Origin of the sequence: Psychrobium sp. 1_MG-2023 (genome assembly GCF_030689115.1) — a bacterium.
Lineage (GTDB): Bacteria > Pseudomonadota > Gammaproteobacteria > Enterobacterales > Psychrobiaceae > Psychrobium.
Window position 1 is genome coordinate 1 of record NZ_JAUYVJ010000002.1, and the last position, 57,671, is coordinate 57,671.

The 57,671-nt window shown below is 40.7% G+C and carries 54 protein-coding genes, 2 pseudogenes and 2 riboswitches (1 of these 58 running past the window's edge); of the genes and pseudogenes, 25 read left to right on the top strand and 31 right to left on the bottom strand.

The window, feature by feature from the left end; genetic code table 11:
- Window positions 1–838: 838 nt before the first annotated feature.
- Window positions 839–1,015, top strand: a pseudogene (locus Q8W26_RS17875) (tyrosine-type recombinase/integrase); the annotation flags it as partial.
- An 8-nt stretch (window positions 1,016–1,023) separates the two neighbouring features.
- Here the strand turns inward: Q8W26_RS17875 and Q8W26_RS01070 are convergent.
- Complete coding sequence (locus Q8W26_RS01070; protein ID WP_101213146.1) at window positions 1,024–1,521, bottom strand: type II toxin-antitoxin system YafO family toxin; 498 nt, start codon at window positions 1,519–1,521, stop codon at window positions 1,024–1,026.
- The gene (locus Q8W26_RS01075) at window positions 1,502–1,645 is read right to left on the bottom strand and encodes a hypothetical protein (RefSeq protein ID WP_305471928.1); all 144 of its coding nucleotides are present in this window, start codon (window positions 1,643–1,645) and stop codon (window positions 1,502–1,504) included. The genes Q8W26_RS01070 and Q8W26_RS01075 overlap by 20 nt, the downstream gene beginning before the upstream one ends.
- A 461-nt stretch (window positions 1,646–2,106) precedes the next feature.
- Between Q8W26_RS01075 and Q8W26_RS01080 the strand changes: the two genes are divergently transcribed.
- Window positions 2,107–2,292, top strand: a complete 186-nt coding sequence (locus tag Q8W26_RS01080) for a hypothetical protein (RefSeq protein ID WP_101213144.1) — start codon at window positions 2,107–2,109, stop codon at window positions 2,290–2,292.
- Between the two features lie 274 nt (window positions 2,293–2,566).
- On the opposite strand, the gene Q8W26_RS01085 is transcribed toward Q8W26_RS01080, so the two are convergent.
- The 3 genes from Q8W26_RS01085 to Q8W26_RS01095 all read right to left on the bottom strand — a co-directional run bounded on the left by Q8W26_RS01085 (window position 2,567) and on the right by Q8W26_RS01095 (window position 6,414).
- Window positions 2,567–3,100, bottom strand: a complete 534-nt coding sequence (locus tag Q8W26_RS01085; protein ID WP_101213143.1) for a hypothetical protein — start codon at window positions 3,098–3,100, stop codon at window positions 2,567–2,569.
- A gap of 111 nt (window positions 3,101–3,211) precedes the next feature.
- Window positions 3,212–3,700, bottom strand: a complete 489-nt coding sequence (locus Q8W26_RS01090; protein WP_153071459.1) for a hypothetical protein — start codon at window positions 3,698–3,700, stop codon at window positions 3,212–3,214.
- A gap of 758 nt (window positions 3,701–4,458) precedes the next feature.
- Window positions 4,459–6,414, bottom strand: a complete 1,956-nt coding sequence (locus Q8W26_RS01095; RefSeq protein ID WP_101213140.1) for a methyl-accepting chemotaxis protein — start codon at window positions 6,412–6,414, stop codon at window positions 4,459–4,461.
- Window positions 6,415–6,735: 321 nt separating this feature from the next.
- On the opposite strand from Q8W26_RS01095, the gene Q8W26_RS01100 reads away from it, so the two are divergent.
- A complete protein-coding gene (locus Q8W26_RS01100) occupies window positions 6,736–6,906 on the top strand; it encodes a hypothetical protein (protein WP_305471932.1) in 171 nt (56 codons plus the stop codon).
- Window positions 6,907–6,980: 74 nt separating this feature from the next.
- Here the strand turns inward: Q8W26_RS01100 and Q8W26_RS01105 are convergent, their stop codons facing one another.
- The 4 genes from Q8W26_RS01105 to Q8W26_RS01120 all read right to left on the bottom strand — a co-directional run bounded on the left by Q8W26_RS01105 (window position 6,981) and on the right by Q8W26_RS01120 (window position 11,485).
- Entirely contained in the window at window positions 6,981–7,220 is a 240-nt protein-coding gene (locus Q8W26_RS01105; RefSeq protein WP_101213139.1) for a hypothetical protein, read from the bottom strand.
- 272 nt (window positions 7,221–7,492) lie between these two features.
- A complete protein-coding gene (locus tag Q8W26_RS01110; RefSeq protein ID WP_101213138.1) occupies window positions 7,493–7,996 on the bottom strand; it encodes a YdcF family protein in 504 nt (167 codons plus the stop codon).
- Between the two features lie 118 nt (window positions 7,997–8,114).
- The gene (locus Q8W26_RS01115; protein WP_101213137.1) at window positions 8,115–8,510 is read right to left on the bottom strand and encodes a hypothetical protein; all 396 of its coding nucleotides are present in this window, start codon (window positions 8,508–8,510) and stop codon (window positions 8,115–8,117) included.
- Window positions 8,511–8,716: 206 nt separating this feature from the next.
- Complete coding sequence (locus tag Q8W26_RS01120) at window positions 8,717–11,485, bottom strand: hypothetical protein (RefSeq protein ID WP_305471935.1); 2,769 nt, start codon at window positions 11,483–11,485, stop codon at window positions 8,717–8,719.
- 92 nt (window positions 11,486–11,577) lie between these two features.
- Window positions 11,578–11,662: riboswitch (cyclic di-GMP riboswitch) on the bottom strand.
- A 227-nt stretch (window positions 11,663–11,889) separates the two neighbouring features.
- Here Q8W26_RS01120 and Q8W26_RS01125 point away from each other — a divergent pair.
- Entirely contained in the window at window positions 11,890–12,369 is a 480-nt protein-coding gene (locus Q8W26_RS01125; protein ID WP_101213135.1) for an aminoacyl-tRNA deacylase, read from the top strand.
- Window positions 12,370–12,404: 35 nt separating this feature from the next.
- Here Q8W26_RS01125 and Q8W26_RS01130 read toward each other — a convergent pair whose 3' ends face one another.
- Window positions 12,405–12,872, bottom strand: a complete 468-nt coding sequence (locus tag Q8W26_RS01130; RefSeq protein WP_305471938.1) for an OsmC family protein — start codon at window positions 12,870–12,872, stop codon at window positions 12,405–12,407.
- A gap of 127 nt (window positions 12,873–12,999) precedes the next feature.
- Between Q8W26_RS01130 and Q8W26_RS01135 the strand changes: the two genes are divergently transcribed.
- Together Q8W26_RS01135 and thpR are read left to right on the top strand one after the other, a co-directional pair.
- Window positions 13,000–13,899, top strand: coding sequence for a LysR family transcriptional regulator (locus Q8W26_RS01135; RefSeq protein WP_305471940.1), 900 nt, complete (start codon window positions 13,000–13,002; stop codon window positions 13,897–13,899).
- A gap of 22 nt (window positions 13,900–13,921) precedes the next feature.
- Window positions 13,922–14,452, top strand: a complete 531-nt coding sequence (gene thpR / locus Q8W26_RS01140) for an RNA 2',3'-cyclic phosphodiesterase (protein WP_101213131.1) — start codon at window positions 13,922–13,924, stop codon at window positions 14,450–14,452.
- A 17-nt stretch (window positions 14,453–14,469) separates the two neighbouring features.
- Here the strand turns inward: thpR and Q8W26_RS01145 are convergent, their stop codons facing one another.
- The gene (locus Q8W26_RS01145; protein WP_101213130.1) at window positions 14,470–15,339 is read right to left on the bottom strand and encodes a LysR family transcriptional regulator; all 870 of its coding nucleotides are present in this window, start codon (window positions 15,337–15,339) and stop codon (window positions 14,470–14,472) included.
- A gap of 163 nt (window positions 15,340–15,502) precedes the next feature.
- Here Q8W26_RS01145 and Q8W26_RS01150 point away from each other — a divergent pair, with 163 nt between their 5' ends.
- Window positions 15,503–15,895: a rhodanese-like domain-containing protein gene (locus Q8W26_RS01150; protein WP_305471943.1), complete on the top strand. Its 393-nt coding sequence runs from the start codon at window positions 15,503–15,505 to the stop codon at window positions 15,893–15,895.
- Window positions 15,896–15,960: 65 nt separating this feature from the next.
- On the opposite strand, the gene Q8W26_RS01155 is transcribed toward Q8W26_RS01150, so the two are convergent.
- The gene (locus Q8W26_RS01155; RefSeq protein ID WP_101213128.1) at window positions 15,961–16,512 is read right to left on the bottom strand and encodes a sugar O-acetyltransferase; all 552 of its coding nucleotides are present in this window, start codon (window positions 16,510–16,512) and stop codon (window positions 15,961–15,963) included.
- A 131-nt stretch (window positions 16,513–16,643) separates the two neighbouring features.
- Here Q8W26_RS01155 and Q8W26_RS01160 point away from each other — a divergent pair, with 131 nt between their 5' ends.
- From Q8W26_RS01160 to Q8W26_RS01170, 3 genes and pseudogenes are all read left to right on the top strand, one after another.
- On the top strand, window positions 16,644–16,793 hold the full coding sequence (locus Q8W26_RS01160) for a GMC family oxidoreductase N-terminal domain-containing protein (RefSeq protein WP_305471946.1): 150 nt from the start codon (window positions 16,644–16,646) through the stop codon (window positions 16,791–16,793).
- Between the two features lie 156 nt (window positions 16,794–16,949).
- Window positions 16,950–17,090 (top strand): annotated as a pseudogene (locus Q8W26_RS01165) (GMC oxidoreductase); the annotation flags it as partial.
- Between the two features lie 109 nt (window positions 17,091–17,199).
- Window positions 17,200–18,543: a leucine-rich repeat-containing protein kinase family protein gene (locus Q8W26_RS01170; protein ID WP_305471948.1), complete on the top strand. Its 1,344-nt coding sequence runs from the start codon at window positions 17,200–17,202 to the stop codon at window positions 18,541–18,543.
- A 51-nt stretch (window positions 18,544–18,594) separates the two neighbouring features.
- Here the strand turns inward: Q8W26_RS01170 and Q8W26_RS01175 are convergent, their stop codons facing one another.
- Window positions 18,595–18,984 carry a hypothetical protein gene (locus tag Q8W26_RS01175; protein WP_101213126.1) on the bottom strand — a complete coding sequence of 130 codons (390 nt, stop codon included), beginning with the start codon at window positions 18,982–18,984 and terminating at the stop codon, window positions 18,595–18,597.
- A 220-nt stretch (window positions 18,985–19,204) separates the two neighbouring features.
- Here Q8W26_RS01175 and Q8W26_RS01180 point away from each other — a divergent pair, with 220 nt between their 5' ends.
- Window positions 19,205–20,233: a HupE/UreJ family protein gene (locus tag Q8W26_RS01180; RefSeq protein WP_305471951.1), complete on the top strand. Its 1,029-nt coding sequence runs from the start codon at window positions 19,205–19,207 to the stop codon at window positions 20,231–20,233.
- 29 nt (window positions 20,234–20,262) lie between these two features.
- Here the strand turns inward: Q8W26_RS01180 and Q8W26_RS01185 are convergent, their stop codons facing one another.
- Both Q8W26_RS01185 and Q8W26_RS01190 read right to left on the bottom strand, forming a co-directional pair.
- Window positions 20,263–23,256, bottom strand: a complete 2,994-nt coding sequence (locus tag Q8W26_RS01185) for an EAL domain-containing protein (protein WP_101213124.1) — start codon at window positions 23,254–23,256, stop codon at window positions 20,263–20,265.
- Entirely contained in the window at window positions 23,253–24,269 is a 1,017-nt protein-coding gene (locus Q8W26_RS01190) for a cytochrome-c peroxidase (RefSeq protein ID WP_305471953.1), read from the bottom strand. The genes Q8W26_RS01185 and Q8W26_RS01190 overlap by 4 nt, the downstream gene beginning before the upstream one ends.
- A 488-nt stretch (window positions 24,270–24,757) precedes the next feature.
- On the opposite strand from Q8W26_RS01190, the gene Q8W26_RS01195 reads away from it, so the two are divergent.
- From Q8W26_RS01195 to Q8W26_RS01210, 4 genes are all read left to right on the top strand, one after another.
- Complete coding sequence (locus Q8W26_RS01195) at window positions 24,758–25,504, top strand: SDR family oxidoreductase (RefSeq protein ID WP_101213122.1); 747 nt, start codon at window positions 24,758–24,760, stop codon at window positions 25,502–25,504.
- A 32-nt stretch (window positions 25,505–25,536) separates the two neighbouring features.
- On the top strand, window positions 25,537–26,745 hold the full coding sequence (locus Q8W26_RS01200; protein WP_101213121.1) for an acetyl-CoA C-acetyltransferase: 1,209 nt from the start codon (window positions 25,537–25,539) through the stop codon (window positions 26,743–26,745).
- Window positions 26,746–26,971: 226 nt separating this feature from the next.
- On the top strand, window positions 26,972–27,766 hold the full coding sequence (locus tag Q8W26_RS01205; RefSeq protein WP_101213120.1) for a phasin family protein: 795 nt from the start codon (window positions 26,972–26,974) through the stop codon (window positions 27,764–27,766).
- A 67-nt stretch (window positions 27,767–27,833) separates the two neighbouring features.
- The gene (locus Q8W26_RS01210) at window positions 27,834–29,567 is read left to right on the top strand and encodes an alpha/beta hydrolase (protein ID WP_101213119.1); all 1,734 of its coding nucleotides are present in this window, start codon (window positions 27,834–27,836) and stop codon (window positions 29,565–29,567) included.
- Window positions 29,568–29,607: 40 nt separating this feature from the next.
- Here the strand turns inward: Q8W26_RS01210 and gbpA are convergent, their stop codons facing one another.
- Together gbpA and Q8W26_RS01220 are read right to left on the bottom strand one after the other, a co-directional pair.
- Window positions 29,608–31,056 carry an N-acetylglucosamine-binding protein GbpA gene (gene gbpA / locus Q8W26_RS01215; protein WP_101213118.1) on the bottom strand — a complete coding sequence of 483 codons (1,449 nt, stop codon included), beginning with the start codon at window positions 31,054–31,056 and terminating at the stop codon, window positions 29,608–29,610.
- A 110-nt stretch (window positions 31,057–31,166) separates the two neighbouring features.
- Window positions 31,167–31,262, bottom strand: a riboswitch (cyclic di-GMP riboswitch).
- A gap of 162 nt (window positions 31,263–31,424) precedes the next feature.
- Window positions 31,425–32,642 carry a polyhydroxyalkanoate depolymerase gene (locus Q8W26_RS01220; RefSeq protein WP_101213117.1) on the bottom strand — a complete coding sequence of 406 codons (1,218 nt, stop codon included), beginning with the start codon at window positions 32,640–32,642 and terminating at the stop codon, window positions 31,425–31,427.
- Between the two features lie 329 nt (window positions 32,643–32,971).
- Between Q8W26_RS01220 and phaR the strand changes: the two genes are divergently transcribed.
- Both phaR and Q8W26_RS01230 read left to right on the top strand, forming a co-directional pair.
- Complete coding sequence (gene phaR / locus Q8W26_RS01225; protein ID WP_101213116.1) at window positions 32,972–33,412, top strand: polyhydroxyalkanoate synthesis repressor PhaR; 441 nt, start codon at window positions 32,972–32,974, stop codon at window positions 33,410–33,412.
- Between the two features lie 288 nt (window positions 33,413–33,700).
- Window positions 33,701–34,072 (top strand): phasin family protein, encoded by a 372-nt coding sequence (locus Q8W26_RS01230; RefSeq protein WP_305471961.1) that lies wholly within the window; start codon window positions 33,701–33,703, stop codon window positions 34,070–34,072.
- Window positions 34,073–34,127: 55 nt separating this feature from the next.
- Here the strand turns inward: Q8W26_RS01230 and Q8W26_RS01235 are convergent, their stop codons facing one another.
- From Q8W26_RS01235 to Q8W26_RS01245, 3 genes are read right to left on the bottom strand one after another with little or no spacing between them, the layout of a single operon-like run.
- The gene (locus tag Q8W26_RS01235) at window positions 34,128–35,354 is read right to left on the bottom strand and encodes an efflux RND transporter periplasmic adaptor subunit (RefSeq protein ID WP_101213114.1); all 1,227 of its coding nucleotides are present in this window, start codon (window positions 35,352–35,354) and stop codon (window positions 34,128–34,130) included.
- Window positions 35,351–37,720 carry an ABC transporter permease gene (locus tag Q8W26_RS01240; protein WP_101213113.1) on the bottom strand — a complete coding sequence of 790 codons (2,370 nt, stop codon included), beginning with the start codon at window positions 37,718–37,720 and terminating at the stop codon, window positions 35,351–35,353. The genes Q8W26_RS01235 and Q8W26_RS01240 overlap by 4 nt, the downstream gene beginning before the upstream one ends.
- 4 nt (window positions 37,721–37,724) lie before the next feature.
- Entirely contained in the window at window positions 37,725–38,456 is a 732-nt protein-coding gene (locus tag Q8W26_RS01245; protein ID WP_305471963.1) for an ABC transporter ATP-binding protein, read from the bottom strand.
- 167 nt (window positions 38,457–38,623) lie between these two features.
- Between Q8W26_RS01245 and Q8W26_RS01250 the strand changes: the two genes are divergently transcribed.
- Complete coding sequence (locus tag Q8W26_RS01250; protein WP_101213111.1) at window positions 38,624–39,184, top strand: DJ-1/PfpI family protein; 561 nt, start codon at window positions 38,624–38,626, stop codon at window positions 39,182–39,184.
- Window positions 39,185–39,218: 34 nt separating this feature from the next.
- On the top strand, window positions 39,219–39,512 hold the full coding sequence (locus Q8W26_RS01255) for a ribbon-helix-helix domain-containing protein (RefSeq protein ID WP_101213110.1): 294 nt from the start codon (window positions 39,219–39,221) through the stop codon (window positions 39,510–39,512).
- A 3-nt stretch (window positions 39,513–39,515) separates the two neighbouring features.
- Here Q8W26_RS01255 and Q8W26_RS01260 read toward each other — a convergent pair whose 3' ends face one another.
- Window positions 39,516–39,806 carry a hypothetical protein gene (locus tag Q8W26_RS01260; protein ID WP_101213109.1) on the bottom strand — a complete coding sequence of 97 codons (291 nt, stop codon included), beginning with the start codon at window positions 39,804–39,806 and terminating at the stop codon, window positions 39,516–39,518.
- Window positions 39,807–39,869: 63 nt separating this feature from the next.
- Window positions 39,870–40,535 carry a PolC-type DNA polymerase III gene (locus Q8W26_RS01265; RefSeq protein ID WP_101213108.1) on the bottom strand — a complete coding sequence of 222 codons (666 nt, stop codon included), beginning with the start codon at window positions 40,533–40,535 and terminating at the stop codon, window positions 39,870–39,872.
- A gap of 178 nt (window positions 40,536–40,713) precedes the next feature.
- On the opposite strand from Q8W26_RS01265, the gene Q8W26_RS01270 reads away from it, so the two are divergent.
- The 5 genes from Q8W26_RS01270 (at window position 40,714) to Q8W26_RS01290 (ending at window position 47,321) form a co-directional block, all read left to right on the top strand.
- A complete protein-coding gene (locus Q8W26_RS01270) occupies window positions 40,714–42,378 on the top strand; it encodes a M1 family metallopeptidase (protein WP_101213107.1) in 1,665 nt (554 codons plus the stop codon).
- Window positions 42,379–42,507: 129 nt separating this feature from the next.
- Window positions 42,508–44,616 (top strand): S9 family peptidase, encoded by a 2,109-nt coding sequence (locus tag Q8W26_RS01275; RefSeq protein ID WP_101213106.1) that lies wholly within the window; start codon window positions 42,508–42,510, stop codon window positions 44,614–44,616.
- 9 nt (window positions 44,617–44,625) lie between these two features.
- Entirely contained in the window at window positions 44,626–45,678 is a 1,053-nt protein-coding gene (locus Q8W26_RS01280) for an aldo/keto reductase (RefSeq protein ID WP_101213105.1), read from the top strand.
- A 154-nt stretch (window positions 45,679–45,832) separates the two neighbouring features.
- Window positions 45,833–46,258, top strand: a complete 426-nt coding sequence (locus Q8W26_RS01285) for a hypothetical protein (protein ID WP_101213104.1) — start codon at window positions 45,833–45,835, stop codon at window positions 46,256–46,258.
- A gap of 160 nt (window positions 46,259–46,418) precedes the next feature.
- Window positions 46,419–47,321 (top strand): DUF368 domain-containing protein, encoded by a 903-nt coding sequence (locus Q8W26_RS01290; RefSeq protein WP_305471970.1) that lies wholly within the window; start codon window positions 46,419–46,421, stop codon window positions 47,319–47,321.
- A 64-nt stretch (window positions 47,322–47,385) separates the two neighbouring features.
- On the opposite strand, the gene Q8W26_RS01295 is transcribed toward Q8W26_RS01290, so the two are convergent.
- From Q8W26_RS01295 to Q8W26_RS01330, 8 genes are all read right to left on the bottom strand, one after another.
- Window positions 47,386–48,276, bottom strand: a complete 891-nt coding sequence (locus Q8W26_RS01295; protein WP_101213102.1) for a DMT family transporter — start codon at window positions 48,274–48,276, stop codon at window positions 47,386–47,388.
- A 117-nt stretch (window positions 48,277–48,393) separates the two neighbouring features.
- A complete protein-coding gene (locus Q8W26_RS01300) occupies window positions 48,394–48,798 on the bottom strand; it encodes a VanZ family protein (protein ID WP_101213101.1) in 405 nt (134 codons plus the stop codon).
- Between the two features lie 184 nt (window positions 48,799–48,982).
- Window positions 48,983–49,189, bottom strand: coding sequence for a DUF3622 domain-containing protein (locus tag Q8W26_RS01305; RefSeq protein ID WP_101213100.1), 207 nt, complete (start codon window positions 49,187–49,189; stop codon window positions 48,983–48,985).
- Window positions 49,190–49,627: 438 nt separating this feature from the next.
- Complete coding sequence (locus Q8W26_RS01310) at window positions 49,628–50,218, bottom strand: YceI family protein (RefSeq protein WP_101213099.1); 591 nt, start codon at window positions 50,216–50,218, stop codon at window positions 49,628–49,630.
- A 164-nt stretch (window positions 50,219–50,382) separates the two neighbouring features.
- Window positions 50,383–52,686 (bottom strand): TonB-dependent receptor, encoded by a 2,304-nt coding sequence (locus Q8W26_RS01315; protein ID WP_101213098.1) that lies wholly within the window; start codon window positions 52,684–52,686, stop codon window positions 50,383–50,385.
- 386 nt (window positions 52,687–53,072) lie between these two features.
- The gene (locus Q8W26_RS01320; RefSeq protein WP_101213097.1) at window positions 53,073–54,236 is read right to left on the bottom strand and encodes an ABC transporter permease; all 1,164 of its coding nucleotides are present in this window, start codon (window positions 54,234–54,236) and stop codon (window positions 53,073–53,075) included.
- Window positions 54,236–54,970, bottom strand: coding sequence for an ATP-binding cassette domain-containing protein (locus Q8W26_RS01325; RefSeq protein WP_101213096.1), 735 nt, complete (start codon window positions 54,968–54,970; stop codon window positions 54,236–54,238). Before Q8W26_RS01325 ends, Q8W26_RS01320 begins: the two co-directional genes overlap by 1 nt.
- Window positions 54,971–54,978: 8 nt before the next feature.
- Entirely contained in the window at window positions 54,979–56,445 is a 1,467-nt protein-coding gene (locus Q8W26_RS01330; protein WP_101213095.1) for an alpha/beta hydrolase, read from the bottom strand.
- A gap of 199 nt (window positions 56,446–56,644) precedes the next feature.
- Between Q8W26_RS01330 and Q8W26_RS01335 the strand changes: the two genes are divergently transcribed.
- Entirely contained in the window at window positions 56,645–56,854 is a 210-nt protein-coding gene (locus Q8W26_RS01335; protein ID WP_101213094.1) for a cold-shock protein, read from the top strand.
- Window positions 56,855–56,929: 75 nt separating this feature from the next.
- Here the strand turns inward: Q8W26_RS01335 and thrC are convergent, their stop codons facing one another.
- A protein-coding gene (gene thrC / locus Q8W26_RS01340; RefSeq protein ID WP_101213093.1) for a threonine synthase crosses the window boundary here: on the bottom strand, window positions 56,930–57,671 show its 3' portion. Its footprint extends 536 nt past the window's final position; only the last 742 of its 1,278 coding nucleotides appear in the window; the start codon falls outside the window, past its right edge; it ends in the stop codon at window positions 56,930–56,932.

Below are 57,671 nucleotides of genomic sequence, written 5' to 3' on the forward strand. Positions count from 1 at the left end.
CAATGAGTCGCGTTAGCTACGCATAGAACTCGTACATAAGTTCGCAATTAATCATGTATTTTAGTGTTGACACAGAGAGAGTCTACATAAGTGTATTAGCCGACGACTCAACAAACCCGACTTTGATTTTATTTTAGACAGCAATGTAATTTAAACGATTCGATAAATCAAGCAACTACGCGTTAATCTATAATTGGTTTTCGCTTGTGCCTGCGTGAAAAATTGCCCTTAACTCGACGAGCTAACGCCATTAATAATGGGGGGTTATCATCCAACATAAGTTAGTAATAAATGACTGTCCCATTTTATTGTGTTTTATTTCAGCTAACACCTAATTAACAAAGGAAAATAATCTCTTTGAAGCATATTTCTTTGTTAAGCGAGATAAGTCCGCTAACTGTTGAAAAACTGGCCATTATCCAATTTTAGTAAACACTTTCCTTTATCCTGTTTTTTGACTGAGTAGCCATCCGCAATGTACTTACTAGTTGAAATGTTGATTTCAAACTTTTTATCTACGTTATACCTAACTTGAAAGTTACAGTTTTCTAACGTTAGTTCTGAATAATAATTACTAGACGTAAACTTACCGTTTGTATCAGTCGTTTCATTCGAGGTCCATTTAAATTCCAACACCCTGTTACTCTCGGCGTAAGAGCCAAAAGACAGAACCAATAAAAGTAAAATTGAATATTTCACAGAAATCCTTATTTGTGATTTATTAACAAACAGCAATATAGATTAATACAACTAACAAAAAAACCATTTTAATATCAGTCCATTAACAGTATTCGGAATGGCGATGGAACGATCGAGAATTAAGTTATCAACGGGGTAATTGAGCCACGTGTTACGCCATACGCTCGCCTCCCACTTTATGACGAAATGAGGCAATATCTTAGTACTGCAACGTATATTAGGTCACGCTTCTATTGTGGATACGATGAAATATTCACACTTTGCGCCTGAACATTTGGATGATGCGATTTGGTTGAATCCGTTGACACAAACTTAACAAGTGGCTCAGCGTTTTTTCATGAGCGTGTTTTGATAATACTTAGCATTAAGCAAGTAATGCTCAATGTCATCAAACTTGTAATGATTATGCGCATCAAATTTGGCTAACCCCTCGCCGAGCAGCATTTCCAGTATAACAAAATGATACGATGAATTAGCGAGCTTAAACGCTGAATACACAATACTTTCATGACTTTTGCATTCCCACTGAGGCGTCTCATTATCCCATGCGTTACGGCTATCAAAGTGAACGTGCGCCAAATTAAAAGCGTGTATATCAGTAATGAGCTCTGGCGGTCGCTCAAAAACTCTATCTCGACCAAAAAGACTGTGTGCGGAGGGCGTTATCGCTTGAATACCTTCGTTCGGGGCTACGAAATTACGCGTACTCTCTGAAAGGCTAAGCTGTTTGTACTCTTTGAATTCATCAATGATAAATAGATGAGGCTTACTGATAGGGTCTAAATCTTCGTTATGCGATACGCTAACTGTTACCTTTGCCATTCAGCTTAATTCCTTTGAGCTTTTCTTTATTGCGACGCTTTCTCGCATCACCAATGGACAGAAATACACCTTTAGCCTCTTCTTGAGTAAAAGGGAATTTAACTTCTCTTCGTTTATGAGCCATGTGAAACCCCACTAAATAAACTGTATTAATTGGAATTATTATAACAAGCTCAATAAACCAAGCAAGCTTTTCTGAACGCATCTGATGTCGTATGTACCCATCCTGAGGCTAATGTCCCCATCCTATTAAAATCAATACCACTTTAAGCGTAATTTATCAGGTGAAAAATACAAGGTGGCTAGCACAGAAACAGCCCCCTCCTTTCGGGGTACCCCAACCCCCTTCCCCTACTGAAGAAAACAGCCCCATATCAATCAATTAAGCAGGACATCACTCAACAAGTTGACGGCGATATGTCGACATTAAACCACCTACAAATTCATTTAACGTGTCGCCAGCATGAAATAAAACAAAAAAACCAAGCGCAATAAACATACATATCAATAACTTACAGTTCAAACCTAACGCTCACATCGTTTTTTTTTGGTATAATGGTTTCTTTATTAATTATGGAGTGTCATATGACCAATTTAACAATTAACTATAACCCGACAGAAACAGTAATACCGAAGGTTGGGGATATAATACCTTTTGATAACATATCTGTTGAAGTTATCGAAATTCATGAAACGAAAGAAGGTGTAACGGTTAAAGCCACACAATGCGAGCCACCTGACTTCTCAGCTATGGATTTAATGTTTATGTAATGACTTACCTGTAAATACCCACGGGGGTTAACCTTGGGAAGGGTCTACATATTGTCTACATTGGTGACATCACAAAACACCGTGTCGATACACAGTGCCATATGTGTGATTTTAATTAGTTGATTACTGGTAATTTCCACGCGGTTCAAATCCCCCCGCCTCCACCACATTCGGGTTTGTTACCGCAGACCTTAAAAGCCCCGTCGCTCAATGAGTGACGAGGCTTTTTTCAACTTTCACTAGGCACTGCTTAGCATCTGATAAACCCACTATGTCAATCCGGTGAGAAATTGATGAATTTAGACCGTAAAGACTGTTCATCGCGGGAGTATTTATCACTAGAAAAATGCATGCCTTCACTATCTAATAAAAAGCTCCCTACGTATGTAGTTTGATCTGCAACGACCTCAAAGCTCACGGGGTTTTGTATCTTGTATTCAGTAGTGACCCCAAACTGAGCCGTGCCCCGAAATATCGACCATTTAAACGCTTCATACTTTCCTGCTTGAAGTTTCAATAAGATCAATGTTCCAGTTTCATTGTCAAAATCTGTCGTTTTTTGATTGGTCATTCGGGTTATTGGTGCATCCCATTGCAAAGGAAAACTATTAGCTGCCGCTTCTTCACCCGTTGCGGTGTTTCTGATGTGTATCACCGGAAAAGCCCGAGATTTTTTAGTCTCTATAACCGATAGAAAGACATTACCTTTACCATTATTAAGCGTTGGTACGTATTGTTTTGAGTATATCTGTTGTGTAGCACAACCAGATATATACATCAGCGACCATAAAATGATTAACTTTTTCATTTGCTATCCACCAGCGTTAAATATTTACTTAAATCTTGCCCCAAGAATGGTATAGCTAACCCTTTAATAACAGGGTGCATCCAAATTATCCGATAAAAATAAGTGATAAGGCTAGCCATCTTTTTCACAATACGGTCCTTGGGTCACAAACGGTTTTTTGTAAGTTAGCGGTTTAAACGATTTTTCGGTAACTAACCCGTTATCCGTTTGTTTTCTCAGGGTCAATGAACAGCCTTGACTGTCTCTTTGGTAAAACACATCGTATTTTTCGTTACTTTGTGGGGTAAAGCTAAAAGGAGCTGCACAATAATAAAACCTATTAATATCAGCAACCATCATCGTGACTTTCGCTCCTGAAGCAAGGTTGACGTCTTTGACGGCTTGTTGGGGTCCTGCTGCCGTTGCTTGCCCATCAATAATCATGGTTGGCTTTTTACAATTAGCTTCACTAAAGACACTAAATGCTAAATGGCCACCGAGTTCGAGTTTCGAATACAACGAAATTTGAGCATCATCAAGATTGCTTGGTGCTTGATACTTAGGCAAGTTGCTACAGCCGAACAACAAAGAGGTTACTAGTATTGGGAGTATTGATTTCAAGATAGCTTAACTTCCTTTTATAAAGCCATCTAGGTATTTATCTGCAAAAGCGATGACTTTGTGAAAAACAGCAATACTACATAAAACCCTCTAACTATCAAATAATTATTTCATACCAAATATGCTTGGGCTTGGCGATACACTCGCTATAACTTAACTTTCTTGGCACAACCACTCACTTCAACCAACTAGCTATTTATCAATACTATATTGCCTAGCCACCTTAAAATACAAATGCAGACATGCTATCGGGGAGGGTTTTCAGGCTAAATAATTTGGCCTTTCTGAGGATAAAGTGTGTTCAATTATTGTCATCGAGGAATGGATAATCAGAAGAAAGAAATAAAGAATATGCCCTCCCAGTTAGGTTACTGTTTACTTTTTATAAAACCAGCGATAAAAAACTCCACTTTGCCGCAACTTTTGCAGGCAAACATATCAAGTTCTTGCTTGTTCACAAAAGCTTCACCTAGATCACCTAATATACCCCAGCGAGCGCCTTGGTGAAAATTTTTAGTGCCGATAAAGGTTAAGTTCGTCTGACATCTTAGACAATGAGGAGGGCCACAACTTGCACTAGCAAGAGGCTTGTCACGCCCTTTTACACAACTACAATTCCAGCAGATATCGAACGATTCATCGTCGATAACTGTGTTACAGTGTTGACATGTCCATGACATCATCACCCTCCATCAAGAAAACCTCATGCTTTCTTTGCCGCTGCTGACCCACACAACTAGAGTGAGCCAAGGCAATCGCTATACTTTAAACATTCGAACAGCGTCTGCCAGCTCATTTGCTACATGCTTAAGGGAGGCTGCAATAGCAACATTCTCTCGTACATCTTCCATCGTACTGTTGACCGAGGTATTGACATTGACCACATTCATATTAATTTCCGCAGCAACACTCGATTGCTCTTCGGCTGCGGTGGCAATTTGATTATTCATATCTTGAATTGAGTTAATTTCTCTTTCGATCACCTTCAATTCTTCTCTAGCTTCATTTGACTTAGTGAGTGTTGTAGCTGCACTTTTCGAGTTCTCATTCATTAACGTCACTGACTGCCCTGCTTGTTTTTGTAACTCTTCAATCATGGTCTGAATTTCATTGGTGCTTTGCTGTGTTTTAGTCGCTAACGTTCGAACCTCATCTGCAACCACGGCAAAGCCGCGCCCGTGTTCTCCCGCCCTTGCCGCTTCAATGGCTGCATTTAATGCCAGAAGATTGGTTTGATCCGCGATACCTCGGATAACATCCAATATCCCACCGACATTACTCGACTCTGTTTGAACATTGGTAATTGCATCATTCACTTGGCTGATATCCTGCACTAATTGAGTCATTTCCGTATTCATTTCACTCACAACAAGTAAGCCTTGCTCCGACGTTTTGCTCGCATCAGTTGACGATGTTGACGCATGAACAGCATTTTGGGCTACTTCAGCGACAGTTGCTGTCATTTGATTCATCGCCGTGGCTACTTGCTCTAGTTGAACAATTTGCGATTGTGAAGAGCTTTCAACTTTTTGAGACGAGCAACCTAGATGCTCTGACGACTCAATAATTTGAGTCGACGCTTGATTAATGCCCGAGATTATCTTTTTGAGATTGGCAGCCATAACAAGTGTTGAGTGATAAACACCTGTGCCATTAGGGCTTGGCTGAGGGGTATTAGTCAGATCGCCATTAGCAATCGTATTAACCAGTGCTTCAATTTCTTTTGGCTCACCGCCTATAGGTTTTCTAATTAATCGTGGAACAACAACCATAATGAGTGAACCAACACCAATCGCAATCAATGAGGTGACAATAATGATACCCAAACTCGCCTGTGTATCTTGCTGCACTTTCGGACCAACAATATCTTGTTCTTTTTTTACCGACAGTTTAACTTTTTCAATATCATTGGCGATCATAGGGCCAATCGTATTCAATGAGTTCGTAATATACTCATTACGTTGATTAATTACAGAGGTGACTTTGTTAAACGCTTTAACATATTCTCGATGATTACGGACCACGTTACCAAGCAGCGCTTGGGTAGCGCTATCATGGTCAATATTACTGAGCTGTTTTAAAAACGTTGGCATTTTATTGCTAAGCTCATCATTAGCAAAGTTTGCGTGCTGAGTAAGGTTTTTTACGAGAAACTTAGTAACATATAGCCTCGCAAGTAATAAATGTTCTTGTAACTGGCCAGCAACAAAGACTGTTTCATATTCATAATGCTTATTCGCCTCTAGAATCAGGCGAGATAAAGCCTCTCTCATGGCCAAACCGCTGGGGTCGAGTTTCTCTTTGACTAACCGATCACGTTGTGCAAATAGTAGCTGCACCTCTTCAAAACCCTGCTTATATTCATCAACCTCTTTAACAACTCGTTTAACTAATGCCGCACGCTCTGGATCTTGAATTTCTTTGACTGCAACCTCTAGCAGCTTAGTGAGTAATGCTAAGCGCTCATTATATTGTTTAACCGATTCATCCGATTGCGTATTAATAAAATTGAGCACCGATAGCCGCATCGATAACACATTCGCCTGAACCCTTCCAGCTAAGTTAGTGTCACGTGCTAGACCACGATATTGCACAAAATCATCATAGGTTTTATTAAACCCGACATAAGATGTTATAGAGATCACCATGAGCAATAAGAGTATTAAGCCATACGAGGTATAAAGTTGAGTATTGAGCTTCAAGTTATAGAACATAAATAATCCTTTAGGCACATTGCGAGTTGGTAACCAGGCTGGCGTGTTATTTGTAGACAGATTAGTAAAGTATAGAAGAAGAAAGGATTTTATTTGGCCAATTTAGCATTTTTCCGAAGCGAACTATTTACAGGCTCATTTACCACCTCATAGGCTCCTTTCAAACACTTTTACTTTGCAGGTTAAGACCAACTCTATTTGGGTCATTGCCAGTTATCAAGAGCACAATCTCTTTAAATTTACAAAGAGTTGCACTTAACCTGTGCGCTTATAAGTATTTGAACTATGCTTTTATTATGACAAATAACAAGGAGAGTCGTTATGTCTGAATTCTATTTCGCGTTTAACAATCTACCATTACCTGTTTTTATCATCTTAAACTTAGCGGCCTTGGGGTCATTATTTATTATTTTGTTTATTGTCTTTGAGCCACACTTTCACCATCATACGGACTCAGAAGCAATCTCCCCTGATGACATACAGAGAAAGTAGTTGCTAAATAAGTAAGGTTTAACAGGAAGTCCCTGCAGCCTCTCGGTTAAAAGGGCTTTAAGCATGGATAAATCTTATTTTACGGTGCCAGAGGCTATTTTATCGAATAATTTGCAAGCGATTGGAATACAATGCTGCTCTGTAAAGCCGCCCTGGGTCGTGATAGTGGTACATGCTTGGCATGTTACTTTTACCTTCTCCTTTTTCTTCCTTTTCTTTTTCTTAAATACGATAGTCATTTCACTATCGTCATCTTTAACGATAGGGACTTCAATGATGCTTTCTTCGCGGATACTCGTCACTGCGTTTTCCATAAGGTGACTCCTTAATCAATACTAGAATATTCGATTAAGTATAGAAGACAGGCAGTAATCTGACCCTCGCATTGATAAAATGACAGCTTGTTTAAAGGTGCAATACTACGGCGGAAAGCAATAATACGACACTCGTTAGGGAATGCATAATCATGATATTAGGCATGTAAAAAAGGGGTTTCTGTAATGGCGCTTGTTTTTTTTGGTTAGAATAACCAAATATTATCGCTACAAAAGCTTCAACAATACCAAGGACAATGACAATGACAATGTTAACTGGAAGTGGGTATATTTAATTTTTCTCGTTCCCGCTCAATCGCCTTTGCTTCATGTGCTAGCAAGCGCGCATACTCACCACTAGCCACTGGTGTAGCAGCTGAAGCATACTCAAACTCCATATCAGGGAAAACAGCGTTGAACACCAGTGCGGCTCGTTTCATATGGAAGTCCGATGTTACCAGCACAATCTTGCTAATGGCTTGCTGTTTGATTATAGGTTTGGCGAGTGTTGCATCTTCTAGGGTGAAGCTACTTGGCGCTAGCTCAACGAATGCAGTGCTTGGTATCCCCTGTTTAATTAAATAATCTTGTATATACTGCGCATGTGAGGTGTCAGTAGTATTAAAATGCGGACCAAAGCCACCGGTGCATAGAACTTTACTACCTTCACGCTTCTTATATTCAACCCATGCTTGCTGGCACCTTGCGACCGCGATAGGTAATAAATTTCCCTTGGCGTCATTGGGTGAGCCTAATACAACAATGGCACAACTCATACGTTTTTCCTTAATGGTTTGTTGGTGTGCATATTATCTAAGCATGAACCCATTGCCAACTGTTCACTAAAACGTTTGAAAGTCACAACTATTAAATAATCTTTGTCAGTTTCATCACTTACCTCAGAACCAGCGCAAGTATGGATAAGCATAACGCTGCAATAGATAACACAATGGGGATAGTAAAGCGGACAAATGATTGCTCCTCTTCGGCAAGTGCAGCTGAGAGTAGTGGGAAATGAATCACGTGACGATCGCCACCTAAACGGATCAAAAACAAACTCACCCGCGCGCCATCTGGTTGGATATAACCATACTTTTTATCCAAGTGATAATATAGACGGCCAAAGATAATTTCAGGGTCTACCGACAGTTTTTCTGCCAATTTTTGGCAGTCTATCGCGACATAATTTTTATTCTGTCGCGCGGTATTGTCTTGTTCAAAGGCAATAAAACTTGGGTAATACATCGTATAGATAAGCTTTAGAATTGCACGGTCTGTAATATTTGCCATTGCTCATTCACCTAATTGCTTTTATAGGCCTCCTTAGCAAACGTAGCGCTAGTTTTAATGTTTATCAACTTTAATACCAATTCCACTAATAAATTGATCACTTCACTAATGGAATTGGTATTAAAGCGTTTTAAGTTTGCCCAAGGGCAGGCATAAAAAACTAGGCGCAATGCCTAGCTTTTTATGCAGATTGGCTAAAGCTCGTTTTAATTAGCGACAATGAGCTTCCATAACTCAAAGTGACCTTCATCGTCATCGTCTTCACTAAAGGTCATTAAGACATGTGCCTTGTCATCTATAGTCACAGTAAACAAATGAATGGCTTGCTCTAATGGCTCTCCAGCTGCATCCAATGGTTGAAGTACTACTTCGCCTTCATCGCCCAGTGACCACATCACTTCAAATTGATCGCCCATGTTCTCTTTAATATCTGAACATTGGCTCGCATCAATAAACCCTGTGCCTTGGTCATCATCCGACGGATTTAAGTGCAGTGTTAACGAACAATTATCATGTTGCATTAGAGAGATAGTTTCACCTGCGACAATCCGATCAGGTGACAGTGGTGATATTAAATCAAAGACCACCGTATCGGCCTCTTCATGTTGCTCAACCAATTTAATTTGCTCACTAAACAGCCCTTGTTCGACTTTTAACAACACCCAATGTGAGTCAAAATCTAATAATAACTGCCCATCGGCATTGATAACCCAAGAACCAACATCCACATCATCCATTGGTTCCGTACCCGAAGTCGGATTGACCATACCATTGGATGTAGCCCCAGTTGCCGGGCCATCATGATCATCATCACGATGATTAGATTTCACGACAACTTCACCATCGGCATCAAAAGACACTAACATTAACTCTTTTTTGCCAGTCACAACATAGCTGTTGTCAGCTAAAGCTAAAGTGTTTGCACTATCTGGTACTAAGACAGGCGCATCACCTTGTTCTGGCGGTGTAATGTCATCGTCAAAGTCACACGCTTTGGGTGCGAGTTTATTACCTAAATTTTGTGGGTCGAATTCAGTCAAAATCTGTGTCATGGCTTGTTGGTTGATGACCACTGATTTATGCTCTGTAATGCCTTGGCGTAGCATAATGCCTTGGCGCACAGCACCGTCTTGGATCGCTAAAAATGGTGTTTGACTACGTTCATCGTCATCCATATCGTCATCATTTAGCCAATGTGGCAAACCAAGAGAAATAACCTGCTCGCCATTTATCTCTTGTTGTTGCCATTGACCAACATGTACTAACTCCACTTTTTCACTCATTTGACCATCACTGCCCATGTCATATTCTTTTAAGAAGTATTTAACCACATGCATTTCTTGGTCATTTTCAGTGTACTTAAACAGTGCAGCCATCAAATGATGTTCGAAGGCCGCATGTAAGTGAAATGCTTTGGCAAGCATATTCTCATCATTGGGTGCTTGCAGCGTAATTAACTCTTCAAAGGTGGTTGCTTCAGATTGTTGTTCACCAAATCGTACCCGATTACAGTTTGCCACAGCAGTCTCAGATGCTTCATCGTTACAACCTTGCCAAATTGGTAAAATGAAGTAGTTTTCTAATTGTTCGCCTTTAATGAAATACGCTTTAGCTTCATCATTAAATGAAAAATCATTGCCCAGAGCTTTACGCCAATAGTTATTATCTCGTGTAACACTTGCCGATGACTTACCAACAATATCAAACTCACGTGCAGTAATACGCTCCTTGCCGTCACGGGGCATAGTCATCGTTAACGCTAAACCGTCATCGCTAAAGCTAACGCTAGCGAGCTGATCTTCTTGTTGTAATGTCCAACCAGACTGTCCGAGTGTGTAAAATGAGATGCCATCATTGTCTTCATCATCACTGATTTCTTCGAATAGTCCAGTGTCTGGGTTATAAAACTGAAAACTAAATTGCCCAATCGCGTCGGTCACTTGGAAGTTACCGTAACTAAGGCTGGTTTCTACCGTACAACTACCATCGCTCTCATCAAAGGCATAGTCTTTATCTTGCTCGAGGAAAAATAAGCCACCTTGTTGCGTTAACAATATTTCGATGTTAGTTTTTCTTGCTTCGCGCTCTTCTTTCGCTTGCTCGATTGCATCTTCCAATTCGTCTTCTGCAATCTCGATAGTGTCTTTCAGATCGTTGATAATATCTTTAATTTTAACTTGCTCGTTATTAGCATTAGCTTGATCGATTGCCGTTGTGATATCGGTGAGCCCAGTAAGAACCGTATTAATAATCGCCGCCTTTGCATCTTTTAACTTACCGTCATCTAACGCGTCCAATTGATTCTTTAGGTCTTCCGTCACCACCGCAATCGCCCCTGCAATCGCTTGTGCCACATGGTGAAGACGGCGATTTTTCTCACCGCGTTCGCCTTCAGCTGCGGAGGCTTCAACATAATCAGCCGTAAGATCAAGGTCATCATCACTTTCGATACCGATCAACTGCGCCACAACCTCTTCCGCTTCCTCTTGGGTTTGCTCTTGGTTTGACTGCATTTGATTATCAATCAATGTGGTGATCGGGCTAACAAAGTCAATTTGTCCCGGTGGTGAAGACATATCATAACTTTGGCTAACAGTTTCCCCGGGATTATCTTCATCGATAGTTTGACCTGCAATGACTTTAACCAATAAGCGAACTTGAGATAGGTCAATAGTCTCATCAAGGTCACTAAATGTGTAATTACCACCATCAGTTGTTAAGGCATTAGGCTCATCACTGCCACAAATTGAATCATTATTTAAATCTAAACACACCAAAGCCCCCACTAAATAACCATCAGCGGCCTTACCACTGAAGGACTGAAAAACTGGTTTAAGGGGCTCTTCAACAATAGGCTTTTCATCCGAGTCGTTGCTAGAGCCACAACCAGCCATTAAAATGGCTAGAGAAATAGCAGCAGCAAGTCGTGTACGAGAAGAAGATAAGGAGTGAGCTAAAAGGCGTTTTCTTAACATGTGTATAACCCTCATGAATAATTTAATCATACAAAAATATCAAAACCGAGGAAGACAACGCCTAAAAGTATAGTTATAGGCAATAACTGTACTTGAGTAGCCCCGCTATCGTCGACGTATATCAGTAGACCGGTGGCTTTGCGTCCCAAACTTTCGAATGGTTTGCCTTTGTCAGTGTCTAAAATCATAACCAACATTAACAATTACGCAATTTTTCTCATTGAGCAAGATCACTTTTTTTTATCTTTAAAGCCGTCATAAAACAATAAAAACTTGTAATTCAACGAGCTAGATATATAGATTTTTTTAGTAATAATTTTTATCTTTACGACCTATCGATGAGTCATAATCATGCCTATAATAAAGAGAGCCTAGTTTTAATTTTCCATGTAGAGGAGGTACTCATGAGTATTGCAGCCCGCCTTGGAGATTACTTAGCCAACCAACACATAAACTATTCAACTGTCGAACACATCCCGACACAAAGCTCAATCGGCAGTGCCATTGCTTCGTATATTCCGCCAGAATATATTGCCAAAGCAGTCATTCTCGAAGATCATCAAGGCCGCTATGTCATGGCAATTTTACCTGCCAATAGAAAAATATGCTTACGTAGCTTGGGTCAACAGCTTGATGCAACCTTGCAATTAGTGCATGAAAAAGAATTAGGCGCAATGTTTACCGATTGTGCCACAGGGGCAATTCCAGCGGCATCCCAAGCTTACAATATGAACGCCATTGTTGATGATGTGTTATTAGAATTAAACGATGTTTACCTTGAGTCTGGTGATCATCAAACATTAATTCATTTGGATAAGCCGCAGTTCCAAAAGTTAATGGGAAACATAAAGCACCTGCGCTTTAGTGCAGCAAGCTTACACTAAGACATTAGAGTAAGCTTTTAACAGCTGCGCTGAGGCTACAACACCATGTCGGTTGTTACCTCTGTTTTAACAGAATTGGCAATAAAACAGTGCTGGTGTGCCTGATGATGTAATTGCTCAAGCTGTTCAACACAAGGTTCCTTAGCAGTTGAAAACACAACCTTAGGTCGTAAAGTGACTTCACTCATACTCATCATTCCCATATGATCTTTGTCCATGACACCAATAGCATGATCAGTGTAGCTATCAACAACCCAGCCAGCCTTGGCTGCAAAGTCGAGGAAAAATAACATATGGCAACTTGAAAGAGAGGCAATAAACGCCTCCTCAGGGTCAACGCCTTCAGCCGAGGAATAAGGAAGTGGCACAATATGCGGTGAAGACGATGCTTCAATAGTGGCTCCGCCATCAAACTGCCATTGGTGAGCGCGACTATATTTACGGTCGGTATATTGCTCATCACTCGCTCGTTGCCATAAAATACTTGCGCGATACTCCGCCATATTACTGCCTCATTGCTTGTCATTATTTAGTTGGGTGCTCATTATTACTTGCGTTATACATCAATGAAAAGCGATAATAATTCATTAGGCCTTGAGAAAAATTCATATCACTACTCAATAACAGCCAATGAATAAAAATATATCACTCACAGCAATACACACATTTACTGTGGTTAGTCAGACCTTAAGCTTCACTCAAGCAGGAAAGCTGCTTCACATCACTCCTAGTGCTGTAAGTCATCAAATGAAACAATTAGAATCTCAGTTAGGTGTTCAATTATTTCATCGTAAGCCTCAAGGTGTTCAGCTAACGGCAGCAGGAAAAACACTACAACAACATGCCAACAGTGGCATGAGTCAAATTCAACACGGGATTAGCCAAAGCCAGTTTTCAAGTCAAAAGGACAAACTAGTGATTGCGGTTATCCCATCCCTAGCACAACAATGGCTGATTCCCCGTCTGGCGAGCTTCAGTGTAAAGTACCCGACGATTGAACTCGACATTGTTGCTCTTGATCGATTAGCCGATTTTAATACTGAGCAATTCGATGGACATATTCATTTTGGCTCAGGGGATTACTTCGGATTAAAAGCACTATGGTTAGCCAATGAAACAGTTTACCCAATATACCATCCAGCATTGATTGATGACCATCAAACACAAGATTTATCATCTCTGATACAACATCATCAGCTATTATTTTATAAAGCGGGGATTGAAGATGAGCCGGGTGGTATTTCATGGCATGACTGGCTCAATCATTACAGTATTGAACGACCGTCACAATTAAACAAAATGAGCTTTAGCCATGTGGCACTGGCAATAACCGCAGCTAAAAAGCAACTCGGTATTGCATTAGGCTGGCACCACTTAGTCATTGATGACGTTAATCAGGGGCAGCTTATCTCTCTTGATAAATTTGCAATGACAACACCGTTTAGCTATTACCTTGTGGCTCCTTCTTGCGCATGGGAAAACTCAAATTTTCGTCTATTCGCCAATTGGCTGACCAAACAAATGACGTAATAGATGACGAAATGGACAGCGCATGATCTATCGAAAGTTATTTTTTGCGATTAAACCCGCATCACCACAACTTGAGCAACTTACTCAGTTACAACGCCAGTGTGACGGTTTCGGTCGCCCTTTGCCACAGCAAAACCTCCATATGACTCTTTACTTTATTGGCCCTGTTGAGCAATCAAAACAAAGTCTGTTAATTAGCGCAATAAATAGTACACAGTGGCCAGCCTTTCACGTCTGCTTTAATCATCTTGAGCTATGGCCAAAACAACGCATATTATGTCTGACAAGTGGTAAGGTTGCACCAAATCTGCAAAGAGTCACTAAGCAATTATATGAGATAGGGGCTCAACTTGGACTACCTGCTCCTCACTATGATTTTAACCCACACATTACGCTGTTGCGTAAGGCACACTGTAAACCCGAACTAAAAACAAATTTATGTGAATTAGTCATGACGGCTGTTGAGCTTTTACTTTACGAATCAGTGAGTGAAGGCCATGGTGTCAGCTACCGAGTTCTTAATAAGTGGCCGCTACTCAATGATTTAACCTAATAGTAACCTGAGAGGAGTTAATCTGATTGTAGTAACGCAACTTCGACAGTTTGCATCAGAGCCTGAATAACAGGTTCATTAGCGCGAGTTTTTTGCACAATAAATTGCAGCGGTATGCTCACTTCAAACGCCGGTATAATAATAATTTGCCGTGCATTGACCGCACGCTTAGCAAGCTCTTTTTCTAGTAGGCTAAAACCTAACCCTTGCTGCACTAATGATAAACGAGTTGATTCATCATCAGTACTAAGGGAAGTATTAACTGGCTGCCCTAAGCGTTGTCGCAATATACTATCAAACGGGCAGTAGCCCCCCATTGTGACCCAACGTTGTTGCTGTAGCCAAGGCAATGCCAATTCGTTTGTTAATTCAACATCTGATGGTGCAATAACCACCAAGCTCTGATCTTTCACCTTAATTGACGCACACTCGCTTGGCAGGTCGCCATAAATAAAAGCACCATCAAGATGGCCATCGTTAAGTAAGCCAATCGCTTGACCGGTAGAATGGGCGGTAATATCTAATGTAATTCCCGGAAAGTCATCATGCAGCTTTTTAGCTAAACCATCTAATGCAAGCTGCTGCGCTGGAGCATTTATTGAGATTGAAAGTGTGCCTATAATTTCATGTTGATTGATCGCAGCCAAATTAACTAAATCAACAGCACTATCTAAGGTACGCTGCGCTTGCGTCAATAGCACTTGCCCTTTGTCTGTGAGCTCCATTCCCTTACTGCTGCGAATAAACAATTGTGTCGCTAGCTCATCCTCTAACGCTTTAATATGAGCACTGATTGCTGGTGGGGTGGTATATAACCGCTGTGCGGCTTTGGTTAAGTTTTTTGTTTGCGCCACCGCAACAAATGAGCGTAAGTGATAAAACTCCAAGACATTCCCCGACAAGTCATACAATGAATTACAGATGACACCATATCATCACAGTAATCATTAGCCATTCATTTTTAGTGAACTATACGTTCATTTTTCACGAATAGGCACCGTCAATGGCCTGAGTTAATGTAATCACTCATTCACGAAACAATTAGAGAACATGATGAAACAGACCTTAACTGCTAGCGACTTTTTTAGCGCTAAACTTGCCTTTGAAACAGACTGTGCTGATGTCTATACCGACATCATGAAAAAGCGTTGTGATTACGTTCTATTGGATGTGCGATCGACAGAGGCCTTTCAAAAAAGCCATGCGATTACGGCAAAGAACTTACCGACGTCAGAAATTAACGCTGAAACATTAGCTAACTACGCTTATGACACTAAGTTTGTGGTCTATTGTTGGGGGCCAGGTTGCAACGGAGCCACAAAAGCAGCACTGAGATTATCTGACTTAGGGTATCGTGCCAAAGAAATGATTGGCGGTATTCATTATTGGGAAGACTTAGAGCGCTATCCGGTTAATCGTCGTAATGTAGCGATTCAGCAATGATGACTCCATTGCAGAGTCACTCAGGATCAAGTTATGATTCACGAAAATTAAACTTCGACTATTGGTCAATCGAGCTTCATATCAATTTTTTTGATTAATGTTGCTGGATTGCCCGCGACAATCGTCTCTGCCGCCACATCTTTTGTCACGACACTACCAGCGCCAATTACGGCGTTATCACCAACGGTCACGCCGGCAAGAATAATCACCCCTGCTCCTATCCACACATTATGACCCACGACAATTGGCGCGCAGTAGTTTCCTTTTTCTAATCTCAATTGAGGTTCAACGGCATGTGATACGGCTAGAAACTGGACGTTAGGCCCAATTAAACAATCTCGCCCAATCATAATTGGGCAAGCATCCAGTGGCGAGTCGAGGACTGTACAATGGATATTGATAAAACTTCTTTCACCAACACTAAGTTGTGAACCATAATCACAATGGAAGCCGGCTTCGATCATCACTTGTTCACCACAAGACTTAAAGAGCCCTTTTAAACGCTTCAAGTTCCCCTTACTAGGGCTACGAGTAAATGTCCGGCAGACCTCATGAGATTGCTTACGTGTCGTCACGAAAGCTTTGTTTAAGCTATCAAAATAGTTTTTTTCGGTCATCGTCAGGAGTTTCTCAAAGATTAGTAAAGGAGTCAGGTTGTCGCTAGCAATTTTAGTCCGACAACAGATAAACTGCAATCAATTGAGTGCTAGCCCATGTCGGTTTCCAGTGCTAAAAAATGAATAAGAAAATGAAGACACAGTATGACTTTATCATTGTTGACGGGAGTTCAGCGGGCTCAGTACTTGCTACTCGTTTAAGTGAAGTCACGCATTATGAGGTGCTATTAATCGAAACAGGTTCTGACGATAAGAGTCCGGCAATTCACATTCCTGCCTGAGCTGTCATTAGCAAAAATAAGCCATCGATAACGGTGCCAAATTAAGTGATGAACAGCTCATTGCTCGCTTTCGAGCATACTCTGATTTAATCTATCATCCTGTCGACACCGGTAAGATGGGTACTGATGAACATGCAGTAGTCAGTAGACAATCCTCAATTACAAGTTCATGGTATCGAGGGATTCAGAGTCGTTGACGCTTCAATTTTTACTAGTTTGAACGGTGGCAATACGAATGCACCAACGATGATTGTAGCTAAACGAGGCAGTGATTGGATAAAAGAAAAATTTCAGTAATAGTAAAATGCTTTTGAGCTTGTTCTCATAATAAATACGATAAAACGGTTGCTGCATATAAAGGATAACTTTATTATTACCGCCATTATTATTAGCTGGGATTCTTGCTTTGCAAACATTACAACAACTTCGCGCTGGCGAGCTCAAGGGAGCGACACGACTTCAATTAGTGGAGCTGTTAACCGAATTCCCACAAGAAATATTTCAGCTGGCAGATAGTTTAGAAATTCTAGATCTAAGTAACAATAAGCTCACGCAATTGCCTGCTAATTTTGGCCAGTTGCAACAGTTGAAAATTGTTTTTATCTCAAATAATCAATTTGATCATGTCCCAACCGTGTTGGCAGATTGCCCAAGATTAGAAATGATTGGCATCAAGTCTAATCAAATCACCACCTTTGCCGAAAACGCATTACCGCCAAGTACTCGTTGGTTAATTCTAACTGATAATAATATTGAGCAATTGCCTCATTCATTTGGTCAATTAACGCAGTTGAAAAAACTTGCACTGGCAGGAAATAAAATTACAAAACTCCCTGACTCCATGGCTAACTGCCAATCTCTTGAATTAGTGCGCCTTTCTGCTAATAAGTTAACACAACTACCTGATTGGTTGTTTCAGCTTCCAAAGCTCGCTTGGTTAGCTTGTTGTGGTAATGAATTACCTAAGCAGAGTAATGAATCAGCAATCATTAATGAGATGCACACAGTCGATTCCGCTGATATTAGACTAGGTAATGTATTGGGACAAGGGGCGTCGGGTGTTATTTATCAGGGTACTTGGTTAAATCAACCTGCAACTTTGCCAAGCGAAGATAAAAATATAGCAGTAAAAATATTCAAAGGAGCGGTGACTAGTGATGGCTACCCTAGCGATGAACTTGCTAATTGTTTACAAGCGAAAGCACACCCAAACCTCATTAAAGTCGTTGCTCAAATCAATCAACCGAGTCAAATAGGTCTAGTGATGGAGCTTATCCCAAGTGAATATAAAAACTTAGGTAACCCACCCTCTTTGCAAACTTGCACACGCGACACTTTCGGCGCTGACGCGACACTTACACCACAAGCAATTCAGTTAATTGCAAGTCAGATGGCCAATAGCCTAGCACACTTGCACCAGCACAAAATCAGCCATGGTGATATTTACGCTCATAATACGATGATTAATGGTGAGTTTGATATGTTGTTTGGCGATTTCGGTGCAGCCACTAATTTAACGGTATTATCACCGACGCAGCAACGTTTAATGGAAAAGGTTGAAGTTCGTGCATTAGGATATTTAATCGATGATTTGTTAGGCGTCACACAACAAAAAGACAGTAGCGTAGCTCTAGCACTTAGAGCAATCAGCAATCAGTGCTTAGATATGGACGGTTCAGCAAGACCAAACTTTCAGCAGGTAAGCCAATTGATCAGTGACATTGATACGTTGGTAGAACAAGCGAGTTAATCACACTCGCTTGTTTCGATGGCTCATCATAATAGACAAGCCGGTAATTTTTTACTGTTTGATAAAGGCAAGCGGACCGCTACCCTCAGTGGAGTGATATTGGCCCACCAGACGTTTACCATCATCACTTAGCACCAGTACATGACGCCCTTTTGTTACCCAGCCGGGGATTGGTTGGGTGACTATAACATCATACGTTATCGTATTGCCTTCGCGAGAACCATGACCATACTCAACCATAGGCACCCCTTTAAATTCCAAGTAATGTGTCACAATGATTCGTTGCCCATCTTGTGCAATAATTAATGTACCTTTGGCAAAGTTATCATTCGCTTTAACATCATGCCATAACCCATTAACGTTTGGAGTGACATTCGCCTTCACACTATAGCCCACAACCAATAACATTAACGCTATTACTACTTTCAAGAATGCTTTCATAATTTTTTCGTTGATTTTAAAGAAAAATAATTTAGCACAGTCACTCAGTGATTAAAATAATATTCCAAAGCAAAATAGCACTTTAGAGCGACAAACCATGCGACTAATTCATGAGTTCAAAACATTCTTAGCAACGTCCAAAACTGTCATACTCAGCACTAACCCCCTCCCGAAAATGCAACGACGCACCAGTTATCGGTAATTAATGGAAGATAAGTACATGAGTATATCGCGATACAATCAACGTTTAGCTAATCTGTTGGTCATTTTGTTCACTTTTATCAGTGTCAACGCTTTCGCTCATGGCATGAGCGATCAAGAAAAACAAATGATTCTCGACGGCGGAAACTTAGAGTTTATCAGTTTGGGAGTCACTCACATGCTCTCAGGTTATGACCACCTCGCCTTTGTGTTTGGTATTGTATTATGTCTGTCAAAAGTTAGAGAAATCATTCAATATATAAGTGTCTTTACGTTAGGGCATAGTATTACTTTAGTGCTGGCAACGCTTTATAGTGTTCAAGTGAATTACTTTTTTATCGATGCAATTATTGCATTAAGCCTATGTTACATCGCATTTCATAACGTTGATGGGTTTAAGCGCTTATTCAATCGAAATTCTCCAAATATGCTGGTAATGATTTTTGCCCTAGGTTTAATACATGGTTTAGGGTTATCAACACGTTTACAACAATTACCGCTTGACCCTAATGCTTTATTACTCAATATCATGTCATTTAATTTAGGGATCGAACTAGGTCAAGTGCTAGCCCTTGTTGTCATGTTGCTTATATTAAACCAGATCCGAAATCATCAACAATTTAGCAAAGTGAACCTAGCAAGTAACGCTGCCCTTGCCGTGTTGGGAGTATGGCTTTGCCTTGGTCAAATCAATGATTATCAACAGGATCGCAAGCTATATGCTGAACAGCACCAGTGGCAAGATGAAATTAGCATCGCAATTTTACCTAATTCTGGCATCGAGTATAAACTACAGATGAGCCAAGGAGCATCAATCGCGTATAGCTGGCAAGCAGATAATGGTAAGGTATATTATGACTTACATGGCGAACCGACCGGTGATACAAGCGGTTACTTCAAAAGTTTTAAAATAGCCACCGAAAATCAATCTCATGGTTCATTAACCACTGACTTTGATGGAACTCATGGTTGGTACTGGAAAAACCCTCACCCATTTCCAATTAAAATTGCCTTAAAAGTGCGTGGAGACTATCAGCGGATTGACTGATTTTTAACGTCTAACGTATTAAGCGGCCATTATTTTTTGATCTTTAGCGCCACAGCAAAACTTAATTCGCCCAGTGCTCGAATGATGTCATCTCGCGTTGCAATTAATTCGGGCATTAATGCTGTTGCATCATCGATGCTATTTAGTCTGATAGCTTTGTCGATATCCCCCGCTAATTGGTGAATACGCTGATGGCTATTTTCAATCGTCGTAAAAACATCTAAGTATTGATAGTGTTCACGGCCATGGTGATAGTACCATTTTGCAAACTGGCAGCTGCGGTGATCACCAATGTTTAACAACGTAATAGGTATATGCGAATCAACAGCAGTTCTTAAGAGTTCAACAAAATAACGGTGCTCAACTTCAGCGGCAAAAATAGGGTAATCAATATCTTCCCAGTAGATATCTTGATAAGGCCTCCACAAATTAGGCAGACTCCATTGCTCAGTCCATTGGACAAACTCATCAGCAGGTAATGGCCTTGAAACTGCGTACCCCTGTGCATTGACACAACCAAGTTTCATCAGCATAACGCCATGCTCAAGCGTTTCGACACCTTCAGCAATCGCGTTTTTTTGGAACGCTGTCGCCAGCCCTAAAATGCCATGAACGATAGCTAAGTTCCCGGGGTCAGCCAGCATCCCCCGAATAAAAGAGGTATCCATCTTTAATGTTGTTGCCGGTAAACGCTTCAGGTAGGTGAGCGAGGAATATCCAGTACCAAAGTCATCGAGAGAAAAACCCACCCCAATGTCTTGTGATTGACTCATAACATTAGACACGTTATCAATACAATCAAGTGCGGCCGTTTCTAATATTTCTAACTCAATGGATTCATGGGGGATTTTTGGGTACTTGTCTAACAACGCCTCTAAATCGCTAATGAAGCTCGGGTGTTGCAATTGACGACTTGAAACATTAACACTCACTTTAATATCCAACCCTTGAGCTTGCCACTGCATCATTTGCTGTAGTGCGCTTTCTAAAACCCAGTGACCAATCTCTACGATTAAGTCATGATTTTCAATTAATGGTAAAAAATCATTCGGAGCAACGAGCCCTTTCTCAGGATGTTGCCAGCGAATCAATGCCTCTGCACCAAACACATCCCCCGTACGCATATTAACTTTGGGTTGATAATGTAAGACAAACTCATTGTCTTGAAATGCTTGAACCAATCGTGAAATCTTCTGATTTTGTTTAAACGCTAAACTACTTTTTTGAGGGTCAAATAAATGGTATCGATTTTTTCCTGCCTGTTTAGCAGCATACATCGCTTGGTCGGCATTACGTAATAAAGTATCGGCATCTTGGTCATCAAGAGGATAAATGGTCACCCCAATGCTCGCTGTCACTTGTACCGCAACCTCATTAAGCTGAACAGGTAAGGAAGTTAACTTTAAAATACGCTCTATCGCCAACTCAAAATCGTGAGCTTCTTTTAATCCAACGAGTAAAAAAACAAACTCATCTCCCCCAATGCGAGCCACACTATCACCATCCCGAATCACCTGTTTAAAGCGATGGCTCATCTCCATCAATAAGCTATTGCCGGCATGATGTCCATGCATATCATTAACGAGCTTAAACCCATCGAAATCTAAAAAGCATACTGCCATATGGGTTTTATTACGCAGTGTTTGTGACATTGCTTGACTGATACGATCGGTCAGAAGCACACGATTTGGCAATTTAGTGAGATCATCATAATAAGCCATTTGAGATAAACGCTGTTCTTGCGCTTTAAATAAAGTGATGTCTGTAAATACCGCAACATAGTTAGTGACTAACTCTGACTCGTTAGTAATCGCAGTAATCGAAAGGATTTCTGGGTAAATCTCTCCTGACTTACGCCGATTCCAGATCTCACCCCGCCAAAAACCTCGTGAATTGATCGAGTGCCACATCGCTTTGTAGAATTTATCGTCATGTTTACCTGATTTTAAGACGCGTGGATTAAAACCTATACTTTCAGCGCGCTCGTACCCTGTAATTCGCGTGAATGCAGGGTTTATATCAATAATCACCCCCTTATCATCGGTCAGGGCTATCGCTTCACTGGCATTCATGAATGCCGTATTTTGCAGCTTCAATTTATTTTCAACCAACTGCTGAGCTTTGATTCGCTCGACAAGTTCATTATTGACTTGTTTAACAAAAAACTGCGTCGCCATCAGTCGATAGATAAAGTAAGCCAAAAATAAACTTAAGCTGATCGCGCTGACAAATAATGCCCATCGGTAATAATCAACCTTCGATGCGGCATTTGCGTAGCTATGAGCATATTGCTCAACTAATTGGTGCTGTAGTTCAACCAAAGGTAGTTGTGTTAGCTCATTGAGAAGCGTTGTTATTTTATCTCGGTAACTTAATAAAACATCACCGTGTTGTAACAGCAGTAAAACCTTTGTTGGGTGCTCATGCTTTTTAGCGATCAACATGAGCTTCTCAGTTAAATAAATGATTTTTCTTTTAACTTTTTTCTCGGGGCTTTGAATGTAATATAAACTAAAGCGGATATAATTCTGTAAGCTATCTAAGAAGTCTACTGACTCTGATGTATCCATTAACTCCATCGATAGTTGATTAAAATAGTTAAATGAATTTTTATATACTGCGTGTTCTCGTTTAAACAAATCAACATGACTCAACTTTTGTTCAAACTTAACTTGTATCGCCTGATTGATCTTTAATAATCGTTGCTTATCTTGAGCGGTTAGAAAAGAAGGTGATTTTGCTAAGTCGGCCGATATGCCACTCAGTTTTCCCATATGTAACGCTAAAGTGTCGTAGTTTTGACTTAACCCGGTATAACTAGCTAACACCTCATTATCAACAACCGAGTCATATTGCATCATTAACTCTAGTTTTTGAGTGTAATCTAAGTGATCTTGTGATGAAACTGTTTGAGTTTGTATATAAAGCCATGTTAATAATATGGCGCACAATAAAACACCACTCATGCTCAATGCAAAACGCCTAATTCTCAATCCTTGAGGGAGTCTCATTGTTAAACTCATTCCTTATTGCCCTTCCATTCTCCTGATAGCGTATTCAAAAACGCTTTGATCGCTACTACATCCTCTGCTGAGATGTCTTTGCCTAATTGGTACTTGGCCATAATTTCAATCGCTTCATCTAATGTCGCCACAGACCCATCATGAAAATAAGGAGCCGTTTGTGCAACATTGCGTAAGCTTGGAACTTTAAATACAAATCGGTCAATATCACGCTTTGTAATATTATAGCGCCCTAAATCCGACGGGTTCGTCGATGAAGGGTCGAAATAAGGTTGCATAATACCGAGTCGCTGAAACATATTTCCACCAACATTAATCCCTTGATGACAACTAACGCAGCCAAAAGATTTAAAACGTTGATAACCTACTTTAGCAATAATTGGTAATGCCGTTTCCTCACCTCTTAAATAGCGATCAAATAGTGAGTTGGGGGTTATGAGGCTGTGCTCAAAAGTCACGATTGCATCAATGATATTATCTTTGGTTATGCCATCGTTATATACAAAGGAAAATCGATCTAAATATTCTTTATTTAGTTTAAGCCTTTGGATTATCTCAGGCCAGGATGAATTTAGCTCATTAACATTATGAATAGGACCATCAATTTGCTGCTCAAGGTTTGGACTACGCCCATCCCAAAACTGAGTAAAGTTAAATACGCTATTAAAAACTGAGGGCGAATTCACCGTCCCCGTTCGACCAAAAACACCAGCAGCGACAGCAAGACCATCATCTCCACCACTATGTAAATGGTGGCAGGAAGCACAAGCCGTGGTGTTATCGGACGACAGAATTGGATCACGGAACAGCGCCTCACCTAATTTAACTTTATTCGGAGGAAGATTGTTCTCTTGCGGAAGAGGACTCAGCTGGCGAGCATCATATTTAACAAATGATTGATTAACAATACTGGACGTTGGTGCTGAATGTTCTATTTCAGGCACGCGTAAAAGCCCTCCAATCACCAAGAGTAACAAAACGGTAGTGATAGCAATCAAGAGATACTTCAACATTAATCGCGCTCTTTTAATAGAAAATGGCACACACCCAATGTAAAAGATAGCAGAGGGTAAGCGCTATCATTTGATATAAATCAAAATAGGTTTAAATAAATCGATTTTGGTGTGAAAGATTGATTAACAAAAACTCATACTAAATGATGAACTCCAACCCACACATTCTCCTTAATTTTTGCAAATAAAAATAAAAAATAAACAATTGAAAAGCAATCATTATATTAGTTAATGCCTATCCTAAACTGTGAATGAGCCTAGCTACACCCCCGAATTTTACTACTTAATAACCACATCTTCTTTTTATATAACCCTTAGATCTACTACCTATGAATAGTATAAAAAGTAAACTAGGGCTAATAGAGTGGTTTTACCGAAACCATCTTAAGCAGTGTTGGTATCAGTTTCATGAAAAGGTAATAAACGTTCATTATGCTAAATAATGTCGTAATAAAGTATTCACACCGAACATGGCTAGGGAGCCTATTATGAACGAGAAAAGAATTGCATTGGTTACAGGCGCTATGGGTGGCATTGGAACAGCTATCTGTCATAAATTAAAAGATGACGGCTATTTAGTTCTTGCTACACATCGCCCAGGGAAAGAAACCGCAGCACAAGAGTGGCTACAAGCTGAATCTTTCACTGCTGAAGAAGTTGCTCCCCTTGCTCTTGATGTTTGTGGTACACAAGCGTGTGCTCAAGCACTTAAAGAAGTAATGGAAAAATATGGCCGCGTTGACGTTTTAGTTAATAACGCTGGCTTAACTCGTGATACAACATTCAAACGCATGACATTTGAGCAGTGGGATGAAGTGATTAACACTAACCTCAATAGCTTATTTAATGTCACACAACCTATCTTTAAAACAATGTGTGAGCAAGGCAGTGGCCGTATCATCAATATCACCTCGATCAATGGCTTAAAAGGTCAATTTGGTCAAGCTAATTACGCAGCGGCTAAAGCTGGGATGATTGGTTTCACTAAATCGCTTGCTTTAGAATCAGCCCGCTCAGGTGTGACTGTTAATGCTGTTGCACCAGGTTACACCGCAACGCCAATGGTTTCTGCATTGAAAGATGAAGTACTTGAGTCTATTAAAGGACAAATCCCACAACGCCGTTTAGCGACGCCTGAAGAAATCGCAAAATCAATCAGCTACCTAGCGAGTGATGATGCAGGTTTTATCACTGGTGAGACACTAAACATCAATGGCGGTCAATACATGCACTAAGCATGAATCGAATAATAATAAGGAAATAAAGAATGTCTAAAATTTATATTGTAGCAGCAAAGCGTACCCCAATTGGTTCGTTCGGTGGTGCTTTAAAATCTGTCACTGCTGCTCAATTAGCTGCCGAAGCGGTTAAAGGTGCTTTAGCTGATGGTAACGTTGACGTAAATGCAGTTGACGAACTAATCATGGGTAACGTGATTGCAGCAGGTCAAGGCATGGGACCAGGCCGTCAAGCAGCAATTGCTGCTGGTATTCCAGAAGAAACGTCAGCTTATACCGTTAATATGATCTGTGGTAGTGGTATGAAAGTTGTGATGGACGCTGCAGCGCACATCAAAGCAGGCGATGCTAACATCGTTGTTGCTTGTGGTGGCGAAAGCATGTCTCGTTACCCTTTCATCGTTAGCTCTGACATCCGTTACGGTAACAAAATGGGCGGAATGAACTTATCTGATAGCTTAATCGATGATGGTTTAACGGATGTATTTAATAAATACCATATGGGTATCACTGCTGAAAACGTTGCTGAAAAAATTGGTGTTAGCCGTGAAGAGCAAGATGATTTTGCACTACAAAGTCAACTTCGTGCAGTTAGCGCATTAGAATCTGGTAAATTCAAAGATGAAGTGACACCTGTAGAAGTAACTGTTCGTCGTAAAACATCTGTTGTTGATACTGACGAATACCCGAAAGCAGATGCAACTGCTGAAGGGTTAGCTAAAATGCGTCCAGCGTTTAAGAAAGACGGCACAGTAACAGCAGGTAATGCATCAGGTCTAAATGATGGTGGTTCCGCAATCATCCTAGCTTCTGAAGAAGCAGTTGCTCAACACGGTCTTAAGCCTATTGCTGAACTAGTTTCTTATGCTCAAGCGGGAATCGACCCAACAATTATGGGTTTAGGTCCTGTACCAGCTGTCGCTAAAGCATTAAAACAAGCTGATTTAAGCCTACAAGACATTAACTTACTTGAACTAAACGAAGCGTTTGCAGCTCAAGCTTTAGGTGTAATGAAAGCATTATGTACCGAACATAATGAATCATTAGATGATTTAAAAGAACGTTCTAACGTTAATGGTGGTGCAATTGCGTTAGGTCACCCATTGGGTGCATCTGGTAATCGTATCATGGTGACATTACTACACGAAATGAAAAAACGTGGTGACAAGCTAGGTCTAGCTTCACTATGTATCGGTGGTGGTATGGGAACAGCGGTGATTGTTAAAGCTGTTGACTAATTTGTCTCTACTTTAACCACGTTATTTAAGCTGATATCGAATCACTTCGATGTCAGCTTAATTTTATGTCCGCCCTTTCTGATCTACATCATTTTTAACGTGAACTCTCACTTATTAGCCTAAAATATGACAATTTCATGATTGACATGACTAAAAAATAGGCATAAATTACACATTAAATGTTGCAGCGCACAATTACATCAATCGTATGAATAAAGGATTAGTTATGACAACTCAAAATCAAGATTCAACGCCAGCAGTTTTCGACCCTCTTTTAAACATCTCTAAAGCCACTGGTGCTTTATGGGTTGATATTCTAAGCTCTAATACTCAGTTTCTTTCTGATAGCCTAAATCAAGCTTGTCAGCAAGCTGAAAAAGTTATCAACGCTCAAGACAGCCAAGAAGTTTTGCAAGCCCAACAAACCTATGTTGAGCAACAACGCATAGAGTTGGCTAATTTTTCAGAGAACTTAAATCACACTTTCCATAAGGCACAAGCCAATTACCAGCAATACTTAGAGCTTAAATCACAAGCGCTACAAAATGCGTTTGCTGACTTTCAGCCCCTAGCGACATTTGAAGGTTATGGCCCATTGAGCAGTCTTGTTACCCCTTTTAGCTCGGTACCAGAAGTTAAACAAGCTGAGAAGCAGCCAGTAACAAAAGCTAAACCAGTGGCCAAAGAAACGGCACCAGTGAAAAAAGCAACGAAAAAGGCGCCCGTAAAGGCTGCACCAAAAGTTGAACCTAAGGCAGCAGTAAAACCTGTCGCGAAGAAAGCGATACCAGCGAAACCTACTCCTGCGAAAAAAGCTGCCATCGAACCAAAAACAGTGTCGAAACCAACGCCAAACGCTAAGCCTGCACCTAAAGCAGCTGTCGCTAAACCGACACAAGTAACTAAGCCCGCGCAAGAAGCAAAGCCAGCACCAAGCCTAGCAAAGACAATTACATCATCGGCTAAGCAACCAACAGCGGCTGTCAATAACAAAGCGACCGAAGTAAAGAAAACGAAATAAGTTGTATTACTACAGGGAAGGTAATTAATGAAGATTAATTACCTCCTTTCATATTGGAGCGACCCACATGGATAATTTTCAAGCGATGAATCAAGAATTTTTCGACTTAATCAACAACGAAACGAATAAAATGCTGAGTAGTTTATCCTCGGATCAAACCCAACAAACCATTCAACAGTTTAATCAGCAATGGAATGAACTCGCTTCCGCTAATATTACAGACCCGACGTCTTGGTTAAATAATGTGGCCAACTTTCAGCAACAACAAGTCGCTCTATGGAATCAGCTATTAACAGAACAATCTCCCCCTGCAGCAAATGAAAGTGCTCCAGGTGATGACAGCGTGCCATTACAACAATTACAAAATCAAATTTTTGATTACATCAAAAAATCATATCAAATCACGTCAAATATTCTAAGTGAAGTCGCTGCCAATGCAGGGCTCGAAGAGCATGAACAGCAAAAGCTTGATTTTTATACAAAGCAATATACTGATGCAATGTCACCAGACAACTTTGCAACAACTAATCCAGAAGTCATTAACGAAGCCATTCGTACCAATGGTCAAAGCTTAGTGGACGGGTTAAAAAACCTTATCTGTGATATGGAAAAAGGTCGTATCAGTATGACCGATGAAAAAGCGTTCAGCTTAGGGGAAAACATTGCAACAACAGAGGGTGCAGTGATTTATGAGAATGAATTATTCCAGTTAATTCATTACAAACCACGAGGCGAGCAGGTTTACAGCAAACCAACACTGATTGTACCGCCTTGTATTAATAAATTTTATATTTTAGATTTACAACCGCATAATTCATTTGTCAATTACTGCGTCGGACAAGGCCAGAATACCTTCTTAATCTCTTGGCTAAACCCAAGTAAGCAACAGGGTCACTTAAAGTGGGATGATTATGTAGAGGATGGCATTATCAACGCGATTGGTGTGGTTAATGACATTGCTAATACCAAAAGTCTAAATGCGGTTTCTTGGTGCGTTGGCGGCACATTATTAGCAAGTTCATTGGCCGTTTTGGCCAAGCGCAATCAAAAGCCGGTTAACAGTGCAACTTTCTTAACCACCTTGCTTGATTTTTCAGAGCCTGGTGAAATATCAGTATTTATTGATCAGCCGCAAGTTGATGCATTATTACATCAAGCTAAACAGCAAGGTGTGCTGAGTGGTCGTCAACTTTCAACAGCGTTCAACATGCTACGTGCAAATGATTTAATTTGGAGCTATGTTGTTAATAACTACTTAAAAGGTAAGCAACCTGCCCCATTTGATATCTTGTACTGGAACGGTGATTCAACCAATCTACCTTATGAGATGTACCAATTCTACATCAGACAAATGTACCTCAATAATAATTTGAGCAGTGCTGATGAATTAACCATTGCTGGGGAATCTATCGATTTATCAAGCATTGATATTCCTTGTTACTTCCTCTCAACCATCAGCGATCATATCGCTCCGTGGAAAAGCACGTTCAAAGGAACTGAGCTATTAAGTGGTGATAATGAGTTTGTACTAGGTGCCAGTGGGCATGTCGCCGGTGTCATTAACCCAGTCTCCAAAAACCGTCGCCATTACTGGGCCGATGGTCAATTAGACACAGGGGCAGATAATTGGTTAGAGACAGCTGAGAAACATGATGGCTCGTGGTGGGCACATTGGGATAAATGGCTTAAGAAACGTGCCGGGAAAAAAGTAAAAGCCCCAGAGTACGGTAATGAGAAACATCAAGTCATTGAACCCGCTCCAGGGCGTTATGTCAAAATCAAAATTGATGATATGGATTAAGACATTCAAAAAAATACCGCGTTAAGCGGTATTTTTTTTACTATTTTTCAATCCACGCCATTGACCAATACTGCCCAACACCAGGCTCATATTGGTTTGCACTTTCAGACCACTGAACACAATAGCCATTATATGGCCATGGTTTACACTCATAGGTTTTGTTGGTTTTTGGCTGATAAATCAAGGTTCCCGCTTTATACTGATTCAAATGTTGAGGGAATGTATATTCCGCCTCTGTAATAGGCTCAGGTTCGGTTGGCAGGTCTCCTTTTGCTAAAACATCTAAGTGGAAATGTTTCTTGTCGGATGTACCATTTTCCGCAATGTAGCTCACCGATAAACTATAATGGCCAACTTGTAACTGGCTCACGGCTAATGAAAGTGGTGTTAAACCAGACTCAAGGTTAAATGTTTTACTCTGTAGCTGTTGCCCTACTTTATTAAGCGCTAAGGTTACTTGTGCAGGTTTACTGATATCAACATCAACGTCAAATGTCACTTGCCCTTCATCAATGTAATAATGCTTTTTAACACCTTCAGCACTAAATTTAGGTTTAGGTAAAGGTGCAAGCTCAAAAGCAAGCTCAACACGAGTGATCCCCGAGCTTCGCTGCGCAAAAATTTCATTCTTGCCTTGCGTTGGCTCAATATCATTGTCTTCATTGATATGCCCCGCTTGAATCCAAGTTTGTGACTGATTAATTAATTGTGCGAGCTGTTGCGGCCAGCGCAGTTTCTCACCCTCGAGTGCAGATAAGATTTCTAACTCAATAGCTAATGAAGCAACTTCACCACTTTCACTGAACACACGAGCAATAACTTTATCACCTTTGGCGAGATCGCGGCTGGCAAAAATATCTCCGACATCAACCCATTCGACACTACCCACATCACCGTTGTCAATCATCAGATCTACGGCGTTATAAAAGCTCATCGGTGTATCACCAACATCCCAAACCCCTAAAACAACATGGTAACCATTGCGATCAGCAGGAATATTACACAGGTGGGTTAGTTGTCTGGGTGGCTGTTTAAAGTGACCGGAATATTCACAAAACGGGACCGCTTCAAATTGATCACGACTGAGCACTTGGTTAGGATTCCAATCTGGTTTAGTAATAAAATAACGCCAGTCCTTAGTCGAGTGAGGGGCGGTAAATGTCCAGCTAAACTCTGTCGCGCCAGCTTTGACATGTCGCTTAGTCCAACGATTAATTGATTGTTGATTGAGTTGGGAAAATGCACGATGCCCCGCACTCGCTAACCAACCATCAGCAGGCCCAGCACTAGGAAAACCATCTCGCCCTTCGATGCTTTGAGGCTCGTAAACCACGCTACCACACGCAGAATTTTCATTAAGTCGACACAGGTAGCCTCTTGATTCAGGCTTTGAAATATAGCCGTGTGCTAGCGAAGTCGATGAAATTGGTAATAATAACGATGCAGCTATTGGTGAGAGAGCCAATAGTTTTTTATGAAGTTTAGTCATTTGATTCCTTGTAAATTGCGATTTTAACAGCAACACAAGTAGGATCAGGCAGGTGAAAAAGCTCGATAGTCTTCAAGCTCCTTTTTTCATACTTAGTAAACTCCTTTTACTAAGGCAACCCCACGATCATGAGTTAAACAATATTGTTAACTTTTAGACTGGAAGCTTTGCGTCCTGACTTTTCAGTCAGTTTGCCAAATTCTACAGCGTAATATGTACTGCGCGAGTGAGGATAGCAAGCTAGATTATATAATTCAATAACTTATGGTTATTATCTATAATGAAACTATTTTTTAGGAGGAATAACCTGTATTCAATGACAAAAAAAGACCGCTTAAAATAGCGGCCTTGATATTTTTTATGATTGATTAATTATACTGTTGGATAAACGCTTTAATTCTTGGGCCAATCTCTTGTCTAAATCGGCGACCATTAAATACACCATAATGACCAACTTCAGGTTGAGTATAGTGCTGTTTCATATTTTTCGGTATTCCCGTTAAAATATCATGAGCAGCTTCGGTTTGCCCAGCACCAGTGATGTCATCCTTCTCACCTTCAATGGTCAATAACGCGACATCAGTGACTGTCGTTGAGTCAATTAACTCACCTTGATATGTAATCTCACCCTTTGGTAATTGATGCTCGATAAATACATGACGAATCGTGTCTAAATAAAACTCTGCTGGCATATCCATCACGGCTAAGTACTCATTGTAAAACTGGCGATGATTCTCTGCACTATCACCATCACCTTTCACTAAATCACCAAAGAAAGTGAAATGCTTATTAATATGATTGTCAAGATTCATGCTTAAAAAGCCTGTTAACTGTATAAACCCAGGGTAAACCCGTTGCCCTGCACCAGGGAAGTTATCTGGCACGGTACAAATTACATTATTTTCAAACCACTCAAGCTCTTTCGAAATAGCGTACTCATTAACCTCAGTCGGACTAACACGCGTATCAATTGGACCACCAAGTAATGACATTGATTTAGGTTGAAATTCAGATTTGTGCTGCGCCATAACAGAAGCAGCAACAACCGTAGGTACCGTCGGTTGACAGACCGCTACGATATGGAAATCGCCTTTTAAATGCTCACAGAAATCAATTAAATAACTAACATAATCATCAAATGAAAAACTACCTTCACTTAACGGTACATCACGAGCATTGATCCAGTCCGTAATGTACACCTCATGATCACCAATGAAATGCTCAACAGTACCGCGCAGTAATGTCGAATAATGGCCTGACATTGGAGCGATAAGTAACACCTTCGGGTGATCATAGTCACCATTACGCTTAAAGTGTAGTAAGTTACAATAAGGCTTGCTAATCACTATATCTTCCTTAATAGCAATTTTATTACCTCCAATGTCTGCGTACTCAATACCGAACTCAGGGCGATCATACACTCCAGTACAACGCTCAATAACTTCAGCCGTCGCTGCAATGGTTTTACCTGCAAACGTATAATTAAGTGGTGACCACTGATGATTACAAAAATCTTGCATTTGTTGCATCCAGCTATTAAGTGGTGACACAGCTTCCATATAGCGTTGATGTATTTGATATAACATAGAATTACCTTTTAACTAAAGCCTTTTATAACAAATAGATAACTCATCTTCCATCAGCCGATGCTAATATGACTTTTTTGGAATTATCTATACTAGAAAGCACCATTATTATTTTGTGCGGTGCAACATAAGGGCTATGATAGCGTTAATTTTGGTTAAAGATCAACCATGATAGCGCTGTTTTATGTTATACATTAGTGTCACACAACTTGATCTATATCATTAAAGACAAAAAAATCTATTAATAAACATAAAGTTAATAAAGGTGTTAGCTAAAGTTGTCATTCAAAGGTACACTGTTAGTAATTTAGTTAAACGAGAGCTTTATCATGCCAAGGATTATTAAGAAGTATCCTAACCGTCGCTTATACGATACAGAACAAAGCAAATATATTACGTTATCGAATATTAAAGATCTGGTGATGGCTGGAATCGAGTTTCAAGTCGTCGATAAGAATACTGATGAAGACATTACCCGTACCATTTTATTACAAATTATCATGGATGAAGAATCAAACGGCCGTCCATTGTTTAGCGAAAATACCTTATCACACTTAATACGCTTTTATGGCGGCGCAGTACAAGGCGTTTTCGGTCAGTACCTAGAAGACAGCTTAAGTGCATTCACTAAACAGCAGCATTTATTTACGCCCTCTGAGCAAGACCCTCTTAAGAGCATGACTGATATGGCACAGCAAAATATGAAAATGTGGACGGATATGCAAAACAGTTTTTTCCAGTCTAACCAAAACAATAAAGACAAGTCATAACCAACAGCATAAATCCTTTCTCTCTATCTCTCACCACTAAACCCATTGGAGGTGAGAGATTAGCTTAAAGTCTAATCCTTTGCACTTACCCCCAGTCCAGATACACCAAGCTGCTATTTTTTAAAGAACTTTTAAAGTACACCACCGCTATCCAATCTACTTATTAGAAAAAAATCCAAAATTTTAAATGTTTTTTATTTTTCACTGTTGACCCTGTTTAAAAAACACCCTATGATGCACTGCAACATATTGCAGTGCACAATAAAACTTAACTTAGGAGTGATTACCATGATTAACTTAGACGACAACATGAAATTATTTAAAGAAGTAAGCACAAAGAGCCTTAAAAGTGCTGATGCGTTTGGTCAACTTAACCTACAAGCGTGGAACCAATTAGCAGAAAAGCAAATGGAAATTATTTCATTAGCTACAGAAGCAAGTGTTGAAAGCTTAAACGTTTTGACTAAAACGAAAGATGTTCAAAATTTAACTGAAGAGCAAACTAAAATCTCTAAAGAGTTTGGTGAAAAGCTTAACGTTAAAAATCAAGAGCTAGCTGAAATCACAGCTAAAGTTCGTGACGAGTTCAGCGCTTTCGCACAAGAACAAGCATCACAGTTAAACGTAAACTTAAATCAAGTAGCTAAGCAATCTGCATAAGCTGGAATAGCTGTTAACAATAACGGCGTGAATTTAAGTTCTAAAGAAACCGATATTAACGTATCGGTTTTTTATTTTTTACTGCCACTTTATCGCCCGTATGCAGCTGATTGCTGGGATAAATTACAACATACTCTCCATCCTCCAAACCACTTGCCACTTCGGCGGATAGCTCATTACGTCGTGTTATCGTCACTGGCCTTAACATAGCTTGACTATCAGCAATAACAAATACAGCCCATTGCTGGTTGTACCTAAATAACGCCGATAGCGGAACCGTTAAAGCGTCACTTACATGATCGACAATAATAGACGCTTCAACTCGATACGCATTGCCCAAATTTTGCCACTTAGTCACAGGATCAACCAAGGTTAAGATCACATTGACTCGCTGCTCTTCAACTCCTAATGCTGATATTTTTGTAAAGCCAGAGGGTTCAATTAAACGTACTCTAGCATTAATATTTTCTTCGCCTCCCCAGCGAGTAACAATGGCCTTATCCCCCACACTCACCTTAACTGCTTGTGTTGATAAAAGCTCAATCACTGCTTCAAGTAGTTTGGGGTCACCGATTTCAACTAATGGGGTGCCGGCATTCACGGTCGTTTCACTTTTATGTAAAATCTTTAGTACTTGGCCGTTAATTGGAGAATACACGCACACTTGACAGTCATTGACTGTAATATCTTTCAAGTGGTCTGGCTGTAATAAACGCACCTTCGCTGCTGCTAATTGCGCAGCCATAACTTTTTGCTGTGATTGAGCTGTTTCTACTTCTGCCCGTAGCGTTTCTAAACGCATTTTAGTGTGATCAAGTTGATGTTTTGACACTGCCTTTTTCTGATAGAGCAACTTGGTTCGTTGGTATTCACTCAAATCAAAATCAAGTAACACTTGAGCCTGTTTAACTCGAGCTTTTGCTAAGTTGAGCGCAGCTTTGGCACCTTCTACAGCCGCCTGTGCTTGTATTTCAGAGCGCTTATCTAAAAACTGTGGATTCACAGGATGCATATTTGCAATAACAGACTGATTAGCGATAACAAAATCTCCTGCTTCACTATCAATGCGATTTATACGTCCATTAAAAGGTGCCGATAACACGTAGATATCTGGGATTTGTGTTTTCCCCTCTCCCGCTACACTAATAATAAAATTCCCTCGCCCGACTCTGACAACATCGACTAACTGTGGCTTTGGCCAAAAAGCCCATGCTAAACTCATTGCCACAATTACTAATAATAACGCTTTAATGGCCCGTTTAAGGGGTGAGCTTTTCATCATTCCACTCCTTTTTGTGCACTGACTAAATCAATTTTTTCAACATCCCGCCACACAATATAAGATGAAAGCACCGCGCTGATGATAACGATCACAATAGCGGTCGCATAAGTAGATGCCTCAATGACAAAGGGGATACGGAATAATTCACTATCAAGGGATGAGATCATTCCTGCCACTAAGCTAAAACCAATAGCGCAACCCAAGGGCAATGCAAATAAACAGACCAATGCTAACTCACCAAATAAAATGTATGCGACTTCACCACGTCGAAACCCTAGTACGCGAAGAGTGATCAGTTCACGGCCTCGTTCAGATAACGCTATCCGTGCTGTGTTGTAAATAACACCAAAACTTATTACGCCAGCAAAAATAATATTTATCGAGACCATTTTTAACAAATTATCAGCAATGAGCTGCTCAAATATTTGTTTAAGAACACTAACGATATTAACCCCTATCACTTGAGGGATTTGCTTGAGTTGTTCATACAATTGACTGCTATTGTTGTGATCAATCATTAAAGCCATTGCATTCAATAATGGCGGCTGGTCGAGTAGACGATTAAGTGCGTCAATATCAATATAAGCGCCCAATCCCATATAATCATGGTTAATTGCAACCACCGTTAACGCGAATTGCTGCCGTTTGCCATCAAGGCGTTCTATGATTAATGACTGCCCAACGTCAATTGCTAATAATTCAGCAAGTTTGCCATTAAGTAACACACCATTGTTTGGGATTGGTTTCGCTTGCAGTGATTGATCAACGACTCTAGCTAATTGCGGCTGAGCCACTAACCCCGATATCACCCCTTTTTTTTGATAATGCCCATAACGAAAACGCACATTAACACGATGAATTGGCTCAACCTTTAACACACCAGTGAGTGCTTTAACGGTTTCCATTGCTTGATAGTTGACTGGTTTAATCAAGCTCAAGTTTATATCCTCCCGCTGCGTTTGTTCATATTGAACATCGAGTAAATAGTCAATGGAATCTTCCATAAAAAAGCTAAAAATAAGCACAGCAACCGCCACTGCAACGCCAAGTGTTGATAATAAGAATTTAACGGCCTGGCGCTCCGCCTGCCTCAGCACAATTCGTGATAGAAATGATAAAAAGCGATGGACTCCTAAGTACTCCAAATATGTTTTTCGGTAATCCATTGGGCTTGGTGGGCGCATAGCTTGTGCTGGAGGCAACTTCGACGCTTGTTTTATCGCCATTAGTGCCCCGCATACCCCTGCAATGATACAAATACTTAAAGCAAATACTGCAATGTTTAGTGAGAATTGAAAATGTAGTTGAGGAAAATGAAAAAAATCACCATACATTTTCGTCATCCCAACAGCTAAACGATAGCCAATAGCAAGGCCTAGTAATCCCCCTAAACTAACCACGACTAGCACTAAGGTCAAAAAATGCCACACAATTTGACTATTTCGATAGCCAATGGCCTTAAGCATACCAATTTGTTCACGTTGCATCGTAATTTCTCGTGACATCACCACATTAATGATGAACGCTGCAACACCAAGAAAGATAAACGGAGCAACCATGCCTAAAGAGCGTAATTGCTTAAGTTCATTATCAATAAAAAAGTTAGAAAGCTGCTCACTGCGCGGATAAGAAATTAACCCGCCATAGGGCGCTAAAAGGCTATCTAAGCTAGCTTGTATACTTTTTATGTTACTTTGTGGTTTGACTTTAATAACCACATCATTAAACGCGCCGCGCATATCAACAGCTGCCGCTAACACAGGCTTATTAAGCCAAAAAACACCATAGCGGAAACTATCAGGCATCATAGCTCCAGGAGCGATACTATAAATATATTCTGGAGATAACACCGTCCCTACGATAGTAAAAAGTAACTTATGCCCATTAAGCATGATAGGAATCTTTTGACCCAAACCAAGTTGATGGGCATTAAAAAAACTTTCCTCAACTAAAATACCTTGAGGGTCATCACTCGTTAGCATCCGCCCTTGCCGTAGGTGTAATTGATTCAAGTGATGACCGTCGACTTGAGGTAACGAAACGACTTTGCCTGAGATGGGCTCTGTGACATTTTCCAGAGGAACAGTTATAGGAAAGACAATCCGCACATCTACAACCTCAATACCCTCAATGTCTCGAATTAGGCTGCTCAAAGAGTGCGGTGCGCGTTTTAATACACTAAAAATATCAGCAAACTGATATTGTTGATAATAATTATCTCGCGATAACGTTAAGCTGCTGAGTACACCAAATGCCATCACAAACACCGCTACCCCAGCTGCAATCACCACACCAATGGCTAATAATTGTCCTTTCATCCGCATCATGTCGCGTACTAACTTTTTATTGAGTGCACTCAATAACATCTGATCACCAATCTACTTGATAGGTTGTTTGCGGCGTAAGGCCACTCTCAATATGACTAACCTGACCATCATTAAAGTAAATGATCCTATGCGCTAGTTTAGCAATGGACGCATTGTGTGTGATAATGATACAAGTGGTTGCATACATCTGATTAACATCAATTAAGGCATTAAGTACCTTAAGTCCTGTTTGACTATCAAGCGCTCCCGTAGGCTCATCGCAGAGTAATACCTGTGGCTGTTTTGCTAACGCACGCGCGATGGCAACTCGCTGCTGCTCTCCCCCGGATAGCTGCGCAGGAAAATGGTCAAGGCGATGCTCTAAACCGACACTGGCTAGCGCCTGCTTAGGCGGAATTGATCGTTCGCTAATCTCTACTATTAATTGAACATTTTCAAGTGCAGTCAAACTGGGGACTAAGTTATACGCTTGAAAAACAAAGCCAAGATTGTGACGCCGAAAGTTGGTTAATGCAGCCTCATCAAAACTAGCAATATCTACCCCGTTAAACATTACATGACCACTGCTGGGTACATCGAGCCCACCAATGATGTTTAAGAATGTCGACTTACCACTGCCCGATGGGCCTAATAACACCACCACTTCACCAGAAAAAATATCTACATCGACGCCACGTAAAGCTGCAATTTCAGTGTCACCACTGCGGTAGGTTTTCGTTAAGTCCTTCGTACTAAAAACAGCAGCATCCATCGGGGCCCCCTTAGAACTACCCATCTTCTCAATCCTCTGCTCCAAGTATAGTCGGCATGGCTTTTTATTGAGGCAAAGCTGACTTTTTATCAAAAGTACTAATGTAGTATCCCATTAATACCCGTTATCTAGGTTCTTTTGATAGCTTGAGCAGGTCTACTTTTTTGACCAATAAAAACTAAGGAATGAACATGGCTACAGTACTAATTATTGCAGGTGATTTTGTTGAAGATTATGAAATTATGGTTCCGTTTCAAGCCCTACAAGCGTTAGGGCATCGCGTTGATGTAGTGTGCCCCGATAAAGTTGAAGGTGATTTTATTAAAACAGCAATTCATGATTTTGAAGGGGATCAAACCTACACCGAAAAACCTGGTCACTTATTTGCTCTTAACGCCGACTTTGCCACCATTTCACTAGCTGATTACGACGGGTTATTAATTCCTGGTGGTCGCGCTCCTGAATATCTGCGCCTGAATCCACTAGTTATTGAGCAAGTGCAGTATTTTTCAAATAGTAATAAGCCGATTGCTGCGGTGTGTCATGGTGCACAATTATTAACGGCAGCAAATGTTGTTGAAGGAAAAAAAATATCCGCCTACCCCGCCTGTGCGCCTGAGGTCACAGCTGCAGGCGGTATTTACCAAGAAATCGAGATTGATTCAGCAATTACTGACGGTAACATTGTTACAGCACCAGCATGGCCAGCTCACCCGCAATGGTTGCGTCAATTCCACCAGCTGTTATCTTAGACTGGAACTGATATTAAAAACTCAAGGAAATGTTGTGTGTGATCTGTATTCAAATGCTGAACCTGAACTCTTTGAACAAGTAACTCGCTCTGTCCGTATCGACGGTGTGGTAACGAGTATTCGCTTAGAGAAAGTCTTCTGGCAATTATTAAATCAAATCGCCGCGGCAGAGGAGCTTAAATTATCAACCTTCATCTCCCGTATCTATAATGAACGGGAAGCGCGTAATGATGATAACAGTAACTTTAGCTCCTTACTTCGTGTTGCATGTGTTACCTATATGAATAATGAGCAGCGATTAAAGCTAACCAATACCGAGCTCGTTTGACGACTATTGGTTAAAAACTATTTGCTGTTGCGGCTTAGGTAAACGAATGTCTGCTTTAATTAATTGAGAGGCTATAATCGCTCTAATCTCATCCCCCTGACAGCTTTGAGAAAGTTGTTCAATATCGGCAAATTCGGCAAACATTACATTTATTTCCAATGATTGTGGAAAACTTTGGTAATTCACCTGATGACTCAGCCACAAAAAATCATCACAAGCACCTTTTAGTTCATCGCAAGCGACACGCAGTTGCTTAACTAACCGACTCTCAATTTTTTTATCACTCTTTTTCATATAACCGCTTTAGTTTTAATTGTCCTGAACACAAAATTAGCCATTAAAGACAGAATACTGATATTAATATTGGCACTGCTGTACATGATAGTTTTGCAATAACTTAGCCACTGACTTTTTTGGGGTGCAGCTAATTTGCTGCATTAATGAGAAAGTGATTTGTTCGATACCATAATCCACTTTAATTTTATCTAGCATCACCAACCATAACTTAGCCGTCATTTGCGCATCAAATAACGCTCGGTGAAACTGTCCATCCCCCGCAAGCTGACAATGCTTAACTAAATTACCCAGGCTATGACTCTTCGCTTCCGTCAACAGTCGCCTCGCGATGAGTAAAGAACAAGTGAACTCTCCAGAATAATGGTGATCAATTAACTTCAGTTCATTATCTAAGAAACGTTGGTCAAAAGATGCATTGTGTGCAAGTAGGTTATCTTCACCTAGAAACTCACAAAATTGCGACATGACTTCAGCACATGGCAGGGCATTGGCTAACATGTGATTATTTATACCTGTATAATCGGCAATAAAGGTATTTACCTGCCGCCCAGGGTTCATTAATTGCTGAAACTCTTCAACAATTACACCATTACGAATACGCACGGCACCGATTTCAATGGCACGATCACCATTATCAGGCGAGAGCCCCGTTGTTTCAAAATCTAATACAACGATGTTGTCTGCTAATGCTGATGGCTCGTTACCACTCGCTAATGGCTTTACCATAATACTCACTCAAAGTTAGTTAGGGTCTAGTATTCATACTGACACTGCTCACAAGCAGCTACTAGCGCGATATTGTTACAAATTAATGGTATGAAGAGAATATTTATTTGCAGTACTGGCAAGCTTAATTATCTCAGTGCTATATTACCTTAACAATTAACCACTTTTATCAAACATCATGAGAAAAACAATAGCACTAATCGTTGCTTGCAGTCTTGTTTTACTAGTTAGCCCTAGCGCTTTAACCGCCCATGAGCATACACCCCCTATCACCGCACAAGAAAACTTACGGGGCTCTATTACCCCTGAACGTGCATGGTGGGATGTGCATCATTATCACTTAACAGTTAAGGTTGAACCTGAGACAAAAACGATCAATGGCACCAATGTTATGACCTATCAAGTCATTGGCCAACAACGCGCTTTGCAAATTGAGCTACAACCGCCAATGCATTTATACAAAGTCACTCAGCAAGATAAAACCTTAGCCGTTCAGCAACAAGGTGACAGCTATTTAATTACCTTACTCGAGCAGCAACACGTTGGTAAAGAATATCAACTAACTATGCATTTTGGAGGGCAGCCCAAAGAGGCCATAAAGCCCCCATGGGATGGCGGTATAACTTGGCAACAAGATAACAATGAATTGCCTTTTATCGCCAGTGCCAACCAAGGTATTGGCGCGAGTATTTGGTGGCCAAATAAAGATCACCCCTATGATGAACCAGACCATGGTGTTTTGATCAGTACAGAGGTGCCAAAGCATTTGATGAGTGTCTCGAACGGTCGCTTAGTTGGGATAGATAATCACCCCAAACGCCAAACAAAAACTTACCATTGGCAAGTGACCAACCCCATCAATAATTATGGCGTCAATATTAATATCGGTGACTATGTACACTTTGGCGATACGTACCAAGGTGAGCACGGCCGACTTGACATGAATTATTATGTGTTGCGTGACAATCTTAGTAAAGCACAGCAGCAGTTCGTACAGGCAAAATTAACCATTGAAGCCTTTGAGTATTGGTTTGGCCCTTACCCGTTTTATCAAGATAGCTATAAAATAGTCGAAGTTCCTTACTTAGGGATGGAACACCAAAGCTCAGTAACCTACGGCAATGGCTATAATAATGGATACAAGGGGCGCGATTTAAGCCAAACAGGCTGGGGAATGAAGTTTGACTTTATCATTGTTCACGAGACAGGCCATGAATGGTTTGCAAATAGCTTGACCAATAAAGATGTTGCCGACTTATGGATTCATGAGAGTTTTACCAATTACTCTGAAAGTTTATTTTTAGAATACCATTATTCAAAACAAGCAGCGGCCGAATATATCCGCGGCATGCGTGCAGGAATAAGTAATAAGACGCCAATCGTTGGGGTGTATAACGCAAACCGTAAAGGCTCAGGAGATATGTACAATAAAGGCGGTAATATGTTACATACCATCCGTCAAATCATTGATGATGATAAAAAATGGCGTGATATTTTACGTGGTTTGAATCAGCACTTTTATCACCAGACAGTGACGTCACAGCAAATTGAAGCGTACATGATTGAGCACTCGGGTAAGGATTTGAGTAAAGTCTTTGATCAATACCTACGTGACTACCGTATTCCAACATTAGAATATTTTGTGCAAGATCGCTTAATCAAAGTTCGTTGGAGCAATGTAATCTCAGGCTTCAACATGCCCGTTCGTGTAACAATTGATGGTAAAGTTCAATGGATAACACCCACCGTAACATGGACAAAGATAAAAACAGAGTCAGATAAACCAAGTTTCAGTGTCGACCCTGATTTTTATATTGCTTCGCTCAATATTCTAGGTAATTAAACCTTCGTCTCCATTGGCAATAACACGGATATATATTTATTCCAGTGACTATTGCCAATGGCTTGATTACACTGATAGCCACTTTTTATAATACCTCTACCGTCGCCACGTTTGACAGAGAACATCATAATGACAAAAAACACCTCACATTCTGCTCCTTTATCCAGTGCAGGCCTTCACGCACCGATCGCGAAAAAAGTGCCACATTTACTAGAAACTCATGGTCATCAGCGCAACGATAATTACTACTGGATGCGTGATGATGAACGAAAAGATCCTGAAATTCTTGCTCACCTAAACGCCGAGAATAGTTACTGTGAAGCAGTGATGGCTCCACAGCAGGCTCGTCAAGATGCACTGTTTAAAGAATTAAAATCACGGATTGTCAAAGACGACAGCAGCGTGCCTTGTAAAGATGGCGATTATTGGTATCACAGTGAAATTAGTGGCGAGCAAGAATACTCACGCTATTACCGCGCCACAAGCTTCGACGGAGACAATAAGCACCTATTATTAGATGTTAATGCACTAGCAGAGCCCCACGAATTTTTCGATCTTGGTGACCTATCTGTCAGCCCCAATGATCGCTTTTTATCATACTCTCAAGACACCGATAGTCGCCGTATTTATACCATTAAATTTAAGGACTTAAACACTGGCCACTACCTTGACGACGAGCTAGAAAATACCGAAGGACAACTCATTTGGGCTAATGACAACCAAACCGTCTTTTACGTCAAAAAAGATTTACAAACCTTACTTGGTACTCAAGTCTTTCGCCACAAATTAGGCACAAAGCAGGTAGATGATGAACTAGTGTATGAAGAGGAAGATCATAGTTTTTATTTATCATTGAGCAATAGCCGTGATGAATCATTGTTAATGATCAACCTACACGCTACAGAAACAACGGACTGTTGGGCGCTTGATGCAAATATTCCTGATGGTGAGTTTGTCCAATTAATAGAATTTCATGAAGAGCACGAATATCTCGTTGATAAGCTCGATGACACTTTCTATATTTTAACTAACTGGCAGGCTAAAAACTTCCGACTAATGTCTGCTAATAAAGATACTCTCTTTGACCGTGAACAATGGCAACAAGTCATTGCCCACCGAGATAATGTATTACTTGAAGACATTGAGTTATTCAACCAATACTTTGTGATCACGGAACGAGAACTGGGACAAATTCGCTTTATTGTCCATCAGTATACTGGTGAGAGTTTTCCCTTAACCTTTAATGATCCATGCTACGACGCCGCGCTAGGTGATAACCCCGAGCGCGACGCACGTGCTATCCGCTTAAGTTATTCAAGTTTAACCACACCAGCTACATTGTTTGAATGCCAACTCGATAATGGCGATAAAACCACCCTCAAGCAACAACAAGTATTAGGAGACTTTAATAGCAACAATTATAGTTCTGAGCGTATTTTTATTACCGCTCGCGATGGCGAACAAGTCCCTGTATCAATTGTCTACCGTAATGACTTATTTAACAAAGACGGTTCAAATCCGTTATTACAATACGGTTACGGTGCGTATGGCATTATCATCGATCCGCGATTTAGTAGTGATAATTTAAGTTTACTAGATCGAGGTTTTGTCTATGCCATCGCCCACGTTCGAGGTGGTGAAATGCTTGGTCGCCATTGGTATGAGCAAGGTAAAAAGCAACATAAGCAAAACACCTTTAATGACTTTATTGATGTGAGCAAAGCACTTATTGCACAAGGCTATACTCAAAGTGATCGCTTATTTGCTTCTGGTGGTAGCGCCGGCGGTTTATTAATGGGGGCTGTGATTAATCAGGCACCAGAACTTTACTGCGGTATTGAAGCCCAAGTGCCTTTTGTTGACGTCGTTACGACCATGCTTGATGAATCAATCCCATTAACGACCAATGAGTACGATGAATGGGGTAATCCGAATCAACAAGATGCTTATCAAACGATGCTTGCCTATTCACCTGTCGATAACGTTGCCAAACAAGATTACCCTCATTTACTCGTGATTACTGGGTTACATGACTCACAAGTACAATACTTCGAGCCCATGAAATGGGTGGCCAAATTACGCGAGTACAAGAGCGATGATAATTTACTATTATTTAAAACGGATATGGACGCTGGTCACGGCGGTGCTTCTGGCCGATTCAAGCGTTTAAAAGAGCAAGCGTTAGTTTTTACCTTTCTACTCAGCTTAGCCGAACAAGCAACAGCTAACCCAACATAGGACCTTCACATGGAATTCTCAAAATTAGGCAGTAGTGGGCTTGATGTATCAAGAGTGTGCCTTGGCAGCATGACATGGGGACTGCAAAATAACCAAGCAGATGCCAACGCTCAAATCGACTACGCGCTCTCACAGCAGGTTAACTTTATCGACACTGCCGAGATGTACGCCGTACCTCCATCAGCAGAAACCTACGGTAAGACAGAAACCATTATCGGCAATTGGCTTTGCCATAATCAGCAACACCGTCAAGACATTATCCTAGCAACAAAAGTTGCGGGCCCCGGCTTATCGTGGGTTCGTCAAGGGGCACCAATTACTGGGAAAACGGTCATTAGCGCCGTCGAAGGTTCATTAAAGCGTTTACAAACAGATTATATAGATTTATACCAGCTCCACTGGCCTAATCGACAGTCCCCCCACTTTGCACAACATTGGCCAGGTACACTGAATTTCACCGATCTAGATAGTCAAGCACATACCGAGCAAATGCTTGATATTCTGCAAGGCTTAGCAGAGTGTGTTAAAGCGGGGAAAATTCGTCACTGTGGCTTATCAGATGATACCCCGTGGGGAATTAATGAGTATTTACGATTAAGCCAAGCTCACGATTTGCCGCGTATGGTGTCAATTCAAAATGAATTTAGTTTGCTCCATACCAAAGATTGGCCTTATTTAATCGAGCAATGTGTTCATCAAGATATTGCTTACCTGCCATGGTCACCACTGGCTACTGGTATGCTAACCGGTAAGTATTTAAATGGCGAGCGTCCATCAGGCAGTCGCTGGACGCTGATGCAACGTAATGGCTTATTCAGAGACACACCTCAAAGTGAACAGGCTGTACGAGCCTATGTGGAATTAGCTAAGGCGTATAATTTAGCACCTGCGGCGTTGGCCTTAGCTTGGTGTAATCAAGTTAACGGCGTTAGCTCAACCATTATTGGTGCAACCACACAACAACAGCTTATCGAAAATATAGCCGCCTTTGAGCAGCCTCTCTCTCAACAAATTTTAGCTGATATAACGGATATTTTACGCCAATATCCGAGTCCCTTTTAATCAAAAATCATCAACGTAGCGAGCTTCACCATTTAATGCCACACTACAAGCTTGCCACGTTGATACTTGGTTTCATTTGACTGAACTCTCAACAGCCTCACCATTAACCTCAATGTTGTACTATCCTTAGGGAATAGCACATTCAGGGGTAACCATGATGACTAGTTTCTATTCTTCGCTTAGTATTATTCTCGCATGTTTAATCAGCTTTTCTGCAACAGCAATCAATATGGAGCAAGCCAATACCTTAGAGGGGAAATCCTTTCCTGGCAGTATTAAAGCTCAAGGTCTCATTGGCTTTAGTGGGGTCAAAGGTACACTATCCTTTAACAACGGCTTACTCACTTGGACCGCACTACATGGTCGAGACTCCGGGGTTTATCAAATTAAAAAGCATCAACAAGCACATCAATTTAAAGCCAGCGTTATTATCGAAAACGATGAGCACATTCAATGGACTGGTCGTTATGACGGTCAATCTCTCTATGATGTAAAAGCCGTGTGGAGTCGAAACACGGGGGATTTTATCCATGACAGGTTACTTCCCGATGTTGTCACCTTGATCTTCACTCCAGATTAACCTTTAATCAAAAAACGACGGATTGTTGACGATAAACTTAACGTAAATACAGCATAATACTGGCGATCTACGGCTGCTTACATTATGATCTTGCCCATTTATAGCCAATGGAATATAAGTCACAATGTCTGTGCAGGATGTATCAAGAAAAGAATTTATTATGCTGTTTTTTAAAGGCGCAGGGATGGGAGCAGCAGATGTTGTACCTGGCGTTTCAGGCGGCACCGTCGCTTTTATCACAGGAATTTATGAGCGGCTATTAAATGCAATTAAAAGTGTCAACCTCGATGCTGCCAAACTATTATTTTCTCAAGGGTTTGTATCCGCTTGGCGTCATATTGACGGTACCTTTTTATTGGCTGTTTTTGCCGGTTTAATTACCAGTGCCCTGTCTTTAGCCAAGGTTATTACTTATTTACTTGAGCACCATCAAATTCTAGTATGGTCGTTCTTTTTCGGCTTGATTATTGCCTCTTTTATTCACATCGCCAAACAAGTCGAACGCTGGCATATCAATACCATGGTAGCTTGTGCGATTGGAGCAACAATTGCCTTCGTCATAACCTCCCTAGCCCCCGCAGAAGCAAATCCACAATGGTGGTTTTATTTCGTTTCCGGCGCCATTGCTATTTGCGCAATGATTTTGCCCGGTATTTCTGGGAGCTTTATCCTATTATTACTGGGGATGTACGGTCATGTACTCGCTGCGGTCAATAGCTTAGCCTTTAACTATATTGGGTTATTTGTCGCAGGCTGTATCGTTGGTTTAATGGTGTTCTCACGCTTTTTATCTTGGCTGTTGGCAAAGTACCATCAACTCACCTTTGCGTTATTATCAGGTTTTTTATTGGGATCGCTCAACTTATTATGGCCATGGAAACAAGTAGTAACCACCTATACAAACTCGAAAGGTATTGAGAAGCCGTTAACTCAACAAAATATTTTACCGGGTGAATACACGACTCTCGTTGGACAAGATGCCAATACCCTACTTTGTATTGGGCTGATGGCGTTTGGCTTAGGACTTATCTTAGCCATCGAACACATTACTAAAGAGAAGTAATACTTGGTATAAACGCACCAACATTATTTACGTTGGTGCGCCTTTCTAACCATCACCTTTCTAACTACCTGAACAGCCTGACTTTGCCATTAGTAAACCATGTTTGATGCGCTAAAAACGCCCCAAAACTTACCAAACTTAGCCCAGCAATTAATGTCACTGAAACCACTTCACCAAAGACAAAAATAGCTGTAATACCAGACACCAATGGAACAATAGCCATCATAGCACCCATTGAGGACGGTCCAATTGATTGTACAGCACGCACGTAACAAAGCACTTGAACTATGGTTGCTAAAAAGCCCTGATAAACAGCCTGAATTGCAATAGTATCTATCATCGCCATCGATAGGTTATTAGGCAGCATCGTAAGATACACTGGCATATAGAATACGCAGGTCACAACAGCAAGGCTCACTGTCACTTGCCACGGAGTAATACCCCAGCGCTTGATTAAAATAGAAAATAGAGACCAACAAACTGAGCCGCCAAGCAGATACAAATGCCCAATTGTTAAGCCTTGTTGAGCACTAAGTAAAGGAACAAATAGCGTTAATATACCTAATGTAATGATGCCAATCCCGAGCCACTTTTCAAACGCGTGACGCTCGCCATTGATTAAAAATGAAAAGACAATAATGAACAATGGCATCAAACCGGGTAACAAAACCGCAGCATGTGAAGCCGGAGCATATTCAAAGCCATGAAAGGTACATAGTGCGTAAGCCAACCCACCAATCAAGCTGCATGCAATGAGCTTTTTATCGAGCAAATTAAAGCGTAGCTTAAACCACCAGATGGGCAAAACAATTAAAGCACAAGTGGTATAACGAATAGCTATGATGTCATAAGCTTCCAGAGCACTGATCCCACCCATACGCGAGACAATGATAAAGCCAGACCAAATCAGGGCAGCAACTAAAGCAAAATAATAGCCGGAATTAATATGAAGCATCGACCGTCTTTATAAGGAGTAAAAGAGATGTAGCACCATAGCACCTAAACGAGGCTCTCGGCATTGGCCATTAGCAGGGTCAGCATATCTATTCTCATCAGCAGAGCTTAGTGAAGATTACTCATTAACTCGACCGCGTTTAAGAGAACGTTGTGCCAATAGCCAAGTCACGTAAGAAAAAAAGGCAATCCCTAATCCATCTGCTAATAAGTCTTTACTGTCAAGTGTGCGTGTAGGGATCAACCCCTGACTTAACTCTTCAGCCACTACGAAGACAGAGACTAGCACGCTCCCCAAATAACATCGAACGCGCATGACATTAACTACTTTATAATTTAACGCAATATTTAATAATAAACATAGCACTCCAAATAGCGTAAAGTGCCCTAGCTTGTCGCCATGAGGAATAGACAATACAAGTTTAAACAGGATATTTGACTCTCCTGTATTGGCTATGTGAATAGCCCATAAAATACAGCAAAAAAACACACTTGCCACCGCGGTAAAAAACTTATTCTTCATACTCAACTAAACCTATGATTACTTAATTAAAGTTATAACCCCTATCATTACTAACATAGGCTGAATAAGCGATGAACTTTTACCACTTAGACACGAATGATGGACAAAAAAATACCAGTGACAATATACGTCACTGGTACTGTATTATTAACTACGCTAGCTGGACAACCCAACCTCAGTTCAATTAACGACGTTTGTTGCGCGCGGCGATGGTTTGCAAAAACTCTTTTAATTGCTCTTCAGCCCATGATTGCGCATCAGACTCTGAAGCAAAGCCATCTTGGCTTTTAGAAACAATGGTCTGCTTTGCAGTTTTACGACGCGTAATTTGCGCAGTCCAGCTACCATTATCTTCAATTAAATTAATATCAAATTTCTTACTATTGCTCATTAGTATTCCTAACAATTAGACTTGAATAAAGTCACATTAACGGTTTAACTCATGCGTCCAAGAATCGGGATCGCTTATGGGCGATAGTGTACACGGTTATTGCGTTAAATGCTGCGTTGTTTTTTTTACGAAGACCCAACAATGGGTAATAAAATGAACATTACCCAGAAAGGAGCCACCGAAGCTAAAACGATTCTTTAATACTATAGATAAATGATAGGGCTTTGTTCAAAGAGCTTTGGGCAAACGTGGCTTAGCTCCACTCACTAATATCAATATTATTGACGCTAACCAACTTTAGTTCCCTTCGCATGACAATACATTGACTTACCATTTAGCACAGCATAAGTCTTTCTTTTAGCGAATATTCCCATCAAATATAACCAAGCTCGGTTACACTTGATGGTATGGCTAAACGGCGAAAAAAGAAAGGTACGCTTACTTAGTTAAACGTAACACAAAGCTTACAGGGACGGTGTAGCCAATTCGTGATAAGCCTGCTAACTCCCGTAACTTATCTATTCCAGCAACCAGCTTATAATCTTGCGCTTTAATCAATAATGGTTTTAAACTCGTCACCAGTATAGTGTCAGCACTCACTTTAGTCACGCTCACAGCGACCTCAACGTCTTGCACTTGTGTCAGTAATGACAGTTTGGCTTGAACCTTGGTTTTTATGGTTTCACCGACAGGTAGTTGCGCAATAAGTCTTTTTGAAACCACCGCTTTGAGGTTAGCCGATGGGTATTGCTCAGTGTTAAATAAATGCTTTTTCATTCGAACATCACGAATATCAATACCAGTATTAACACTAGTCAAATCGATATCCACACTAAATGTACCATTTTCAAATAAAGCACCTGATATGCTTTCAAAATGGTGGGCTTCCGCGACATGATCTTTTTTGACACTTACAAAGTTGACTTGAGATTTAGCATTATCAATATGCCAAGCAGCCTGAGTAGAAAATGAAAATAAAGCACCGGCCGCAACAAGCGGAATAACCTTAAGCACCGTTGAACGAAGCATAATAATCCTTAAATAGAAATGATAATTGCTTATGATAGAGCTATTTTATGCTTTATACCAATACCATTCGATATGAGTTATGCGAGTTGATTATGATATAGATAAAGCTGAAAAGATAAAAAAGGGCAAGCAATGCTTACCCTTTTGGTCAGTATTAAGAAAGCTTAAAAGAAGCTTATTTTATATTCAACGCCCCAGAAAGCAGGATCGTTCACAATACCTGTTACATTATTAAAGTCGACACCGCCAATGATACTTTCATCATTAGTGATATTACGACCAAACAATGCAACTTCATGTGAGTTCATTTCTGTATCCCAGTTGTAACCTACACGGATACCACCTTCTAATAACTTATCATCGCTAAACTCAGCTGCTTCATAAAGGAAGAAGTTAATTTTGCTACGATATGCCCAATCGGTGTAAGCAAATAATTCACCATCAGCGAATTCTTTTGAATAGCGAAGGGTAAAATTAGCAATCCACTCTGGTGCATGCGGTAAGCTGTTACCATCAATAACCGCACGACCGTCTGCATTCACAGGATCTAACACAGTACAATGATGACTAGCACCTTTATCAGCAGTACAGTAATCAACAGCTAAACCACTGTCTTTGATTTCTGTTTTATTATAGCTAAGGCCAACTGTCGCTAATAAATCTTCGGTAATTGCAATTTCTGAATCAACTTCGAAACCGTAGCCATTAGTTTTGTCAGCATTTAATAGTTTATTGCTGTTAGACTCACCGCCCACAGCAGTTAACTGTTGATCATCCATCGTATAATAGAAAGCACTCACATTTACCCGAGCACGATCGTCCCATACACTTGACTTAATACCCGCTTCAATAGAGTTAATCGTTTCTGATTTTGCAACTGTCACAGGATCATCACCCGTTAAGTTATCATCAAATAACACTCGACCTTGAATCGATGGTGCACGGAAACCTTTAGCCAGTCGACCGTAAACGTTGACGTCATCATTTAACTGTTTGAAAACACTCAAGTCCCAGCTAACCTGTGAATCACTAGGGTTGCGTTTAAATGGGCCAATCTCGTCTGGCACTCCTAAAAACCCTAAGTTTGACTGCGTACGAGCGGCAACAAAATCTTTTTCATCATGAGAGTAACGAATACCCGCCGTAACTTTAGTCGTTTCATTAACGTCGTAGTCAGCTGAACCAAACACAGCCCATGCGTTGGTGTCTTGAGTTTGCCAAGCATAACCGTTTTGAGCACCACCACTAAACAACGAATCATAGCTAAAGCTTTCAATGGTTATTTCTTCTTTAAAGAAGAATGCACCGAATTGATAATCAAGGGCACCTAATTCATTTGATGCAACACGAATCTCTTGTGATAACTGTTGGTGATCGGGAATGGCATCAGCGCTTTCTGCTGAAAATGGAATTAAACCAGGACCGCTAACCTCTGTAAATACGGCACCGTAGCCACCGTCAACATCGGCACGAGAGTACATTTCAACACTTTCATACCCTGTGATTGCAGTGATTGTGTGATCTTGTAATACATACTCTAACGTTAAGCTCGCGCCTTGGTTATCTACACGCTGAGTCGCGTTATGGGCAGCATCATGATAAACCGTGTCACGGTCAAAGCCACTCACTAAGTCATTGGTACCAGACTTGATTGTATTCGCTCTAAACGCAATAGGCTTACCATTTAAGTCACGCCAGTGATAATTCAGTAGTGCGCTAAAGTCGTCTGACTCATACAAAAACTGTACACGACCAGCAATTTCTTGATAGCCACCTAAAACGCCGTCTTGCTCAAAGCCAGGGGCTTTATTATCAATCCAATTGTCTTTCGTTTGGCGTAACAATGAAACGCGCGTTGATAGTTCATCAGTTAAACCAAAACCAACAGCACCTTGTAAATCAACAGCATTATGAGTGCCATACGACGCAGAGAAATAACCATCTAAATCTTGTGTTGGTTTCGCCGAGTCAAACTTAACCAAACCCGCTGGCGTATTACGGCCAAACAGCGTTCCTTGAGGACCACGAAGGACTTCAACCCCTTCAAGATCAAACACAGGAAATCCTTTTAAGATAGGATTTTCCATCACGACATTATCAAACACTAATGATACGGGTTGTGATGCATTTAGGTCGAAATCAGTATTGCCTAAACCACGAACATAAAAGCGCGGAAAAGTACGACCAAATGAAGACTCAATACTTAAACTTGGGATACGCGCAGACAAGAAGCGAATATCCATACCGCTAGAGCCATACGCATCTAATGCTTCACCTTGTACAGCAGCAACTGAAACTGGCACTTCTTGTAAGTTTTGAGTACGACGCTGGGCGGTCACTTCAATCACTTCAAGCTTAACTTCTTTTTCTGGTTCTGGTGCAGCAAACGCATTGACACTCGTTGCGGTGGTGGCTAACAATGCAGCCTTAATACACCAAGCCAACGGCTTGTGTTTAGGTGAGTTCATAATAATCTCTTAATTAACTAATTATCGGATCCTTGGACAGTCTGAGTGAAAACACTCCATATCATCATTCCCTGATACTGTAAGCATAGCTTAGCGTATGACTTAAAGCGGGCGCATTTTACGAGGCAAATCTCATTTTTTATACAAAACTAACTCTTAATTGTGAATGCCCTCACAAAAAGCTAGTGATTATTTTCAAGTGACGTAGAATAAATGCAAAGAAAAAATACCTAAGCTATTGAATTATTTTCAAACAAGCCTATAAGTTAACACTTGTGACAACTTAATATTTATCACCCCCATTAAAAAAGCCAAAATACACGCTGTATTTTGGCTTTCGATATCAAACGAATCTGCGACAGTAATGGCGCAAAAAAATTCTTAGATTAATTTAACGCGAGTACGACTTTTTCTGAACGCAGTGATTTTGCTAATAAAAAAGTCATCGCAACCGAGATCACAATCGTAGCAATATTTGTTAATACAAACGCCATCACATCAAGGCTCTGACCTTTATATAGCTCTTCCATAATAATACTGTGGCCCGCTAATGGCAGGTTATTTAACCACTCAGGCTTATGCGGCATGAAAGTGATTGCCATCGGGACAAGCATTGGCAAAATTAAAATCATTGAAAGGTATGATTGTGCCTCTTTAAAACTTTTTGCTCTGTAGGCAAAAAATAACTGGGCAATACTCGCCAAATAAGCCAGTGGAATAATCATCGCGGCAATGATTATCATGGTTAACGGATCAACAACAATAGAGATACCTAACTTTTCTAACGGCAACATGGTCATGGTAAACGTCATTGCAAACATGGTTAACACCGAAGCAATCGCAGCATAAACGCTGACACAAGCTACTTTAGATAGCACAATCTTAGTGGTAGACACTGGTTGACATAGAATCAACTCTAACGAATGGCGCTCACGTTCACCGGCACTGGTATCGATTGATGCGGTCATTGATGCAGTAAATAACGCCATCATAATGAACATACCCACAATGCCCATTAACAAGCCACTTTTAGACTCTGGTGTTGCCGTATCTTGCACCGTAATTGAAATTGGCTGGGTAATTCGCGGGTCAATACCGCGCATCAGCAAACGCACAGAACCGACCTGACTGCTATAAGCAGCTATTATCCCTTCAATATGTTTAAGGGTAGTGCCCAAGTTTTTATTACTATAATCAGCTTTTAGGGTTATCTCAACAGTTTTACCCTGTGACATATTTTCACTAAAGTCTTCAGGTATAGTCAATACGACTTGACGCTTTTGCCACTTCTCCGCTTCTTTCTCTGGCACGTTTTCGATCGAAAGAATTTGTTTAGCTTTTAAAAATTCAACCAACTTTGGCGCATTTTCTGCCCCAACATATTCGATATAACTATCTTTAGTTTCTATAGCTTCTTCAATTTGAAACATAAAAACAGCGGCCATAATTAGGGGGCCTGAAACCACCGCAAATAGCGCCGCCATAATAGCACGACGATCACGAAACGCTTCGCGAAACTCTTTAACGACTAATCCTTTAAAAACGCTCATTATGCCGCTACCCCTTCATCACTACCAATAATTGCTACAAACGCATCTTCGAGTTGCTCTTTACCAGCCAAATCGCACAGCTCTTGCGGTGACCCCTGGGCAACCACTCGCCCCTTAGCCACCACAATCACCTTGTCACACAACGCAGCGACTTCTTGCATCACGTGGCTCGAAAATAGAATGCAATGTCCTTGGGCTTTTAATGCCAGTAACTGTTCACGTAACAACCGAGTACTCATCACGTCTAATCCTCGGGTCGGTTCATCAAGCACTAAGTTTTGCGGTCGATGAACTAACGCTTGTGCCAAGGTTACTTTCATTCGTTGACCTTGAGAAAAGCCTTCTGTTTTACGGTCAGCAATCTCTGTCATATCAAGATCGCTCATCACGCGATCTAACGCTTGATTAAGTGCCTTTCCAGTTAACCCGTGCATTTGTGCAAAATATTCAACTTGCTCTCGAGCCGTTAGTCGTTCACTCATACCAAACTGATCGGGGAAAATACCTAAGGACTTTCGAGCCTCTAGCGGTGACTCATCGACATTAATTTTGTCGATAAATGCAGCCCCAGTATTGGCTTTCAATAAACCATATAAAATCCGTAAACAAGTTGTTTTACCCGCACCATTAGGCCCTAAGATTCCGGTGATCTCGCCATCTTTTGCCTCAAAAGAAATCGACTCAACGGCGGTGAAGTCACCAAATTTTTTCGATAAATTATCTACTTTTAACATGTTATGTCCTACCAGTTACCGTTGTTATTCATTAAGAAGCCAGGAACAGGCTGCTCGTCTAAACAGCTATCATCAATATCATCAAATGATACTTTATCAATATATTGCGCAATCATCTTTCCAGCACACGTTTGAGTAACTAAACCATGCCCTGCTTTTTTAGCCACATAATGCTTATGAACTGACAAACCCTTTGCTGCTAAATCAGCCCACGCTGGTGGGGTTACAGGGTCTAACTCACCCGATAGTAATAGTGTTGGAATGTCGGAAACCACTTGGTCACCAAAATTAGCTGGCGCGTCAAACTTAGGCCAGTGTTGACAGACCATGTTCAATCCAGACATAGAGTGCTGACCTGAAAATGAATTTTCTTTATCTTTAGCTAATAACGCTGCATCAGCACGAGGGATATCTTCGTTACAGATAATATTAAAATGAAGCCCAGTGTAAATCTTAGATTGTGGTTCTTGACTAGCGGCAATTAGTCCACTCAGTGGCTTATAATTTTTTAATGCAAACTGCTCAATAACAAACGGGATCAACTCGCGTTGCCCTGTACTGTACATTAACGAATGCAACGTCCCGATGAATTTAGCGGTATCTACTTTTAACGTCACTGGTTTATCTGTGACAGGGTGATCAATGACCGTCTCAATCGTTTGTTGTTCAAGTTCACTGCGAACTGTGAGGTAATCTTGACGTAAATTTGGATACTTTTGACGACACTTATCTTCTTGATGACATTGCTCAATGAGCAAATCAAATGAGCGTGCTGCTTCAGCACCCATCGGGCCAACAGCAATTTGAGGGGGAACCACGCCATCAAGAATAACCGAGCGTAACGCTTGTGGCTTTTCGCGCATATAAACCATCGCTGCACGTGAGCCATAAGAGATTCCGTAAAGGTTGATTTGTTCATAACCTAATGCTTCACGTACCGCTTCAAAGTCAAGTACCGCATTATTAGTATTGTACTGAGCTAGGTCGTGATCATAGCTCTCAAGACATTTGTTGACATCTGATACATCAAAGTCTGCAAATACATCACTGTATGGATTTGCCTGTGAGTCTTCACAAAGTAGAGGATTCGATTTACCAGTCCCGCGTTGGTCGATTAACACTAGATCACGATTTTCTCGAGTTTCTCTGAAGATTTTAATCAACATGCCGGTTAATTCTGAGCTCGCTTGACCGGGACCGCCCATTAACAAAAATAATGGATCTTTTTTAGGCGTTGTAGAAATAGCGTTGACGACGATAACATGCACTCCAAGAGTTGCTCCCTGGGGCTTAGTCCAATCTTCTGGCACAGTCAATGAACCACATTTAAGCTGTGTTTTCACACCGTCAACAAAACACGAATCTAAACTAAGTGATGGTTTCTTCTGATTATCTTGAGCTTGTGAGTCATGGCTCCAACTGAGGCCCATAACGCCTAGTAACAATGAAAGGTTTAATATCGATCTGATTTTCAAGATATATCCTTATTAATTCTAATTATTTTTCCGAAGGCAAGATTGTATCGGATTGAAAATGTTATGCGAGTAAAAATTGTAACAAACTGATCCAGCCACTCGATACACTAGAATCATTTGAAAAATGATCAAAATTAACTTATCGTTAATACACAACAGTTACTAGACTAAAGTCTCTAAAAGTTTTAAAGGGAATCTGATGGCAGATATTTTACATGGAAAGGTTAAATTCTTTAATTGCTCAAAAGGTTTTGGCTTTATTGAACAAGCCAATGGACCCGATCTTTTTGTTCACTTTAGCGGGATTCAAGATGATGGTTACAAGACCTTAGAAGACGGTCAGACCGTGCGATTTACCATTTCCGATGGACCTAAAGGACCGCACGCGACAGACGTCGTTGCCGTTTAGTTACGCATTAAAAAAGCGAATAACCAATTGAAATGGCTATTCGCTTGTTATATTTCCACACCAGCTAACAGTGAATTAAATTGCCATTAAATGACCGCGAAGCTGGGCAAAATTCGCATCAATGTCTAATGATAAAATCTCTTTATCCGCCACATCTGCCAATGCTTTTGGTAACATGACATGAATATTTAAGATCTCTTCCACCGATTCTTGGAATTTCGACGGATGAGCAGTACATAAAAAGATGCCTGTTTCATCTGCTTTTAATTCATTATCTAAAGCAAACGCTGCAATTGCGCCATGGGGCTCACATAAATAGTCTTCTTCATATAAGGCTTTTAGGCCAGCCACTGTTTGCTCTTCATCAACTTTCACACCGGTGATTAATGACTTGTCCCAGAACTGTGTTTTAAGTAGCTCTTCAATACGTGGCCAATTATTAGGTGCTGATACATCCATTGCATTTGAACGAGTAGCCACTGTTGGTGTCGGTGCCCATTCGCCCGTTTCTAAATAACGCGGCACAGTATCATTAAGATTCGTTGCTGCAATAAAGCGTTTAATCGGTAAGCCCAGTGCTTTTGCTAACATACCTGCAGTTAAGTCACCAAAGTTACCACTTGGTACACTAACCACTAAGTTTTTACGTTCACTGGCCGGCACTTTCGCAACCGCTTCAAAGTAGTAGCAGATTTGAGCTAGTAGACGAGCAATGTTAATTGAGTTAGCTGAATTTAAGCTAATCGCTTCTTTTAACTCTAAATCATCAAAGGCATCTTTAACTAATTGCTGGCAGTCATCAAAGCGACCTGTTACA

Bases quoted from the DNA above. Each gene is read 5' to 3' on its own strand.
- Q8W26_RS01070 (WP_101213146.1), bottom strand. From the start codon at position 1,521: ATGGCAAAGGTAACAGTTAGCGTATCGCATAACGAAGATTTAGACCCT.
- Q8W26_RS01075 (WP_305471928.1), bottom strand. From the start codon at position 1,645: ATGGCTCATAAACGAAGAGAAGTTAAATTCCCTTTTACTCAAGAAGAG.
- Q8W26_RS01080 (WP_101213144.1), top strand. From the start codon at position 2,107: ATGACCAATTTAACAATTAACTATAACCCGACAGAAACAGTAATACCG.
- Q8W26_RS01085 (WP_101213143.1), bottom strand. From the start codon at position 3,100: ATGAAAAAGTTAATCATTTTATGGTCGCTGATGTATATATCTGGTTGT.
- Q8W26_RS01095 (WP_101213140.1), bottom strand. From the start codon at position 6,414: ATGTTCTATAACTTGAAGCTCAATACTCAACTTTATACCTCGTATGGC.
- Q8W26_RS01100 (WP_305471932.1), top strand. From the start codon at position 6,736: ATGTCTGAATTCTATTTCGCGTTTAACAATCTACCATTACCTGTTTTT.
- Q8W26_RS01105 (WP_101213139.1), bottom strand. From the start codon at position 7,220: ATGGAAAACGCAGTGACGAGTATCCGCGAAGAAAGCATCATTGAAGTC.
- Q8W26_RS01110 (WP_101213138.1), bottom strand. From the start codon at position 7,996: ATGAGTTGTGCCATTGTTGTATTAGGCTCACCCAATGACGCCAAGGGA.
- Q8W26_RS01115 (WP_101213137.1), bottom strand. From the start codon at position 8,510: ATGGCAAATATTACAGACCGTGCAATTCTAAAGCTTATCTATACGATG.
- Q8W26_RS01120 (WP_305471935.1), bottom strand. From the start codon at position 11,485: ATGTTAAGAAAACGCCTTTTAGCTCACTCCTTATCTTCTTCTCGTACA.
- Q8W26_RS01125 (WP_101213135.1), top strand. From the start codon at position 11,890: ATGAGTATTGCAGCCCGCCTTGGAGATTACTTAGCCAACCAACACATA.
- Q8W26_RS01130 (WP_305471938.1), bottom strand. From the start codon at position 12,872: ATGGCGGAGTATCGCGCAAGTATTTTATGGCAACGAGCGAGTGATGAG.
- Q8W26_RS01135 (WP_305471940.1), top strand. From the start codon at position 13,000: ATGAATAAAAATATATCACTCACAGCAATACACACATTTACTGTGGTT.
- thpR (WP_101213131.1), top strand. From the start codon at position 13,922: ATGATCTATCGAAAGTTATTTTTTGCGATTAAACCCGCATCACCACAA.
- Q8W26_RS01150 (WP_305471943.1), top strand. From the start codon at position 15,503: ATGATGAAACAGACCTTAACTGCTAGCGACTTTTTTAGCGCTAAACTT.
- Q8W26_RS01155 (WP_101213128.1), bottom strand. From the start codon at position 16,512: ATGACCGAAAAAAACTATTTTGATAGCTTAAACAAAGCTTTCGTGACG.
- Q8W26_RS01160 (WP_305471946.1), top strand. From the start codon at position 16,644: ATGAAGACACAGTATGACTTTATCATTGTTGACGGGAGTTCAGCGGGC.
- Q8W26_RS01175 (WP_101213126.1), bottom strand. From the start codon at position 18,984: ATGAAAGCATTCTTGAAAGTAGTAATAGCGTTAATGTTATTGGTTGTG.
- Q8W26_RS01180 (WP_305471951.1), top strand. From the start codon at position 19,205: ATGAGTATATCGCGATACAATCAACGTTTAGCTAATCTGTTGGTCATT.
- Q8W26_RS01185 (WP_101213124.1), bottom strand. From the start codon at position 23,256: ATGAGTTTAACAATGAGACTCCCTCAAGGATTGAGAATTAGGCGTTTT.
- Q8W26_RS01190 (WP_305471953.1), bottom strand. From the start codon at position 24,269: ATGTTGAAGTATCTCTTGATTGCTATCACTACCGTTTTGTTACTCTTG.
- Q8W26_RS01195 (WP_101213122.1), top strand. From the start codon at position 24,758: ATGAACGAGAAAAGAATTGCATTGGTTACAGGCGCTATGGGTGGCATT.
- Q8W26_RS01200 (WP_101213121.1), top strand. From the start codon at position 25,537: ATGTCTAAAATTTATATTGTAGCAGCAAAGCGTACCCCAATTGGTTCG.
- Q8W26_RS01205 (WP_101213120.1), top strand. From the start codon at position 26,972: ATGACAACTCAAAATCAAGATTCAACGCCAGCAGTTTTCGACCCTCTT.
- Q8W26_RS01210 (WP_101213119.1), top strand. From the start codon at position 27,834: ATGGATAATTTTCAAGCGATGAATCAAGAATTTTTCGACTTAATCAAC.
- gbpA (WP_101213118.1), bottom strand. From the start codon at position 31,056: ATGACTAAACTTCATAAAAAACTATTGGCTCTCTCACCAATAGCTGCA.
- Q8W26_RS01220 (WP_101213117.1), bottom strand. From the start codon at position 32,642: ATGTTATATCAAATACATCAACGCTATATGGAAGCTGTGTCACCACTT.
- phaR (WP_101213116.1), top strand. From the start codon at position 32,972: ATGCCAAGGATTATTAAGAAGTATCCTAACCGTCGCTTATACGATACA.
- Q8W26_RS01230 (WP_305471961.1), top strand. From the start codon at position 33,701: ATGATTAACTTAGACGACAACATGAAATTATTTAAAGAAGTAAGCACA.
- Q8W26_RS01235 (WP_101213114.1), bottom strand. From the start codon at position 35,354: ATGATGAAAAGCTCACCCCTTAAACGGGCCATTAAAGCGTTATTATTA.
- Q8W26_RS01240 (WP_101213113.1), bottom strand. From the start codon at position 37,720: ATGTTATTGAGTGCACTCAATAAAAAGTTAGTACGCGACATGATGCGG.
- Q8W26_RS01245 (WP_305471963.1), bottom strand. From the start codon at position 38,456: ATGGGTAGTTCTAAGGGGGCCCCGATGGATGCTGCTGTTTTTAGTACG.
- Q8W26_RS01250 (WP_101213111.1), top strand. From the start codon at position 38,624: ATGGCTACAGTACTAATTATTGCAGGTGATTTTGTTGAAGATTATGAA.
- Q8W26_RS01260 (WP_101213109.1), bottom strand. From the start codon at position 39,806: ATGAAAAAGAGTGATAAAAAAATTGAGAGTCGGTTAGTTAAGCAACTG.
- Q8W26_RS01265 (WP_101213108.1), bottom strand. From the start codon at position 40,535: ATGGTAAAGCCATTAGCGAGTGGTAACGAGCCATCAGCATTAGCAGAC.
- Q8W26_RS01270 (WP_101213107.1), top strand. From the start codon at position 40,714: ATGAGAAAAACAATAGCACTAATCGTTGCTTGCAGTCTTGTTTTACTA.
- Q8W26_RS01275 (WP_101213106.1), top strand. From the start codon at position 42,508: ATGACAAAAAACACCTCACATTCTGCTCCTTTATCCAGTGCAGGCCTT.
- Q8W26_RS01280 (WP_101213105.1), top strand. From the start codon at position 44,626: ATGGAATTCTCAAAATTAGGCAGTAGTGGGCTTGATGTATCAAGAGTG.
- Q8W26_RS01285 (WP_101213104.1), top strand. From the start codon at position 45,833: ATGATGACTAGTTTCTATTCTTCGCTTAGTATTATTCTCGCATGTTTA.
- Q8W26_RS01290 (WP_305471970.1), top strand. From the start codon at position 46,419: ATGCTGTTTTTTAAAGGCGCAGGGATGGGAGCAGCAGATGTTGTACCT.
- Q8W26_RS01295 (WP_101213102.1), bottom strand. From the start codon at position 48,276: ATGCTTCATATTAATTCCGGCTATTATTTTGCTTTAGTTGCTGCCCTG.
- Q8W26_RS01300 (WP_101213101.1), bottom strand. From the start codon at position 48,798: ATGAAGAATAAGTTTTTTACCGCGGTGGCAAGTGTGTTTTTTTGCTGT.
- Q8W26_RS01305 (WP_101213100.1), bottom strand. From the start codon at position 49,189: ATGAGCAATAGTAAGAAATTTGATATTAATTTAATTGAAGATAATGGT.
- Q8W26_RS01310 (WP_101213099.1), bottom strand. From the start codon at position 50,218: ATGCTTCGTTCAACGGTGCTTAAGGTTATTCCGCTTGTTGCGGCCGGT.
- Q8W26_RS01315 (WP_101213098.1), bottom strand. From the start codon at position 52,686: ATGAACTCACCTAAACACAAGCCGTTGGCTTGGTGTATTAAGGCTGCA.
- Q8W26_RS01320 (WP_101213097.1), bottom strand. From the start codon at position 54,236: ATGAGCGTTTTTAAAGGATTAGTCGTTAAAGAGTTTCGCGAAGCGTTT.
- Q8W26_RS01325 (WP_101213096.1), bottom strand. From the start codon at position 54,970: ATGTTAAAAGTAGATAATTTATCGAAAAAATTTGGTGACTTCACCGCC.
- Q8W26_RS01335 (WP_101213094.1), top strand. From the start codon at position 56,645: ATGGCAGATATTTTACATGGAAAGGTTAAATTCTTTAATTGCTCAAAA.